Annotated in this window: 49 protein-coding genes and 1 other RNA gene; 27 read left to right on the top strand and 23 right to left on the bottom strand. The window is 61.3% G+C overall.

The window, feature by feature from the left end:
- A partial coding sequence (locus tag M2397_RS29990; protein WP_259245014.1) for a hypothetical protein occupies positions 1 to 436 on the top strand: 436 nt, incomplete at its 5' end.
- Here M2397_RS29990 and M2397_RS29985 read toward each other — a convergent pair.
- Positions 433 to 897, bottom strand: coding sequence for a TIGR02444 family protein (locus M2397_RS29985; RefSeq protein WP_145337435.1), 465 nt, complete (start codon positions 895 to 897; stop codon positions 433 to 435). The two genes, M2397_RS29990 and M2397_RS29985, sit on opposite strands and share 4 nt — an antisense overlap.
- 50 nt (positions 898 to 947) lie before the next feature.
- Here M2397_RS29985 and M2397_RS29980 point away from each other — a divergent pair, with 50 nt between their 5' ends.
- The 3 genes from M2397_RS29980 (at position 948) to M2397_RS29970 (ending at position 4,154) form a co-directional block, all read left to right on the top strand.
- Positions 948 to 2,858: an ATP-binding cassette domain-containing protein gene (locus M2397_RS29980; RefSeq protein WP_131697607.1), complete on the top strand. Its 1,911-nt coding sequence runs from the start codon at positions 948 to 950 to the stop codon at positions 2,856 to 2,858.
- Complete coding sequence (locus M2397_RS29975; protein WP_145337436.1) at positions 2,858 to 3,430, top strand: mechanosensitive ion channel family protein; 573 nt, start codon at positions 2,858 to 2,860, stop codon at positions 3,428 to 3,430. Before M2397_RS29980 ends, M2397_RS29975 begins: the two co-directional genes overlap by 1 nt.
- 91 nt (positions 3,431 to 3,521) lie before the next feature.
- Positions 3,522 to 4,154, top strand: coding sequence for a LysE family transporter (locus M2397_RS29970; RefSeq protein WP_131697605.1), 633 nt, complete (start codon positions 3,522 to 3,524; stop codon positions 4,152 to 4,154).
- Positions 4,155 to 4,305: 151 nt separating this feature from the next.
- On the opposite strand, the gene M2397_RS29965 is transcribed toward M2397_RS29970, so the two are convergent.
- The 4 genes from M2397_RS29965 to M2397_RS29950 are packed head-to-tail and all read right to left on the bottom strand — an operon-like array spanning position 4,306 to position 7,452.
- The gene (locus M2397_RS29965; RefSeq protein ID WP_259245013.1) at positions 4,306 to 5,046 is read right to left on the bottom strand and encodes a penicillin-binding protein activator LpoB; all 741 of its coding nucleotides are present in this window, start codon (positions 5,044 to 5,046) and stop codon (positions 4,306 to 4,308) included.
- 3 nt (positions 5,047 to 5,049) lie between these two features.
- Positions 5,050 to 5,637 carry a penicillin-binding protein activator LpoB gene (gene lpoB / locus M2397_RS29960; protein WP_131697603.1) on the bottom strand — a complete coding sequence of 196 codons (588 nt, stop codon included), beginning with the start codon at positions 5,635 to 5,637 and terminating at the stop codon, positions 5,050 to 5,052.
- 35 nt (positions 5,638 to 5,672) lie between these two features.
- Positions 5,673 to 6,044, bottom strand: a complete 372-nt coding sequence (locus M2397_RS29955; protein ID WP_184745183.1) for a YcfL family protein — start codon at positions 6,042 to 6,044, stop codon at positions 5,673 to 5,675.
- Between the two features lie 10 nt (positions 6,045 to 6,054).
- Positions 6,055 to 7,452 (bottom strand): COG3014 family protein, encoded by a 1,398-nt coding sequence (locus M2397_RS29950; protein WP_259245012.1) that lies wholly within the window; start codon positions 7,450 to 7,452, stop codon positions 6,055 to 6,057.
- Between the two features lie 267 nt (positions 7,453 to 7,719).
- On the opposite strand from M2397_RS29950, the gene M2397_RS29945 reads away from it, so the two are divergent.
- Positions 7,720 to 9,615 carry an FTR1 family protein gene (locus tag M2397_RS29945; RefSeq protein ID WP_145337440.1) on the top strand — a complete coding sequence of 632 codons (1,896 nt, stop codon included), beginning with the start codon at positions 7,720 to 7,722 and terminating at the stop codon, positions 9,613 to 9,615.
- Positions 9,616 to 9,617: 2 nt separating this feature from the next.
- Positions 9,618 to 10,073 (top strand): YaiI/YqxD family protein, encoded by a 456-nt coding sequence (locus tag M2397_RS29940; protein ID WP_131697599.1) that lies wholly within the window; start codon positions 9,618 to 9,620, stop codon positions 10,071 to 10,073.
- Between the two features lie 64 nt (positions 10,074 to 10,137).
- On the opposite strand, the gene elbB is transcribed toward M2397_RS29940, so the two are convergent.
- Positions 10,138 to 10,803 carry an isoprenoid biosynthesis glyoxalase ElbB gene (gene elbB / locus M2397_RS29935; RefSeq protein ID WP_184745179.1) on the bottom strand — a complete coding sequence of 222 codons (666 nt, stop codon included), beginning with the start codon at positions 10,801 to 10,803 and terminating at the stop codon, positions 10,138 to 10,140.
- A gap of 116 nt (positions 10,804 to 10,919) precedes the next feature.
- Between elbB and M2397_RS29930 the strand changes: the two genes are divergently transcribed.
- Positions 10,920 to 12,155 carry a sterol desaturase family protein gene (locus M2397_RS29930; protein WP_259245011.1) on the top strand — a complete coding sequence of 412 codons (1,236 nt, stop codon included), beginning with the start codon at positions 10,920 to 10,922 and terminating at the stop codon, positions 12,153 to 12,155.
- Here M2397_RS29930 and M2397_RS29925 read toward each other — a convergent pair.
- On the bottom strand, positions 12,136 to 12,774 hold the full coding sequence (locus M2397_RS29925) for a DedA family protein (RefSeq protein WP_131697596.1): 639 nt from the start codon (positions 12,772 to 12,774) through the stop codon (positions 12,136 to 12,138). The genes M2397_RS29930 and M2397_RS29925 overlap by 20 nt on opposite strands.
- Before the next feature lie 208 nt (positions 12,775 to 12,982).
- On the opposite strand from M2397_RS29925, the gene hemB reads away from it, so the two are divergent.
- Both hemB and ppk1 read left to right on the top strand, forming a co-directional pair.
- Entirely contained in the window at positions 12,983 to 13,996 is a 1,014-nt protein-coding gene (gene hemB, locus M2397_RS29920) for a porphobilinogen synthase (RefSeq protein WP_131697595.1), read from the top strand.
- Positions 13,997 to 14,014: 18 nt separating this feature from the next.
- Entirely contained in the window at positions 14,015 to 16,246 is a 2,232-nt protein-coding gene (gene ppk1, locus M2397_RS29915) for a polyphosphate kinase 1 (RefSeq protein WP_145337442.1), read from the top strand.
- A 139-nt stretch (positions 16,247 to 16,385) separates the two neighbouring features.
- On the opposite strand, the gene ppx is transcribed toward ppk1, so the two are convergent.
- Positions 16,386 to 17,888: an exopolyphosphatase gene (gene ppx, locus M2397_RS29910; RefSeq protein ID WP_167656799.1), complete on the bottom strand. Its 1,503-nt coding sequence runs from the start codon at positions 17,886 to 17,888 to the stop codon at positions 16,386 to 16,388.
- Between the two features lie 448 nt (positions 17,889 to 18,336).
- On the opposite strand from ppx, the gene M2397_RS29905 reads away from it, so the two are divergent.
- The 4 genes from M2397_RS29905 to M2397_RS29890 all read left to right on the top strand — a co-directional run bounded on the left by M2397_RS29905 (position 18,337) and on the right by M2397_RS29890 (position 22,848).
- Positions 18,337 to 18,993 carry a DUF1120 domain-containing protein gene (locus M2397_RS29905; RefSeq protein ID WP_131697592.1) on the top strand — a complete coding sequence of 219 codons (657 nt, stop codon included), beginning with the start codon at positions 18,337 to 18,339 and terminating at the stop codon, positions 18,991 to 18,993.
- A gap of 103 nt (positions 18,994 to 19,096) precedes the next feature.
- The gene (locus M2397_RS29900) at positions 19,097 to 19,813 is read left to right on the top strand and encodes a fimbria/pilus chaperone family protein (protein WP_167656801.1); all 717 of its coding nucleotides are present in this window, start codon (positions 19,097 to 19,099) and stop codon (positions 19,811 to 19,813) included.
- A 70-nt stretch (positions 19,814 to 19,883) separates the two neighbouring features.
- Complete coding sequence (locus M2397_RS29895; protein WP_259245010.1) at positions 19,884 to 22,322, top strand: fimbria/pilus outer membrane usher protein; 2,439 nt, start codon at positions 19,884 to 19,886, stop codon at positions 22,320 to 22,322.
- Positions 22,312 to 22,848 (top strand): hypothetical protein, encoded by a 537-nt coding sequence (locus tag M2397_RS29890; RefSeq protein WP_259245009.1) that lies wholly within the window; start codon positions 22,312 to 22,314, stop codon positions 22,846 to 22,848. Before M2397_RS29895 ends, M2397_RS29890 begins: the two co-directional genes overlap by 11 nt.
- On the opposite strand, the gene M2397_RS29885 is transcribed toward M2397_RS29890, so the two are convergent.
- From M2397_RS29885 to M2397_RS29870, 4 genes are read right to left on the bottom strand one after another with little or no spacing between them, the layout of a single operon-like run.
- The gene (locus M2397_RS29885) at positions 22,820 to 23,557 is read right to left on the bottom strand and encodes an amino acid ABC transporter ATP-binding protein (RefSeq protein ID WP_065938032.1); all 738 of its coding nucleotides are present in this window, start codon (positions 23,555 to 23,557) and stop codon (positions 22,820 to 22,822) included. The two genes, M2397_RS29890 and M2397_RS29885, sit on opposite strands and share 29 nt — an antisense overlap.
- A complete protein-coding gene (locus M2397_RS29880; protein ID WP_115485519.1) occupies positions 23,544 to 24,194 on the bottom strand; it encodes an amino acid ABC transporter permease in 651 nt (216 codons plus the stop codon). Before M2397_RS29880 ends, M2397_RS29885 begins: the two co-directional genes overlap by 14 nt.
- A complete protein-coding gene (locus M2397_RS29875; RefSeq protein ID WP_017736949.1) occupies positions 24,191 to 24,859 on the bottom strand; it encodes an amino acid ABC transporter permease in 669 nt (222 codons plus the stop codon). The genes M2397_RS29880 and M2397_RS29875 overlap by 4 nt, the downstream gene beginning before the upstream one ends.
- A 14-nt stretch (positions 24,860 to 24,873) precedes the next feature.
- Complete coding sequence (locus tag M2397_RS29870; protein ID WP_131697588.1) at positions 24,874 to 25,659, bottom strand: transporter substrate-binding domain-containing protein; 786 nt, start codon at positions 25,657 to 25,659, stop codon at positions 24,874 to 24,876.
- Positions 25,660 to 25,914: 255 nt separating this feature from the next.
- On the opposite strand from M2397_RS29870, the gene M2397_RS29865 reads away from it, so the two are divergent.
- From M2397_RS29865 to M2397_RS29845, 5 genes are all read left to right on the top strand, one after another.
- The gene (locus M2397_RS29865) at positions 25,915 to 26,610 is read left to right on the top strand and encodes a FadR/GntR family transcriptional regulator (RefSeq protein WP_259245008.1); all 696 of its coding nucleotides are present in this window, start codon (positions 25,915 to 25,917) and stop codon (positions 26,608 to 26,610) included.
- 121 nt (positions 26,611 to 26,731) lie between these two features.
- Complete coding sequence (gene trxA, locus M2397_RS29860) at positions 26,732 to 27,061, top strand: thioredoxin TrxA (RefSeq protein WP_015886460.1); 330 nt, start codon at positions 26,732 to 26,734, stop codon at positions 27,059 to 27,061.
- 235 nt (positions 27,062 to 27,296) lie between these two features.
- Positions 27,297 to 28,556, top strand: a complete 1,260-nt coding sequence (gene rho, locus M2397_RS29855; protein ID WP_003176825.1) for a transcription termination factor Rho — start codon at positions 27,297 to 27,299, stop codon at positions 28,554 to 28,556.
- Between the two features lie 157 nt (positions 28,557 to 28,713).
- Positions 28,714 to 30,180 (top strand): 4-hydroxy-3-polyprenylbenzoate decarboxylase, encoded by a 1,467-nt coding sequence (gene ubiD / locus M2397_RS29850; protein WP_027608362.1) that lies wholly within the window; start codon positions 28,714 to 28,716, stop codon positions 30,178 to 30,180.
- Positions 30,180 to 31,148, top strand: coding sequence for a CDP-6-deoxy-delta-3,4-glucoseen reductase (locus tag M2397_RS29845; protein ID WP_131697586.1), 969 nt, complete (start codon positions 30,180 to 30,182; stop codon positions 31,146 to 31,148). The genes ubiD and M2397_RS29845 overlap by 1 nt, the downstream gene beginning before the upstream one ends.
- 34 nt (positions 31,149 to 31,182) lie before the next feature.
- On the opposite strand, the gene M2397_RS29840 is transcribed toward M2397_RS29845, so the two are convergent.
- On the bottom strand, positions 31,183 to 31,665 hold the full coding sequence (locus tag M2397_RS29840) for a sn-glycerol-3-phosphate transporter (protein WP_259245007.1): 483 nt from the start codon (positions 31,663 to 31,665) through the stop codon (positions 31,183 to 31,185).
- 265 nt (positions 31,666 to 31,930) lie between these two features.
- On the opposite strand from M2397_RS29840, the gene M2397_RS29835 reads away from it, so the two are divergent.
- Positions 31,931 to 32,584 (top strand): gamma-glutamylcyclotransferase, encoded by a 654-nt coding sequence (locus tag M2397_RS29835; protein ID WP_259245006.1) that lies wholly within the window; start codon positions 31,931 to 31,933, stop codon positions 32,582 to 32,584.
- Here M2397_RS29835 and glpT read toward each other — a convergent pair.
- Both glpT and M2397_RS29825 read right to left on the bottom strand, forming a co-directional pair.
- The gene (gene glpT, locus M2397_RS29830; protein WP_092489833.1) at positions 32,581 to 33,918 is read right to left on the bottom strand and encodes a glycerol-3-phosphate transporter; all 1,338 of its coding nucleotides are present in this window, start codon (positions 33,916 to 33,918) and stop codon (positions 32,581 to 32,583) included. The two genes, M2397_RS29835 and glpT, sit on opposite strands and share 4 nt — an antisense overlap.
- A gap of 292 nt (positions 33,919 to 34,210) precedes the next feature.
- On the bottom strand, positions 34,211 to 35,188 hold the full coding sequence (locus tag M2397_RS29825; RefSeq protein ID WP_131697583.1) for an NADPH:quinone oxidoreductase family protein: 978 nt from the start codon (positions 35,186 to 35,188) through the stop codon (positions 34,211 to 34,213).
- Between the two features lie 150 nt (positions 35,189 to 35,338).
- Here M2397_RS29825 and M2397_RS29820 point away from each other — a divergent pair, with 150 nt between their 5' ends.
- Complete coding sequence (locus M2397_RS29820; RefSeq protein WP_131697582.1) at positions 35,339 to 35,746, top strand: flagellar basal body-associated protein FliL; 408 nt, start codon at positions 35,339 to 35,341, stop codon at positions 35,744 to 35,746.
- Between the two features lie 155 nt (positions 35,747 to 35,901).
- On the opposite strand, the gene M2397_RS29815 is transcribed toward M2397_RS29820, so the two are convergent.
- The 4 genes from M2397_RS29815 to M2397_RS29800 form a co-directional block, all read right to left on the bottom strand.
- A complete protein-coding gene (locus M2397_RS29815) occupies positions 35,902 to 37,020 on the bottom strand; it encodes an ABC transporter permease (protein WP_259245005.1) in 1,119 nt (372 codons plus the stop codon).
- Entirely contained in the window at positions 37,020 to 39,737 is a 2,718-nt protein-coding gene (rbbA, locus tag M2397_RS29810; protein WP_259245004.1) for a ribosome-associated ATPase/putative transporter RbbA, read from the bottom strand. Before rbbA ends, M2397_RS29815 begins: the two co-directional genes overlap by 1 nt.
- Positions 39,734 to 40,699 carry an HlyD family secretion protein gene (locus tag M2397_RS29805; protein ID WP_131697579.1) on the bottom strand — a complete coding sequence of 322 codons (966 nt, stop codon included), beginning with the start codon at positions 40,697 to 40,699 and terminating at the stop codon, positions 39,734 to 39,736. The genes rbbA and M2397_RS29805 overlap by 4 nt, the downstream gene beginning before the upstream one ends.
- Before the next feature lie 137 nt (positions 40,700 to 40,836).
- Positions 40,837 to 41,286, bottom strand: coding sequence for an EVE domain-containing protein (locus M2397_RS29800; protein WP_131697578.1), 450 nt, complete (start codon positions 41,284 to 41,286; stop codon positions 40,837 to 40,839).
- Positions 41,287 to 41,481: 195 nt separating this feature from the next.
- On the opposite strand from M2397_RS29800, the gene M2397_RS29795 reads away from it, so the two are divergent.
- Complete coding sequence (locus M2397_RS29795; RefSeq protein ID WP_164299887.1) at positions 41,482 to 41,631, top strand: hypothetical protein; 150 nt, start codon at positions 41,482 to 41,484, stop codon at positions 41,629 to 41,631.
- 7 nt (positions 41,632 to 41,638) lie between these two features.
- Here the strand turns inward: M2397_RS29795 and M2397_RS29790 are convergent, their stop codons facing one another.
- The 4 genes from M2397_RS29790 to M2397_RS29775 form a co-directional block, all read right to left on the bottom strand.
- Complete coding sequence (locus tag M2397_RS29790; RefSeq protein ID WP_131697577.1) at positions 41,639 to 42,268, bottom strand: 5-formyltetrahydrofolate cyclo-ligase; 630 nt, start codon at positions 42,266 to 42,268, stop codon at positions 41,639 to 41,641.
- A 56-nt stretch (positions 42,269 to 42,324) separates the two neighbouring features.
- Positions 42,325 to 42,503, bottom strand: a non-coding RNA gene (gene ssrS / locus M2397_RS29785) — 6S RNA.
- A 30-nt stretch (positions 42,504 to 42,533) separates the two neighbouring features.
- On the bottom strand, positions 42,534 to 42,851 hold the full coding sequence (locus tag M2397_RS29780) for a cell division protein ZapA (RefSeq protein ID WP_131697576.1): 318 nt from the start codon (positions 42,849 to 42,851) through the stop codon (positions 42,534 to 42,536).
- A complete protein-coding gene (locus M2397_RS29775) occupies positions 42,848 to 43,057 on the bottom strand; it encodes a TIGR02449 family protein (protein WP_007982902.1) in 210 nt (69 codons plus the stop codon). The genes M2397_RS29780 and M2397_RS29775 overlap by 4 nt, the downstream gene beginning before the upstream one ends.
- A gap of 138 nt (positions 43,058 to 43,195) precedes the next feature.
- Here M2397_RS29775 and M2397_RS29770 point away from each other — a divergent pair, with 138 nt between their 5' ends.
- From M2397_RS29770 to M2397_RS29745, 6 genes are all read left to right on the top strand, one after another.
- Entirely contained in the window at positions 43,196 to 43,753 is a 558-nt protein-coding gene (locus tag M2397_RS29770; protein ID WP_015886444.1) for a YecA family protein, read from the top strand.
- A 24-nt stretch (positions 43,754 to 43,777) separates the two neighbouring features.
- Entirely contained in the window at positions 43,778 to 45,100 is a 1,323-nt protein-coding gene (gene pepP / locus M2397_RS29765) for a Xaa-Pro aminopeptidase (protein WP_184745161.1), read from the top strand.
- Positions 45,097 to 46,284 carry a 2-octaprenyl-6-methoxyphenyl hydroxylase gene (ubiH, locus tag M2397_RS29760; RefSeq protein ID WP_131697574.1) on the top strand — a complete coding sequence of 396 codons (1,188 nt, stop codon included), beginning with the start codon at positions 45,097 to 45,099 and terminating at the stop codon, positions 46,282 to 46,284. Before pepP ends, ubiH begins: the two co-directional genes overlap by 4 nt.
- Positions 46,277 to 46,762: a DUF4442 domain-containing protein gene (locus tag M2397_RS29755; RefSeq protein WP_053127827.1), complete on the top strand. Its 486-nt coding sequence runs from the start codon at positions 46,277 to 46,279 to the stop codon at positions 46,760 to 46,762. Before ubiH ends, M2397_RS29755 begins: the two co-directional genes overlap by 8 nt.
- Positions 46,763 to 46,771: 9 nt before the next feature.
- Entirely contained in the window at positions 46,772 to 47,989 is a 1,218-nt protein-coding gene (locus M2397_RS29750) for a 2-octaprenyl-3-methyl-6-methoxy-1,4-benzoquinol hydroxylase (RefSeq protein WP_167656808.1), read from the top strand.
- Positions 47,990 to 48,084: 95 nt separating this feature from the next.
- On the top strand, positions 48,085 to 49,089 hold the full coding sequence (locus M2397_RS29745) for an extracellular solute-binding protein (protein WP_053127831.1): 1,005 nt from the start codon (positions 48,085 to 48,087) through the stop codon (positions 49,087 to 49,089).
- The last annotated feature ends 130 nt before the right edge of the window (positions 49,090 to 49,219 follow it).

The raw sequence follows: 49,219 nt of genomic DNA, 5'->3' as shown, positions 1-49,219 counted from the left end.
ACCAGCCGCGAAGCCAGTTGCTAAAACCGCTGCAGCAAAACCAGCCGCGAAGCCAGCTGCCAAAACTGCTGCTGCAAAACCAGCCGCGAAGCCAGTTGCTAAAACCGCTGCAGCAAAACCAGCCGCGAAGCCAGCTGCCAAAACTGCTGCTGCAAAACCGGCCGCGAAGCCAGTTGCCAAAACCGCCGCTGCAAAACCAGCCGCGAAGCCAGCTGCCAAAACCGCTGCTGCAAAACCAGCCGCCAAGCCGGCTGCCAAACCTGCTGCTGTCAAGCCAGCCGCCAAGCCAGTTGCAAAGCCTGCTGCTGCAAAACCAGCACCGGCCAAGCCAGCTGCACCTGCTGCAACCCCCGCAGCGTCCACCGCTCCAACCGCATCGGCCAGCAGCACTCCTGCACCGGTAGCGCCAGGCACCACCCCAACCAGCGCTTCCTAAGTGCCGGTGATCATGACGCGCAGCTGCTGCAGTGCGTCATGGTCAAGGTTGGCGGCATCCTCAGCCGCCAGTCCTTCCAACCACCTCTGTTGAGTCGTCTCCCCTTTCGGCCATGCCTGCGCCAACGCTTCCAGGCGCGTCAGCAATTGCCGTTCGGCATCCAGTTCCAGGGCTTTGACCCGCTCGCGTAACGCCGCCAGGGGCTCATCCTGTTGCGCCATGGCGCGCCATTGCACACGCAACTGCCGCAACGGTTCGATCACCTGTGCCTGCCACGGACGGGCCAGCTGTTGAAGCGTTCGCATACGTTCAGGCTCAAATGCCGCACCCCGCTGTTCCAGCCACGCGCCGCAAAGCAACAGGCACACGTCCGCCCCTTGCTCTTGCAAGCGCAGGCAGACGGTTTCGACGCCCGGCCGGGCGTAAGTCGAGAGGGCAAAGCTCCACAGGTCAGCGCACATATTCACACCCAAGCCAGCGGCCAACGAAGCTGGTAGACTCCGCCGCCATTATGATCCGACTTCAAAGCCTAACATTACAGCGTGGCCCGCAACGTCTTCTCGAAGACGCCGAGCTGACCCTGCACGCCGGTCACAAAGCCGGCCTGATCGGTGCCAACGGCGCCGGCAAATCCACGTTGTTCGCCCTGCTGCTGGGTGAGCTGACCCCGGATTCCGGGGACTGCTTGCTGCCGGCCGACTGGCGCATCGCCCATATGCGCCAGGAGATCGACACCCTGGACCGCATCGCGATCGACTACGTGCTCGATGGCGACCTGCGTCTGCGCCAGGTGCAACACGACCTGGCCGAAGCCGAGAAAGCCCAGGACGGCGCCGCCCAGGCCCGCCTGCATGCGGAACTCGACAGTGCCGACGGCTACACCGCCGACGCCCGCGCCCGCAAGATGCTCGCCGGCCTTGGCTTCACCAACGAACAGATGGACCGCCCGGTCGCCGACTTCTCCGGTGGCTGGCGCATGCGCCTTAATTTGGCCCAGGCGCTGATGTGCCCCTCGGACCTGTTGCTGCTCGACGAACCGACCAACCACTTGGACCTCGATGCGATCCTGTGGCTGGAAGACTTCCTCAAGAGCTATCAGGGCACCTTGCTGCTGATTTCCCACGACCGGGATTTCCTTGACGCCGTGGTCGACAACATCGCCCACGTCGAACAGAAGAAAATCACCCTCTACCGTGGCGGCTACACCGCGTTCGAACGTGCGCGTGCCGAGCGCCTGGCCCAGCAGCAGCAGGCGTTCGAGAAGCAGCAGGCGCAGCGTGCGCACATGGAAAGCTACATCGCCCGGTTCAAGGCCCAGGCCACCAAGGCCCGCCAGGCCCAGAGCCGGATCAAGGCCCTGGAGCGCATGGAAGAACTGTCGGCGGCCCACGTCGATTCGCCGTTCGACTTTGTGTTCCGCGAGTCGGTGAAGATCTCCAGCCCCTTGCTGGATCTTTCGGATGCCCGCCTGGGTTATGGCGAGAAAACCATCCTGGAGAAGGTCAAGCTGCAGCTCACCCCGGGTGCACGCATTGGTTTGCTCGGCCCTAACGGCGCGGGCAAGTCAACGCTGATCAAGAACCTCTCGGGCGAGCTGCAACCCCTGGCCGGTCGCCTGACCCGTGGCGAGAACCTTGTGGTGGGCTATTTCGCCCAGCATCAGTTGGACTCCCTCGACGCCAAGGCCAGCCCGTTGCTGCACCTGCAACGCCTGGCGCCGACCGAGCGCGAGCAAACCCTGCGCGACTTCCTCGGTGGCTTTGACTTTCGTGGCGCGCGCATCGATGAGCCGGTGCTGAACTTCTCCGGTGGCGAAAAAGCCCGCCTGGCCCTGGCGCTCATTGCCTGGGACCGCCCGAACCTGCTGCTGCTCGACGAACCGACCAACCACCTCGACCTGGAAATGCGCCTGGCGCTGACCATGGCCTTGCAGGAGTTCAGCGGTGCGGTACTGGTGGTGTCTCACGATCGCCACTTGCTCAAGAGCACCACCGACAACTTCCTGCTGGTAGCGGATGGCAAAGTCGAAGAGTTCGACGGTGACCTGGACGACTACGCGCGCTGGCTCACGGATTACCGCCTGCGCAATGCGCCGGTCAGCAACACCCCGGTCAACCCGGACAAGACCGACAAGAAAGCCCAGCGCCAGGCCGCTGCCGCACTGCGCCAGCAGTTGGCACCGCACAAGCGCGAAGCCGACAAGCTTGAGGCCGAGTTGGGCAAGGTGCACGAGCGCCTGGCCAGGATCGAAGCCAGCCTGGGTGACAGCGCCGTGTACGAGGCGGCACGCAAGGATGAGCTGCGCGACCTGCTGGCTGAACAGGCCAAGCTCAAGGTCCGCGAAGGGCAATTGGAGGAAACCTGGATGGAAGCCCTCGAACTGCTGGAAACCCTGCAAGCGGAGCTGGAGGCGCTGTCCTGATGGAAGCCTTGCAACTGCCGTTGCCTGCGCAATGGATCGAGCCTGTATGGATCGGCGTGCAAATCCTGCTGATCCTGCTGGCCGGCTACCTCGCCCAGCGGTTTGTCGCCAAGGGCCTGACGCGCCTGGGTGAGCGCTACCCGTTCCCGCCGCAATTGCTGATGCCGCTGCGTGGTGGATTGCGTTGGCTGATCATGGGCAGTGCGTTGATCTTTGTGCTGGGCCGGCTGGGTGTGTCCGCCACGGTATTGTGGACCGCACTGTCGGGGTTTGTCGCGGTGGCGGCAGTGGCGTTCTTCGCCATGTGGTCGGTGTTGTCCAACCTGCTGTGCGCGATCCTGATCTTTACCGTCGGGCCATTTCGCCTCGGTGACATCGTCGAGTTGGTGGATACCGTCGACAAGCCAGGAGTGAAGGGCAGGGTAGTGGCGATCAACTTGCTCTACACCACGCTGATCGAAGTGGAAGCAGCAGGCACCGACAGCGCCATCGTACAGGTGCCCAACAGCTTGTTCTTCCAGCGCTCGGTGCGGCGTTGGCCAGGTACCCATGTGTTCTCGGGCGACCGCTAGCGTTTACATCCTGTAAAAATCTATAGCCAGCCTCTGGTCGGCGGAGTTAGCTTAAGGCACAACAATCGCTGACTCTTTCCCGAGGTGTGCAATGGCACTCGACACGTGGCTGGCCTTTTTCCTGGCAAGTTGGATCATCTCCCTGTCCCCTGGCGCCGGCGCCATCGCTTCAATGTCCAGCGGCCTGCAATACGGTTTCCTGCGCGGTTACTGGAACGCCATTGGCCTGCAACTGGGCCTGGCAATGCAGATTGCCGTGGTGGCGGGCGGTTTGGGTGCCATTCTGGCGGCGTCGTCGACCGCGTTCTATGCGATCAAATGGTTTGGTGTGGCGTACCTTGTGTACCTGGCCGTCAAGCAATGGCGTGCCTTGCCCATGGACATGGCCGATGACGCGGCGATACGCCCGCTCGGCAAGCCGATGGCGATGATGTTCCGGGGTTTCCTGGTCAACGCCAGCAACCCCAAGGCCCTGGTGTTCATGCTCGCGGTGCTGCCGCAGTTCGTGAATCCGCAGGCGCCGCTGCTGGTCCAGTACCTGATCATCGGTGCGACGATGATCAGCGTCGATATGGTCGTAATGGCGGGGTATACGGGGTTGGCGTCCAAAGTCCTGCGCCTGTTGCGCACGCCCAAGCAGCAGAAGCGCGTGAACCGTACGTTTGCCGGGTTGTTCGTGGGGGCTGCGGGTTTCCTGGCCAGCTTGCATCGCGCAACGGCGTAAACCTCGGAACCTCTGAAGAAACCGAATTAAAAGTGTGGGAGGGGGCTTGCCCCCGATGGCGGTGTCTCAGCTACAGCTAAGCTGACTGACACCCTGCTATCGGGAGCAAGCCCCCTCCCACATTGGTTATGTGTTTCCAAAGGATTACCCTTCAGCGCAGGATCTTCGGCGCTTCATCCCTTGGCAGGTTATTACGCAACGCCGGCTGGCCAGGCTCTTGATAGCCGCCGCCCAACTGTTCCGCCAGTTGCCGTGCCACGTCCTCACCCAGCGCCTTCGACACCTCCTTCACCACGCGCGGCCGGTTCAGGCTCACGCGTATGTCGCGGCTGTTCACCAGCTTGGTGTCCTGGCCTTCGCCCATGGCGGTAAACGCCGAGGTGATTTCGTAGGTGCGGGTGTTGATCAGGCTGAAATCCGCCACCAGCGTCAGGCCCAGCACCGCCGAGTAGCTGTTGGTGTGGTCCAGGGCGTTGATGTCCTGGGTGAAGTCGATGTCTGACAGCGTGCCGAACAGCACGTAGTCCGCGCCCTTGAAGTTACCGGCCTTGATGCGCTTGATCACGTCATAGACGTCACCTTTGGCATCGGCGGTGTAGGGCGTGCCCTGCACCAGATGGAACTGGCGAGACTTGAGGATTTCGCCCTTGATATCACCGCTGAATTTACGCAGCTCGGTCTGTTCGATGTAGCTGCTACGGCTCTCGTACTCGCTGTAGTTCGATGCACCGCTGGCGTTGTAGCTGCTTGCCTGGAAGTTGTTGCTGGCCGAAACCTGGTGGATGTACTCCTCGACCCGCGCCTGGTAGGCCAGGTCAGTCACCGCGATTTTGGGCGCGGCCGAGGCGCCAAAGGCGCACAGCAGGCCGATCAAACCAATCCATGCACGCATCGCTTAGCGCTCCGTGGTCTTGCGGATTTCTTTTTCGTCCATCCATTCAGCCAGGCCGCTCTCGACGTCGATCAGCTGCAGGCTGAACTTGTAGAACACGTCCTTGTAGTCCGAACTGCGCTTGACGATGGAGCTGATGGAGCCTTCCAGGCGGTACTTGGCGGCGACCATGTTGCCGGTTTTGCTGACGGTGGACTTCTTGTACAAGCCGCTCTGGTTCTGCAGCTTGAGCTGGTCGACCTGGCTCTGCATGTCGGTGTTGTCACTGGCGAAGCGTGCGGTGCCGGTCTTCATCAGTTGGGTCTTGATCGACGTGGTGATCTCACGGGTGTCGATGTACTCGCTGGTCTTGTTCTTTACGTCGTACACCTGCACCACCGGGCGGCCTTGCAGGATGCCGGACTGGGCCAGGGAGCGGGTCATGCTTTCGGCAATCATCTGCAGGTCGGTGGAGCCGAACTCGTTGGTCACCAGTTCCACGGCCTTGGTGTCGCCGTAGCTGATATTTTTACCGCCCAGTACCGGGGAGGTGTTCGCGCAACCGCTGGCCAGAACGGCAACCACGGCGAGAATCGAGAAACGTACAAACATGGGGAAATCTCTCAGCAGCAAAAAGAATGAACGGCTCAAGGGGTTTTGACTTCAAGGCGGAAGTCCGCGGCCTGGGGCACATTGGCAATGGCGGGCAGGAAGGTCGCCTGGTTGGCGTACAGGTTCAGCACCTTCCAGGGCTCTTCATCGCCTACGGGGAAACCATCGGCGCCCAGCCAGGCGAAGCGGTAATACATCATCTGGTTACTGCTGGTGATGTTGCTCAGTTGCACCTTGGCGGTAAGGAAACCGTTCTCGCGGGCCACACGAATGGCGCCGACCGCGATGCCCTTGAACTTGCCCATCACCACGATTTTGCTCGCAGCACTGCCAGGTTCCGGCGGCGGCTGGGTCGCGCAGCCGGCAAGCAGGACCAGCGCCAGGGCGCCGAGGATGAAGTGACGCATAGCGTGCTCCTTAAGGTTGTTTGAGGGTGGCAATGGCCTGGGGCGGATTGTTCGGCACCACATGGGCGGCCAGGCCACCGGCGAACACCTGGTTGCCGACCACGCGCAGCGTGATCACCTGGTAGCGCTGATCAGCCTTGATCGTCACCCGCGTGCCACCCAGGGCGTTGGGCAGGCTGACCTGGTGCTCGCCGCGCTTGAGGCGCAGGCGGGACACTTGGGTCATGTCCGGCAAGGTGCGCCAGGTGCGGGTGTCGGCGCCCTCGGTTACGGCCGAGGCGATACCCAGTACCAGGCCTGCCATGGGGTTGGTCTTGTTCAGGTTGTTCTGCGCCACACCACGGGTTACCGCACGCACGGTGGTGCGCAGAATGATCCCTGGCATGTCATCCCGCAGGGCGCGGCGGGACATGGCAGTGGTGCTGTTGAGCGCCGTGAGGTTCTGTTGCTGGCCATCGACACCGATCTGGGCGAAGGTCGCCGTGGAGGTGTCGGCCTTGATCACCGGGAACGACAGCGGGGTGATCACCAGGTTGCCATTGATCGGGATGGGCAGCGGCAGGCGGATCGAGTCGCGGGCGGGTGCGAGACCGCTCTGCACCACGATCAGCACGTCGGTTTCATCGGCGCCGACCTTGGATTTATCCAAGTCGAGCAACGCTTTTTCCAGCAGTGGCGTGTTAGGACGCAGCTCGACGGCCTTGCGATAACCGGGGGCGGCCAAGTCTTTTTCGCCCAGGGCTTCGTAGACGAAGCCGGCCAGGTAATGGCTGAACGCACTTTGGTAGCTGTTCTTCAGGCCGACCACTTCCGGCGCGTCGAGGGCTTGCACCGGGTAGCCGTGCAGGTCCTTGAGCTGGGTGGTCATGCCCTGGCGCTCGGCGTCGTCTTCGCGCTTGAGGTATTCCTTGTCGCGCAGGTCGGCGATCACCGCTTCGCGTTCGTGGGTCTTCTTGATTTCGGTGCGTGCACCGTCGAAGTCGTTCAAGGCCAGCAGGTTCAGGGCCATCTGCGTGGTCAGCATGACTTTTTCGTAGTCATAGCCTTCGTAGCGACGCACCTTGTCGTTGGCCAGGAAGCTGCCGAACTGGGCTAGGTACTTTGCGCCGTCGAACTTGACCGACTCTTCCCACTTGTAGACTTGCAGGTCGGCGCTGCGCCAGGCGGTCTGGCTGCCGGTCAGGTCGCCCTTGGCCCGCAGCAACTCGCCCTTTTCGAAGAAATACAGCAGGTCTTTGTCTTCGCCGGTGTTGTTCTTTTCCAGCAGGGTCAGGGCAGCGTCGACATTGCCGGTGGCCAGTTGCTGGTTGGTAGCTTGCAGCTCTGAGTCGTAGCTGCGGAACATTGAACAGCCGGAGAGCAAGGTGACTGCCGCGAGCGTGAGCGGAGTTAAGGCGCGAAAAGCCATGTGACTTCTTCCCTGAAAGTAGCCGACCGATGTGGTAATTCCTCATAAAAACGAGGAAAGAAATTCCCTTTCGCACTAACAGGGCGCGGCATTATAAGCACCGTTAATGGCAAAACAATGGCTTTTTGCTTTGATTGGTCGACATAGATGCCATTACCGCGCGGCTGAAATTCCCCTCCCGCTCAAACGACAAATCACTAACGCCTTGAGTCAAACCCTTTAAGGCTTAACAATGTGTTACTTCGTATTTCCACTTGAGATTCATTCATGACTGGCCCCTTCCGTTTTCTCGCCTGGCTGCTGTTGCCGGCGTTGATGTCGTGCAGCTTCAACCTGTTGGCCGCGACCGCCGAGGGCGCCCCACAGGCCCTGCATTTGCTGGACTACATTGGCGCTGACTACCCGCCTACGGTGCAGGCGGGCAAGGTGGTGGATGATTCGGAATACCGTGAGCAGGTGGAGTTTCTTGGGGTATTGCAGGGGTTGGTGGCGGATTTGCCGCAAAGGCCCGAGCGTGCGGAGTTGGTGAAGGGCGTCAATGAACTGCTGGCCGCTGTCACCGCTCACGCAGATGGCGCGACCGTTGCTCGCCAAGCCCGCCAGTTGGGGGCCAAGCTGGCAGTCGCGTATGAAGTCAGCCAAGCCCCGGCCATCACGCCCGACCCGACGCGCGGCGCACCGCTCTACGCCCAGCACTGCTCGGTGTGCCACGGTACTGCCGGTGCTGGCGATGGCCCGGCCGGCGTGGGGATGACGCCGCCACCTGCCAACTTGACGGATGCAGCACGCCTGGACCGCCTGAGCCTCTACGCGATCTACAACACCCTGGGCCTGGGTGTCGAAGGCACCGACATGCCGTCTTTCGCCGACCAACTGGACGACCGCCAGCGCTGGGACCTGGCCACCTACATCGCCGGTTTCACCGCCGACCCGGCCGCCGCGAAAAGCGAACAACCCTTCAATCTCGCCGACCTGGCCCGTCAGACACCTGATGAAGTGCTGGCCGCAAGCGGCGCGGCGGCTGCCACGACCTTCCGCGCCCAGCGTGCGCAACCGCCGCAGGTCAAGCGTGGCCCGGCGCAGTTGCTCGATTACACCGCCACCACCCTGGACAAAAGCCTCGCGGCGTTCCGCAATGGTGACCACGACCAGGCCTATGACTTGTCGGTAGCGGCCTACCTCGAAGGCTTCGAGTTGGTGGAAAGCTCTCTGGATAACGTCGACGCCAATGTACGTAAGGACACCGAGAAGGCCCTGATGGCTTACCGGCAGTCGTTGCAGGACGGCCTGCCGATCGAACAGGTGCAGCAGCGCCTGGACGTGGCCAAGGGCAAGCTCGCCGAATCCGCAGGCTTGCTGGGCAGCGATGGCTTGAGCTGGTCGTTGAGCTACATCTCCGGTCTGCTGATCCTGCTGCGTGAAGGCCTGGAAGCGATCCTGGTGCTGGCGGCGATCCTCGCCTTCCTGCGCAACACCGGCCAGCAATCGGCGGTGCGCAGCGTCAACGTCGGCTGGGGCCTGGCACTATTGGCCGGCTTGGCCACCTGGGCGTTGGCGGCGTATGTGATAGACGTCAGCGGCGCCCAGCGCGAATTGCTCGAAGGCTGCACGGCGCTGTTCGCCAGTGTAATGGTGCTGTGGCTTGGCGTATGGATGCACGACCGCCGCCATGCTGCGGCATGGCAGGACTACATCAAGAGCAGCCTGGTGGGCGGCGGTGGGCGTTTCGGGTTTGCCATGCTGGCGTTTTTCTCGGTCTACCGCGAGCTGTTCGAAGTGATCCTGTTCTACGAAACGCTGTGGCTGCAAGCGGGCCCGGCCGGGCACAACGCGGTGCTGGCGGGTGGTGCCACGGCGTTGGTGCTGCTGGTGGGCCTGGCCTGGGTGATCCTGCGCGGTTCGGCGAAACTGCCGCTGGCGCTGTTTTTCGGCATCAACGCGGCGCTGCTGTGCGCGCTGTCGGTGGTGTTTGCCGGCCATGGCGTCAAAGCGTTGCAGGAAGCCGGCATCTTTGGCACACGGCCGGTGGCGTTCTTTGACTTCGACTGGCTGGGCATCCACGCCGATGCGTACTCGTTGAGTGCACAGGCCTTGGCGATCCTGGCGATTATGGTGTTGTATGGCCGCAGTCGCCTGGCTGAAAAACGCCGGGTGGTGGCCTGACCATGCGGGTATGGATCGACGCCGACGCCTGCCCTCGGGCCGCCAAGGACCAAGTGGTGAAGTTCGCCCTCAAGCGCCAGTTCGAAGTGGTATTGGTGGCCGGGCAGAGCCAGATCAAGCCGAGCTTCTCGTGTGTGAAGTTGATCGTGGTGCCCAGTGGACCGGACGCCGCAGACGATTATTTGGTCGAGCACGCAGTACCCGGTGAGCTGGTGATCTGCAGCGATGTACCGCTGGCTGATCGTCTGGTGAAGAAGGGCGTCACCGCCCTCGACCCACGGGGCAAGGAGTTCAGCCCGGCGAACATGAGCGAACGGTTGGCGGTGCGTAACTTGTTCACTGACCTGCGCGAGCAAGGTCAGATGGGCGGTGGTCCCCCACCCCATGGGGAAAAGGACAAGCAGGCGTTTGCCAACTCACTTGACCGCATCCTGACCAAATTGATGCGCCAGGCCTGACCTTGTGGCGAGGGTACTCGCCACACCAGGCCGGCTTACTACCGTTAAGTTCACGGCTCCCTCATCAATCGTTCTCGTGGGTCAGCTCCAGCACCCGATCCACCAGCTTGTTGATGCCTGACGCCACCTCGCTGATGTTCTTGCCCAGCATATAGGCCGGCGTGCTTACCAACTTGCGTGCTTTGTCCTCGACAATGTCTTCCACTGTGCATTCGTGGTGGGTGGCGCCCATTTTGTCGAGGGCGGCGGCGGTGTCGGCATCGTTGCCGATGGTGCAGGTCACTCCCGGGCCGTAGATCTTCGCGGCCAGAGCCGGCGAAATGCAGATCAGCCCCACCGGCTTGCCGGCTTCTGCAAAGGCTTCAGCCAGCGCCAGTACCTGCGGGTTGACGCTGCAAGCGGCGCCCTCCAGGGCAAAGTCCGACAGGTTCTTCGCCGCACCAAACCCGCCGGGTACGATCAACGCATCGAAGTCTGCGGCACTCGCCTCGGCAATGTCCTGCACGGCACCTCGGGCAATGCGCGCCGATTCCACCAGCACATTGCGCGACTCGGGCATTTCCTCGCCCGTCAGGTGGTTGATCACGTGCAACTGCGCAATATTCGGTGCAAAACATTGGACCTGAGCGCCGCGCTGATCCAGGCGCAGCAAGGTGATCACGCTTTCGTGGATCTCTGCGCCGTCGTACACGCCACAGCCGGAAAGGATCACTGCAATCTTTTTGCTCATGGGCATTTCTCCTGGGGTCTTGGCGTTAAATGTCTACTAATTTGTAACCTGTTGCCAATGGGATCTCGCACCGCTGCACCTAATCTTGATGTAACAAAAATAGACCGGACCAGACCATGGACTTCGTGCCTTACGCGGTACCGTTTTTCATTGCCTTGATCGTAGTGGAGCTGCTCGCCGACCGTTGGCGTGGCCAGCGCAACTATCGCGTGGCGGACGCCATCAACAGCCTCAGCACCGGCGTACTGTCCACCACCACCGGGCTGTTGACCAAGGGTGTGGGGCTGCTGACCTACGCGTTTGCCCTCAAGCACCTGGCGCTGATCGAGCTGTCTGCCCAGAGTGTCTGGACCTGGGTATTCGCCTTTGTGTTCTACGACTTCTGCTACTACTGGCTGCATCGAATGGGGCACGAGCGCAATATCCTCTGGGCCGCGCACTCGGTGCATCACCAGAGTGAGGACTACAACCTCAGCACCGCCCTGCGCCAGACCAGCACCGGCTTCCTGCTGAGCTGGATTTTCTACCTGCCCCTTGCCGTGCTTGGCGTGCCGCTGGTGGTGTTTATCAGTGTGGCGTCCCTTAACCTGCTGTATCAATTCTGGGTGCATACCCGACACGTGCCCAAGCTTGGCTGGTTCGAGTGGTTTTTCGTCACGCCATCCAATCATCGGGCCCACCATGCACAGAACGCTCTCTACATGGATCGCAACTACGGCGGGGTGTTCATTCTTTGGGACAGGCTGTTCGGCACCTTCCAGGAAGAAGACGACAACGAGCCGGTGATTTTCGGCGTGACCACGCCCTTGGCCAGCTGGAATCCGTTGTGGGCCAACCTGCAGTTTTATGCACAGCTTTGGCGTGATGCACGGCGTACCGAAAGTAAGTGGGACAAGCTGCGCATCTGGTTCATGCGCACTGGTTGGCGCCCGGCGGACGTGAAGGCCAAGTACACGTTGGCCAAGCCGGATTTGAGTCAGTTCCGCAAATTCGAAGTGCCGCTGGACGCGCGCCAACAGGTCTACATCGCCCTGCAGTTCGCGGCGTATGTGGGTTTTGGCAGCTATTTGATGAATGTCGGCGAGGGTCTGCCCACCGCAGCGCTGATTCTCGGCTGGAGTGCGATGGCGCTTGGATTGTTTACCCTGGGCGTGGCCCTGGAGAATCGCCCGTGGGCGTTAAAGGCCGAACTGATGCGCCTGGCGCTGAATGTGCCGCTGGTGTGGCTGGCGCCGCTGGTCGGGCTGTGGCCGGCGAGCAACCTGGGATGGTTGGGCCTGGTGAGCTACAGCCTGCTCAGCGTGATTGGCCTCTACTGTTGCAGAGGCCGGCTTACTCGACTGGTGTCTTAGGCGCTTCTACCGGAGCGGGCTCGGCGGCGGCGAGCCGCGCCTTGGCATCGGCACAGGCCTGGCGGGCGATACGGGCGTTCTTGAAACGGCGGCGCAGCCACAGGCCAAAGCCCAGCAGCAGCAAGGCGCCCAGTACCCACAGCTCGTATTTCTTGACGCTGCCCAGCATGCCTTCCAGCACGGCACCGAAGTGATAAGCCGCAGCACCCAAGGCCGCAGCCCAGATTGCAGCACCAATACCGTTGAGGATCAGGTAGCGTACTGGCGGGTAGCCTGACAGGCCGATCGCGACGGGCATTACCGTGCGTAATCCGTAGACAAAGCGGAAGCTCAGCACCCAGATATCCGGGTGCTTGCGGATATGTTCCAGGGCTTTGTCGCCCATCAATTGCCAGCGCGGCTTGCGCGCCAACAGTTTGCGGCCGTGCTTGCGGCCCATGTAATACCAAAGCTGGTCGCCGGCGTAGCTGCCGAAGAAGGCAACGACTACCACCAGGTTGATATCCATGTACCCACGGAACGCCAGGAAGCCTGCGAGAACCAGGATGGTTTCGCCTTCGAAGAACGTGCCTAGGAAGAGGGCAAAGTAGCCGAAGTCATGCAGAAATTGTTGAAGCATGGTCTGGGTGCTGGCGAAATGAACGCGCAGCCTACGCCTTCGTGAACATTCATGAAAGTATCGAGATGTGTCACGAAGTGAACAATTCCTACATTAAGCGACGAATGCGACTACAGGTCGCATCGTTAAGCACAACTGTCATACCTTCGTCATAATGCCCGCTTATAACTGCAACGCTCGCCCGTGAACCCGGGCTCAGGAGTCTGTCGTGAGTTTTACCCCTGCCAATCGCCTGTTCCCTGCTACCCGCCTGCGCCGTAATCGCCGTGATGATTTTTCTCGCCGCCTGGTTCGTGAAAACGTACTGACGACGAACGATCTGATCCTGCCGGTGTTTGTGCTCGACGGTGAAAATCGCCGGGAAGCGGTGGCATCGATGCCGGGAGTGGAGCGCTTGACCATCGATCTGCTGCTTGAAGAAGCAGCCGGTTGGGTCGAGTTGGGGATACCGGCGTTGGCGTTGTTTCCGGTCACGCCGTCTGAACTCAAGTCCCTGGACGCTGCCGAAGCCTGGAACCCGGACGGTATTGCCCAGCGCGCCACCCGCGCGCTGCGCGAGCGTTTCCCTGAGCTGGGGGTGATCACCGACGTGGCGTTGGACCCGTTCACCACCCACGGGCAGGATGGCATTCTGGACGAAGAAGGCTATGTTCAAAACGACATCACCGTCGATGCGCTGGTCAAGCAGGCGTTGTCCCACGCGGCAGCAGGCGCCCAGGTGGTTGCGCCGTCGGACATGATGGACGGCCGCATCCAGGCGATTCGCGAAGCCCTGGAACTGGCCGGCCACGTCAATGTACGGATCATGGCCTACTCGGCCAAGTACGCCAGCGCCTACTACGGCCCGTTTCGCGATGCGGTGGGCTCGGCCCTCAACCTGGGTAAGGCCAACAAGGCTTCGTACCAGATGGACCCGGCCAACAGCCATGAAGCCTTGCACGAAGTGGCGGCGGATTTGGCCGAAGGCGCCGACATGGTGATGGTCAAGCCGGGGATGCCGTACCTGGACATCCTTTACCGGGTCAAAGAGGAATTCAAGGTGCCGACCTTTGTGTATCAGGTCAGTGGCGAATACGCCATGCACATGGCTGCAATACAAAATGGCTGGTTGAGTGAAGGGGTAATCCTTGAATCCTTGACGGCCTTTAAACGTGCCGGGGCTGATGGCATCCTGACCTATTTCGCCGTCCGCGCCGCCCAATTGCTTAGAGAGCAACAATAGCCCTCACAGGAACATTCGATGAATACCGAAGGACTCTCCGAAGTTGCCGTAAAAGACGCTCACCCGGTGGTGGAACAAGTCACCGAGACCCCGCCGGAGCACGAGCCGGTCGCGCCTGTGGTGGTAGCCGAAGCGCCAGCCCCAGCCCCAGTCCCGGTGGCCGCCGTAGTGACCAACCTGGATGACAGCAGCCTGTACATCCACCGCGAGCTGTCACAACTGCAATTCAACATCCGCGTGCTCGAGCAGGCGCTGGATGAGTCCTACCCGTTGCTGGAACGCCTGAAGTTCCTGCTGATCTTCTCCAGCAACCTGGACGAGTTCTTCGAAATCCGTGTCGCCGGCCTCAAGAAACAGATCACCTTTGCCCGTGAACAAGCCGGCGCGGACGGCCTGCAGCCGCACCAGGCCCTGGCGCGCATCAGCGAGCTGGTGCATGGCCATGTGGACCGCCAATACGCGATTCTCAACGACATCCTGCTGCCGGAACTGGAAAAACATCAGGTCCGCTTCATTCGTCGTCGTCACTGGACCACCAAGATCAAAACCTGGGTGCGCCGTTACTTCCGTGACGAGATTTCACCGATCATCACCCCAATCGGCCTCGACCCGACGCACCCGTTCCCGTTGCTGGTGAACAAGAGCCTCAACTTTATCGTCGAGCTGGAAGGGATCGATGCCTTCGGTCGCGATTCGGGCCTGGCGATCATCCCGGCGCCGCGCTTGCTGCCACGGATCATTAAGGTACCGGAAGAGGTGGGGGGCGCTGGCGATAACTATGTATTCCTGTCGTCGATGATCCATGCCCACGCCGATGACCTGTTCCAAGGCATGAAGGTCAAGGGCTGCTACCAGTTCCGCCTGACCCGTAACGCCGACCTGGCGCTGGATTCCGAAGACGTCGAAGACTTGGCCCGTGCCCTGCGCGGCGAGCTGTTCTCGCGGCGCTACGGCGACGCGGTGCGCCTGGAAGTGGCGGATACCTGCCCCAAACATCTGTCGGACTACCTGCTCAAGCAGTTCAACCTCGCCGAGTCCGAGCTGTACCAGGTCAACGGTCCGGTGAACCTCACGCGGCTGTTCAGCATTACTGGCCTGGACAGTCATCCGGAACTGCAATACACCCCGTTCACCCCGCAGATCCCGAAACTGCTGCAAAACAGCGAGAACATCTTCAGCGTGGTGAGCAAGCAGGACATCCTGCTGCTGCACCCGTTCGAGTCCTTCACCCCGGTGGTCGACCTGCTGCGCCAGGCCGCCAAGGACCCACACGTGTTGGCTGTACGCCAGACGCTGTACCGCAGCGGCGCCAACTCGGAAATCGTCGACGCGTTGGTAGACGCCGCGCGCAACGGCAAGGAAGTCACCGCGGTGATCGAGTTGCGGGCACGCTTTGATGAAGAGTCCAACCTGCAACTGGCCAGCCGCCTGCAAGCGGCCGGTGCGGTCGTGATCTACGGCGTGGTGGGCTTCAAGACCCACGCCAAGATGATGCTGATCCTGCGCCGCGAAGCCGGTGAGATCGTGCGTTACGCCCACCTGGGTACCGGCAACTACCACGCCGGCAACGCCAAGCTCTATACCGACTACAGCCTGCTGACTTCCGACGACGCCTTGTGTGAGGACGTTGGCAAGTTGTTCAGCCAATTGATCGGCATGGGCAAGACATTGCGCATGAAGAAGCTGCTGCACGCGCCGTTCACCCTGAAGAAGGGCATGCTCGACATGATTGCCCGCGAGACCCAGTTCGCCCTCGAGGGCAAACCGGCGCACATCATCGCCAAGTTCAACTCGCTGACCGATCCGAAGATCATCCGCGCGCTGTACAAGGCCAGCCAGTCCGGCGTGCGTATCGACCTGGTGGTGCGTGGCATGTGCTGCCTGCGTCCGGGCATTGTCGGCGTGTCGCATAACATCCATGTGCGCTCGATCATCGGCCGCTTCCTGGAACACACGCGGGTGTTCTACTTCCTCAACGGCGGCGAAGAGCAGATGTTCCTCTCCAGTGCCGACTGGATGGAGCGCAACCTCGACAAGCGTGTGGAGACCTGCTTCCCGGTCGAGGGCAAGAAGCTGATCATGCGGGTCAAGAAAGAGCTGGAAAGCTACCTCACCGACAACACCCATAGCTGGAGCCTGCAGTCGGATGGCCGTTACGTGCGTAACACGCCGACCGGCAACCAGAACCCGCGCAGTGCCCAGGCGACGTTGCTGGAGAAGTTGGGTAGCCCGATTCTCACGGTGAACTAAACACCGACGCGGTCTGAAAATGTGGGAGGGGGCTTGCTCCCGATGAAGGAGTGTCAGTCAACAGATTCATTGACTGGTCCACCGCCATCGGGGGCAAGCCCCCTCCCACATGTGTTTTTGCAGTGTTCTTTAGATCTGCTCAGCGCAGGTTCAGGCTGAACCCCACCCGTGTCAGCCACTCCGCTTCCTGGGCGAAGTCAGCCTGGGTCAGTTGGTTCTCATCCAGCCAGCCTTTCGGGAACACCACATCCAGGCTGTCGCCATTGGCGCGCAGGCTCACCTGGGGCATTTCCTGGGTGCCGCGAATGTGGTGGAACAGGATCGCGAAGCGCAGCAGGACGCACAGGCGGATCAGCTTGATGCCTTCATCACCGAACTCGGCAAACTTGTCCTTGGGAATATTGCGACGATGGCCGCGCACCAGCAGCGCAAGCATCTGTTGGTCTTCGCGGGAGAAGCCCGCCAGGTCGGAGTGCTCGATCAGGTAGGCGCCGTGCTTGTGGTAATGGTAGTGGGCAATGTCCAGGCCCACTTCATGCACCTTGGCGGCCCAGCCCAGCAGTTCTCGCCACACGCCGTCTTCCAGGTCCCAGTCCTCGGCGACCTGATCGAAGGCATGCAGGGCCTTACGCTCCACGCGGGCTGCCTGCTCCAGATCGACGTGATAACGCTCCATCAACGAGCTGAGGGTGCGCTCACGTACGTCCTCGTGGTGATGACGGCCCAGCAGGTCGTAGAGCACGCCTTCGCGCAGGGCGCCGTCACAGTGGTCCATGCGTTGCAGTTCGAGGGCATCGAAGATCGCCTCGAGAATCGCCAGGCCGGCCGGGAAGATGGTGCGACGGTCGGGCTTGATGCCGTCGAAGTCGATTTTCTCTGCATCGCCCAGCTTGAACAGCTTGCGCTTTAGCCACGCGAGGCCTTCGGCGTTGACCTCGCCGGTGCCATGGCCGCCGGCCTTGAGGGCCAGGCCGATAGCACGGATGGTGCCGGACGAGCCAATGGCTTCATCCCAGGTCAGGCGGTGCAGGGCGTGTTCGATGCTCATGATCTCCAGCCGCGCCGCCGTGTAGGCCTGGGCGTAGCGTGCCGGGGTGATTTTGCCGTCCTTGAAGTAGCGCTGGGTATAGCTGACACAGCCCATCTGCAGGCTTTCACGCAGCAGCGGTTCGAAGCGCTGGCCGATGATGAACTCGGTACTGCCACCGCCGATGTCCGCCACCAGGCGCTTGCCGGGGGTGTCGGCGAGGGTATGCGACACGCCGAGGTAGATAAGGCGTGCTTCTTCACGGCCGGAAATGACTTCCACCGGGTGGCCGAGGATCTCCTCGGCGCGACGGATGAATTCGCCCCGGTTGCGGGCTTCGCGCAGGGCGTTGGTGCCGACGATTCGCACGGCGCCCAGGGGCATGCCGTTGATCAACTGGGCAAAACGCTTGAGGCAATCGAGCCCGCGCTGCATGGATTCTTCATTGAGCTGGCGTTCGTCGTCGATTCCGGCAGCCAGCTGCACTTTCTCTCCGAGCCGCTCAAGGATGCGGATTTCGCCGTTCTGGGCCTTGGCCACGACCATGTGAAAGCTGTTGGAGCCCAGGTCGATGGCGGCGATCAGGGACAGATTCTTGGCTTGGGATTGCGGCATGGTTAGGGGGTCTCGGTCGATAACCTTACCATCGTGCCACGATCGACCGCTGACGCCAACGCGTAGTGCTCCGTGAATTTCTCTGCGCTCGTCTGTAGGGGATTTTTGTGGAAAGTGTAGGGTGTCTTTTCATGCTTCTGTTGACGCATTCGCGTAGTTCTGTAGGGGCATTTAACTTCAGATTTTTATAAGGAGAAATATGATTTCGCCTACAACTTTGGAGGCGGTTCGCTATTGGTTTTTATGTTCAGGACTACTGTCTTGGTGGGTTGGGCCGACAGTTTGTTTTTATCGCTCCCACAATAAACACGGTATTGCCTTATTCTTTATTCGGGCCTTGAGGCGACAGACTGTCATTCGGCAATCGTGCCGTGGCGCTATTTATTTATGGCTTGTGTCTTCGAGGCAAAAATAAGTACGCCTGATAACTTTAAGTGACAGGTCGACTATGAAAAAAATTGTTGGATTGACTCTCGGTATTGCTTGGCTGGCCGCCGCCTTCAACGTCCATGCATCCACCAGTGCCGAGCTGATCGTCAGGGGGACGATCAAGCCAGCCGCCTGCAACCTCAGCATGACCGGTGGTGGCATCATCAACTACGGCGACATTCCCTCTGGCCAATTGCTGCCAACGGCATTCAACCCATTGGCGGAAAGAACCGCCCCGTTGACCGTCACTTGCGGCACCACGCCTGCTACGTTCGGACTGAAATTCGTCGACCTGCAGGCGGCCAGCAAGGTCCCGGGTATCCTCAATGTGCTCGGCTCAGGCTATACCGAGGTGCACAATTATGGCCTGGGTACTGCAAACGGCCGGCGAACCGGCGGCTTTGCGGTCACCCTCAGGGACCTCAGGTCGTCGAGTACAGTACTGTCGCCCATCATGCGTGTCGGTAACGGTGCCTGGCAGAACAGCGACGGCAAGGTCGCCCAATCGCCCACTCAGTATTCATGGCGCAGTGGCACAACCATCACCCCTGCCTCAATCGCTCAGTTGACCGGAACTATCGCGGTGCGGGCGGTGATCAACAGGGGGCAGGATCTGGACCTGAGTCGTGACATTACTCTGGATGGGCGCGCGACACTTGAGTTGAGTTACATCTAAGCGATCAAACTGCAGCCGATAAAGAAGCCGCGTGCTTCTTGTCGGCTGTTTTTATGTGGTCGTCTGGATAAACAAACAACTTCAAGTTCGTGGGGAGCACTGAGTGTTTAGTCTTTCATTAATAAATAATGCACGGTTGTTTTGTGCGGGCGCGTGTCTGTGTTTTACCGGTATTGCATTAGCCGACGGTATGTTGCCGGAAACTACGGTGGTTGTGCTTTATGAAGCCCAGGGCGAAGCCACGCTGAACATCAAGAATACCGACGCGGTGCCAGCGCTGCTTCACTCGGTCGTGGAAAATGTGCCCGAGGATATGGAGTCGCTGTTGATTGTGACGCCACCCATTACCCGCGTGGAGGCGGGGGAAACTCAATTGGTGCGTTTCATCAGCACCTTGAAGGAGCCACTGAAGACCCAGCGGTTGAAGCGCGTGTCTTTCGAAGGCATCCCCCAGGCGCGCGCCGCAGGCGGTGCGACTATCGGCATCACGCTGCGACAGAATTTGCCGTTGATCCTTCACCCGAAAGATCTGCCGGTTCATCACACGCCCTGGGAACTGCTGAAGTGGGCGCGCGCAGGGGCGGGGCTGACGGTTCACAACGACAGTGCCTATGTAGTGCGCCTGATTCCGCAGGTGCGGCTGCTGCCACAAGGAGCCTTGGCGACCTTGCCGCGCACTTACGTGTTGCCGGGGGAAACGCTGACGCTGAAGGTGGATGGCGCGTTGGAAGGGGTAACAGACGTCGAGATCCAGCCGGCCACGCTCTACGGCTTTTCGGCGGACAGCTTCCGGGCTCCGATCAATGCCGACAGGGGTTAATCGACCCATGGCCAACCTGTCGAATAACAAACGAGTGGCTTCTTTGCGGCCGTGTCGGCCCACTCTGCTGATGGGGGTTGCGACACTATGGGGCTTGCCTGGCCTGGCCCCCGCAGTGGAGTTGGGGGAGGGTTTCGACCTGGCTGCACTGACTACCCACGGCATTGATCCGAAGGTCTCCGACTACTTTCGCAGTGCGGCGCGCTTTCGCGAAGGTGTTCATGTGGTGGGGTTGCGGGTCAATGGCAACCCGCTCGGGTTGGTCGATGCCCGGTTCGACTCGCAAGGGCAGCTGTGTTTCACCCCGGGGCTGCTCGATAAAGCCGGATTGGTGAAGCCCGAAGGCATTATCCGCAAGGGCGCTACTGCAGACCTGGCCTGCCACGACTTCCTGGGTGCTTTCCCGGCCACGATGGTGCGGCTGCGCCCAGGAAATGACGAAGTGGCGCTGGTAGTGCCGACCGGATCACTGCGTGAACCGCAGTGGGAGGCTGGCCAGTTTGCCCGGGGCGGGGCGGCGGCGTTGTTCAACTATGACGTGCAGGGATTCGACAGTTATTCGAACAATGGAAGCAATCGTTTTGTTTCGGCCTATACCGAGGCGGGTTTCAACCTGGGCGATTGGATTGTCCGCAGCCGCCAATTTTATGTGTCCGACAATGGAGTGACACGCAACGAGCATCTTTATGCTTATGCGCAGCGGGATATTGCCGCGTTGCAATCGACCTTTCAGGTAGGTCAGCTCTCCAGCAACAACCCGCTGTTTGGCGGTGTTCAGCTGTCCGGTGTGCAGTTTTCCCCTGATGGTCAGTCGCGCACGCCGGCGGGCAGTAACAATGCTGTGGTGGAGGGGCTGGCGCAGAGCCAGTCGCGGATTGAAGTACGTCAATCGGGAGTGTTGATCCACAGCACACTGGTGCCCGAGGGACCGTTCCGGCTGACGGGCTTGCCATTGCTCAACGGCACCAGCGACCTGGAGGTCAGCGTCATCGATGTGCGAGGTGCCAAGCGCAGCTTCGTGGTACCTGCGGCCTCATTTGCCGGGAGCGCCCCGGCGGAGCCTGGCTACTATCTCTCCTTGGGCAAGGTGCGTAGAAATGCGCATGAGGAAGGCCCGACTCCCGTCGTTGCCATGGGCAGCGGCACCTGGGGCTTGGGGCGAGACTCCTCTGCGGGCTTCGGCTTGTTGGGCTCCGATGAGTATGGGGCGGCAGGAGGCATCCTGAGCAGCGTGTTTTTCCAGCGGGTTTCTGTTGGCGCACGTCACAACTTTTCCCGGGACAGCCGTAATACGGTGTTCGGATCACGCAGCAGCGTGTCCGCGAGCAGCCCGGTGAGCGCCAACATCGATCTTAATCTCAGTGTCACTACGCAAAGCCATGGCTATCGCGAGGTCCTTGAAGCGGGCCGATCGACGAGGACCGACGAGCTGGATGCACGCTTCAAGCGTCAGTACACGGCGGGTGTGAGCTGGGTCGACAACACGCTGGGTGCATTTTCCGTGGGGTATACCCGCAGTTCCCAGTTTGATGGGCAGTCAGCCGACCATGTGTTTGCGGCATGGAACAAGTCGTTCCGCTATGCGGACGTCGCATTGGTCGCTGACTCTCAGGTAGGCGGTACTTCGGCACGCCGCGATGCCCTGAGTGAGGGCCGTCGGCGCGTTACAGTCGAGGACAGTGATCTGTCCGTGCGGCTGCAGGTCAGCGTACCCCTGGGCAGCGACCGGCGGGTGAACAGCTATGTCAGCAAGCGTGGCAATCAGTCCCGAGCCGGTACGGCGCTCAGTGAGCGGGTCAATGAGTATGTGAATTACGAGGTCGGTGTCGAACGCGACCTCAGCGCCCGGGAGCAATCGATACGCGGCCAGGTGGACCTGATGCCACGCTACACCCGCGTTGGCCTGGGGGCCAGTCGCGCCCCATCGGGCACCAGTTACACGGGGCAGTTGCAAGGTGGCGTGGTGGCTCACGCGGGCGGCGTGACCTTCTCGCCGTATGCCATCCAGGACACCTTTGGCATCGCATCGGTAGGGGATATCGGCTCTGCCAAACTCGACACGCCCTACGGTCCGGTGTGGACCGACTTCAGCGGGCAAGCCGTGATCCCAGGCTTGCCCGCCTACACGAACAGCCGCATCGAAGTGCAGACCCAGTCCTTGCCCAAGCGCGTTGACCTGAAGAACGGCACCCGGGTGCTTGCCCCTGGGCGAGGGGCCGTCAATACCGTCGCATTCGATGTGGTGACAGTGCGTCGTGTGTTAGTCACGGCCACTGATCAACAAGGGCGAACACTGCCTCAGGGTGCTTCGGTGTTCGACAAAAACAATCGCTTCCTGACCAGTGTGGTGGGTGACGGCATGATCTTTCTGAACGACTTCAATGACTCGCAACACCTGCGCGTTGCTTTGTCGGACTCCTCCTCTTGCCTGCTCAACCTTGCTCCCGAGACCAAGGCCGACCATGACAAGTTCTATGAGACAACATCGGCGGTGTGCCATGGTCGTTAAGCTGAAAATCGCGGGTTTTTTCGCAGTGCTCTGCACGCTGTCGATGGCCGGTGGAGTTCACGCCGAAAACTGCCAGCTGTCCGTCAGCCAGCCGTATATCGACTATGGCGTCATTCGCAGGGAGGTGCTTGTCGAGAGCCGTTCAATCGCGCTGGGTACGCGCAGGGTGCACCTGAACGTACTGTGCGCAGAGCCGGCAGCTATCGCGTTGCGATTTACCGGCGTGGCCGACGGGCAAGGTTATCGGTTTGGGCGTCATGGGCGATTCAGCCTGACTCTCAAGCACGCCCAGGTGGATGGGCGTGCCGTCGAATGGGCGCAGGCCCACCTTCCGGGTAAGGCGTTCGACGGGCAGTTATTGCCGGGCCAGGTCCTGGTCGCTCGGGTGGTGGGAAAGCGATTGACTGCCCAGGTTGAAGTCGACACCGACCTGCCCGCCAACGCCCTGCAAGTCAGCAATCAAGTGGTGCTGGAGGGGCGCGGCAGTTTCGAACTGGTCAGTCCGGCTGTTCCACTGAGCCGATGAAGTTGGCGAACTCGGGGGTTTGCGGGTTGGCGAACAGTACCTTGGGATCGCCGACTTCGTGCACCTTGCCTTGGTGCATGAACACCAGCTTGTCGCCGACTTCCCGGGCGAATCGCATTTCGTGGGTGACCATGATCAGGGTCATGCCGTCCTTGGCCAGTTGGCGCACCACGCTGAGCACTTCATTGACCAGCTCCGGGTCCAGGGCCGAGGTGATTTCATCGCACAGCAGCACCTTGGGCGACATGGCCAGGGCGCGGGCGATGGCAACCCGCTGTTGCTGGCCGCCGGACAGGCGATCGGGGAAAGCGTCGAATTTCTCGCCCAGCCCCACGCGTTCCAGCATCTGCCTGGCCAGTTGGGCCGCCTTGGCCTTGGGCACTTTCTGCACGACCTGTGGTGCAAGCATGACGTTTTCACCCACCGTCAGGTGCGGGAACAGGTTGAACTGTTGGAACACCATGCCGACTTTCTGCCGCAGGCTGCGCAGGTCGGCCCGGGCCGCATCGAGGTATTCACCATCGACTTCGATCACGCCGTCATTGATCGACTCCAGGCCATTGAGGGTGCGCAGCAAGGTGGACTTGCCCGAGCCGCTGCGGCCGATGATTGCCACCACCTGGCCTTCTTCAACGGTCAGGTCGATGCCCTTGAGGACGTGGTGATCGCCGTAATACTTATGCAGAGCGGAAATTCTAAGCAGAGGCATGCAGTCTCCTTTCCAGGTAGCGCGCACTGAGGGACAAGGGGTAGCAGAGCAGGAAGTAACCGAGGGCCACCAGGCCGTAGACCATAAAGGGCTCGAAGGTGGCGTTGGCGAGCATGCCGCCGGTCTTGGTCAGTTCGGTAAAACCGATGATTGAAGTGACAGCGGTGCCTTTGACCACTTGCACCGAGAACCCAACGGTGGGCGCCACTGCAATGCGCAGGGCTTGGGGCAGGATCACGTAGCGCAGTTGTTCAAGCGGATTCAACGCCAGGCTGGCCGATGCTTCCCACTGGCCGTGGGCGATGGAGTCGACGCAGCCGCGCCAGATTTCGGCGAGGTAGGCGCTGGTAAACAGCGTCAAGGCGATCGCGGCCGCCAGCCAGGGCGAAATATCCACGCCGAGCAGGGCAATGCCGAAAAAAACCAGGAACAGCTGCATCAACAACGGTGTGCCCTGGAACAGTTCGATATAGGTGCGCGCAACATTGCGCGCGAATGCCTTGCGGCTGATGCGCAGGGTCATCACCAGCAAGCCGATCAGGCCGCCGCCGATAAACGCCACGAGCGACAGCAACAGCGTCCACTGCAGGCCCGTAAGCAGGTTGCGCACGATGTCCCAGAAGGAAAAATCACTCATCGGCTGTTCCTCATCACAAAGCGGCGGCCGATCCAGTTGAGCAACTGGCGAATCATCAACGCCATGCACAGGTACACCAGGGTGGTCAGGGCATAGGTTTCGAACGCGCGGAAATTGCGCGACTGGATAAAGTTGGCGGCAAAGCTCAGCTCCTCGGTGGCGATCTGCGAACACACCGCCGAACCGAGCATCACGATGATGATCTGGCTGCTCAGGGCCGGCCACACCTTGCCCAGCGCCGGCAGCAGCACCACATGGCGAAACGCTTCGAAGCGCGTCATCGCCAGCGCAGCGGCGGCTTCCAGTTGCCCACGTGGGATGGCCTGGATACCGGCGCGGATGATCTCCGTGGAGTAGGCTCCCAGGTTGATCACCATCGCCAATACGGCTGCTTGCCACTCGGTAATTTTCAATCCCAGGGAGGGCAGGCCGAAGAAGATGAAGAACAACTGCACCAGGAACGGTGTGTTGCGGATCAACTCGACATACACACCGAAGAACCAGGCAAATGGCTGGATCTTCCACGCCCGCACCACGGCGCCGACAGTGCCCAGGGCGACGCCCAGGATTGCGCCGATGGCAGTCAGCTCAAGGGTGAACAGCGCGCCGCGCAACAGCAGGTCGGTATTGGCCAGCACCGGCACAAAGTCGAATTGATAGGCCATCAATCAGCTCCGCTTCAGAGATCAGCAGGCAATGGTTCTTTAAGCCACTGCATCGCGTTCTTTTCCAGGCTGCCGTCAGCCTTGGCCGCGACCAGGATCTGGTTGACCTTCTCCAGAAGCGCCGGCTCGTTCTTGTTCACGCCCACGTACACCGGCGAGTCCTTGAGCTTCACTTTCAACGCTGGCACGCGTTTCGGGTTGCGTTCGCTGATTGCCACCATCACCACGTTGCCGCTGGCGATCAGGTCGACCTGGCCGGCCAGGTAGGCGGCGATGGTGGAGTTGTTGTCTTCGAAGCGCTTGATAGTGGCTTCCTTCGGCGCTACAGCGGTCAGCTCGATGTCTTCGATGGCGCCACGGGTCACGCTGATGGTCTTGCCCTTGAGGTCGTCGGTGCTGCTGATGGCGGCATCAGGCGGGCCGAACACGGCCAGATAGAACGGTGCGTAGGCCTTGGAGAAGTCGATGACCTTTTCACGCTCGGGGTTCTTGCCCAGGCTGGAGATCACCAGGTCGACCTTGCCGGTGGTGAGGAACGGGATGCGGTTGGTGCTGTTGACCGGGGTCAGCTCCAGCTTGACCTTAAGTTGGTCGGCCAGCAGCTTGGCGGTGTCGATGTCCAGACCACGGGGCTTCATGTCGGGGCCGACCGAGCCGAACGGCGGGAAGTCCTGGGGCACGGCGACCTTGAGGGTGCCACGGGCGACGATATCGTCCAGACCGTTGGCCTGGGCGGGTGCCTGGCTCAGCATCAGGCTGGCAAACAGGGCAGTGAGCAGGGCGCTGAAGCGCTTGGTCATGGCAACTCTCCGAGAAGGGCGAAGGAATTTTCTGGATTTGCTCAGTGCATAGCCCATGCCAGTACTGCTCGGATTGTCTGTGAGGCTCGAGTTTGTTGAGGTTCAGTGGTCTTACTGGTCTGAACAGTGCTGCGCGTTTTCGCACCCTTTTCGAGCGTCGGTAAAACTCCGCGAGCCCCTTTGGGGCGTGGCTTGCCGCGGCCCCCGAATAGCTTTACAACTAGCCGCTCTGTTGACGCAAATCTTGAGTTTTTTATGAATTCCATCGCCCAAGCCGTACCGGAGGCGGCCCTGCAGGCCATCCGCAAACTGATCAAGGAGCAAGGCTTCGGGCCGGGTGATGCACTGCCGTCCCAGCGCGACCTGGCGGTGCAGTTGGGCGTCAGCCGGGCGTCGCTGCGCGAAGCGCTGTCGTCCTTGAGCGCTTTGGGGGTGGTCAGTGTGCAGCCGGGCAAAGGTGTGTTCGTGCAGGCGGTGGAGGACGCACCGGGCTTTGCCTGGCCTTTTGCCGCCCAGGCCACGCCGCTCGAAATCTTTCAGTTGCGTTACGCACTGGAAGGGTTTGCGGCGGGTTTGGCGGCTGTGACGCTGACGATCGATGCGCTGGACAGCCTGGAAGACAACGTCGAAGCGATGCGCAAGGAGCTCAAGGCCGGTGACTTCGAAGCGGCTGCGCGGCTGGACTTCGAGTTCCACCAGCGCATCCTGTTGGCCAGTGGTAACCGGGCGATGGTGAGCATCCTGAGTGCCAGTGCCGAGGTGTTTCTGGAAAGTCAGAAACTACCGTTCATCCGACCGGAGCGGGCCATGGAAACCTGGCAGGAGCATCGCAAAATCCTGCGCGCCCTGGCCCGGCGGGCCAGCGCATCGGCGCAGAAAACCATGCAGGAGCATGTACGCAATGCGGCGTTGCGCACGGGTATTGCCTTCGTGACTCCCGTTGCGCCCTGAGTTGGGCTATACCCAAACTCATGCGCCATCATAGGAAGACTCAATCAGAGGCGGCTTCCTGAACGGGGGAAGGGCGGCTATGATGGGCAACGTTTTTTTTGCTTACAATCCGGAGACATCCATGAGCAACGATCTTATCAAGCACGTCACCGACGCGACCTTTGAGGCCGAAGTACTCAAGGCTGCTGGCCCGGTGCTGGTTGACTACTGGGCTGAATGGTGTGGCCCTTGCAAAATGATCGCTCCGGTCCTGGACGACATTGCAACCACCTATGAAGGCAAGCTGACCATTGCCAAGCTGAACATCGACGACAATCAGGAAACCCCGGCCAAGCATGGCGTGCGCGGTATTCCTACGCTAATGCTGTTCAAGAACGGCAACGTCGAAGCCACTAAGGTGGGCGCGCTGTCGAAGTCGCAGCTGCAAGCTTTCCTCGACGCCAACATCTGAGTGTCATCAAAAAAGCCCCGCAAATAGCGGGGCTTTTTCGTGAAACAGGGCTAGACGCTCCGAAACTCAGGTGGTACATTCGGCCCCGCACTGGTTTCTCCACTGCCCCCTGCAAGCCGTCGCCGACGCATTCCTTTTCGATTAGTACGCGATCCTGTCGCCTTCTCTGCGGCGCGGCCTCATTAAGCCAAAAGCTTAATTTCCCCCCCTCCATAAATGATTACGTCATTCCTATATGAATCTGACTGAACTCAAGCAAAAGCCGATTACCGACCTGCTCCAACTGGCCGAAGAAATGGGCATAGAAAATATGGCCCGTTCGCGCAAGCAGGACGTGATTTTCTCCCTGCTGAAAAAGCACGCGAAAAGCGGCGAGGAAATCTCCGGTGATGGCGTGCTGGAGATTCTCCAGGACGGCTTCGGCTTCCTCCGCTCTGCAGACGCCTCCTATCTCGCCGGCCCAGACGATATCTATGTCTCGCCGAGCCAGATCCGTCGCTTCAACTTGCGCACCGGTGACACCATCGTTGGCAAGATCCGCCCACCGAAGGAAGGCGAGCGTTACTTCGCCCTGCTCAAGGTCGACACGATCAACTTTGATCGTCCCGAGAACGCGAAAAACAAGATTCTCTTCGAGAACCTGACACCGCTGTTCCCGACCGTGCGCATGAAGATGGAAGCCGGTAACGGTTCCACCGAAGACTTGACCGGTCGCGTGATCGACCTGTGCGCCCCGATCGGCAAAGGCCAGCGTGGCCTGATCGTCGCTCCGCCGAAAGCCGGTAAGACCATCATGCTGCAGAACATTGCAGCGAACATCGCACGTAACAATCCTGAAGTTCACCTGATCGTCTTGCTGATCGATGAGCGTCCGGAAGAAGTAACCGAAATGCAGCGCACCGTGCGTGGCGAAGTGGTTGCCTCGACGTTCGATGAGCCGCCAACCCGCCACGTGCAGGTTGCCGAAATGGTGATCGAGAAGGCCAAGCGCCTGGTCGAACACAAGAAGGACGTGGTGATCCTGCTCGACTCCATCACCCGTCTGGCCCGTGCCTACAACACCGTGATCCCGAGCTCCGGCAAGGTATTGACCGGTGGTGTCGATGCCCACGCCCTGGAGAAACCGAAGCGTTTCTTCGGCGCTGCGCGGAATATCGAAGAAGGCGGCTCGCTGACCATTATCGCCACCGCACTGGTTGAAACCGGTTCGAAGATGGACGAAGTGATCTACGAAGAGTTCAAGGGTACCGGCAACATGGAACTGCCCCTGGACCGTCGCATCGCGGAAAAACGCGTGTTCCCTGCGATCAACATCAACCGCTCCGGCACCCGCCGCGAAGAGTTGCTGACCGCCGACGACGAACTGCAGCGCATGTGGATCCTGCGCAAGCTGCTGCACCCGATGGATGAAGTGGCGGCCATCGAGTTCCTGATCGACAAGTTGAAAACCACCAAGACCAACGACGAGTTCTTCCTGTCGATGAAACGTAAGTAATAACGACGTTTCAGGTCCAAAAGAATGGCGCCCTCGGGGGCGCCATTTTTTTTTGCGCGTTTTTTAAGCATGTTCCCGATCCAAATGCACCGCGATAAGCTGCCAGCAGCCCTCAGAGCAGGTAGGATGTACGCCTATTTTACGGGTGGCATGGTTAATGAAATTCAAGGATCTTCGGGATTTCGTGCAGCAACTTGAGCAGCGCGGAGAGTTGAAACGTATCCAGATGCCGATTTCCCCGGTGCTGGAAATGACTGAGATTTGCGACCGCACCTTGCGTAACAAGGGGCCGGCGCTGCTGTTCGAGAACCCCACCGGTTTTGATATTCCGGTGCTCGGCAACCTGTTCGGTACCCCCGAGCGTGTGGCCTTTGGCATGGGCGCCGAGGCGGTCAGCGAATTGCGCGAGATCGGCAAGCTGCTGGCGTTCCTCAAGGAACCCGAGCCGCCCAAGGGCCTTAAGGATGCCTGGTCGAAGCTGCCGATCTTCCGCAAGATCATTGCCATGGCACCCAAGGTGGTCAAGGACGCGGTATGCCAGGAAGTGGTCATCGAAGGGGATGACGTCGATCTGGCCATGCTCCCCGTGCAAACCTGCTGGCCCGGCGATGTCGGCCCGCTGATCACCTGGGGCCTGACCGTCACCAAGGGCCCGAACAAAGACCGCCAGAACCTCGGTATCTACCGCCAGCAAGTGATCGGCCGCAACAAGGTGATCATGCGTTGGCTGAGCCACCGTGGCGGTGCCTTGGACTTCCGTGAGTGGTGCGAGAAGCATCCCGGCAAGCCGTTCCCGGTCTCCGTGGCCCTGGGCGCCGACCCGGCGACCATCCTCGGCGCCGTGACCCCTGTACCCGACAGCCTGTCCGAGTATGCCTTCGCCGGCCTGTTACGTGGCAACCGCACCGAGCTGGTGAAGTGCCGTGGCAACGACCTGCAAGTACCGGCCACCGCTGAAATCATCCTCGAAGGCGTGATTCATCCAGGCGAGATGGCCGATGAAGGCCCGTACGGCGACCACACCGGCTATTACAACGAAGTCGACAGCTTTCCGGTGTTCACCGTCGAGCGCATCACCCATCGGATCAAGCCGATCTACCACAGCACCTACACCGGCCGTCCGCCAGATGAGCCGGCGATTCTGGGTGTGGCGCTGAACGAAGTGTTCGTGCCGATCCTGCAGAAGCAATTCCCGGAGATCACCGACTTCTACCTGCCGCCGGAAGGCTGCTCGTATCGCATGGCCATCGTGACGATGAAGAAGTCGTACCCGGGCCATGCCAAGCGGGTAATGCTGGGTGTGTGGTCGTTTTTGCGACAGTTCATGTACACCAAGTTCGTTATCGTCACCGACGACGACATCAACGCCCGGGACTGGAACGATGTGATCTGGGCCATCACCACGCGCATGGACCCCAAGCGCGACACGGTGATGATCGACAACACACCGATCGACTACCTCGACTTCGCGTCGCCGGTGTCGGGCCTGGGCTCGAAGATGGGCCTGGACGCTACCCACAAATGGCCGGGTGAAACGACCCGCGAGTGGGGCCGGGTGATCGTCAAGGATGAGGCCGTCACGGCACGTGTCGATGCGATCTGGAAAGAATTGGGAATAGATTGATGCGTGTAACCCTGCAACCTTCCGGCGCCGTGCTGGAGCTGGAACCCGGCGAGCGAATCCTCGAAGGCGCGCGCCGCCTGGGCTACGAGTGCCCCCAGGCGTGTCGCAATGGCGTGTGCCACGTGTGCGCCGCACTGCTGGTGGAAGGCCGGGTGCAGCAAGCCGGCGAAGTGCGCGACCATGGTGAGTTCTACACCTGCATCGCCGAGCCGCTGGAAGATTGCATTGTGTTGTGGGATGGCGTGCTGGCGCCGGGAGAGTTGCCGTTGCGCAAGTTGTCGTGCCAATTGAGTGAGTGCGTGGAAGTAGGTGGCGACGTGTGGCGCGTGCGTCTGCGGGCCCCGGCCGGCAAGGCGGTGCGTTACCACGCCGGGCAATACCTGATGATCGAGCGGGAGAATGGCGAGAAGTCGGCATTTTCCCTGGCGTCGGCGCCCCATGCCGGTCGCGAGCTGGAACTGCATGTACTGGCCCGCGAGGACAGCGCGCGCAACTTGCTGGAGCAATTGCAGCGCAACCAGATGGCGCGCATCGAGCTGCCTTTTGGCGACACCCACCTGGCCGAGCTGCCGGACGGGCCATTGGTGCTGATCGCCGCCGGTACCGGCATGGCGCAGATGCACAGCCTGATCGAGCATTGCCGCGCTTCCGGCTTCAAGCATCCGGTGCACCTGTACTGGGGTGTGCGTCGCCCGGAAGATTTCTACGAGATCGAGCACTGGGACCAATGGCTGCAACTGCCCAACCTGTTCCTGCACAAGGTGGTCAGCGACCTGTGTGGTTGGGAGGGGCGCTGCGGCCTGCTGCATGAAGCGGTGTGCGAAGACATTGCCGACCTCAAGGCGGTGCATGTCTACGCCAGCGGTTCACCGGCGATGATCTACGGCACGCTGGATGCGTTGGTCGACGCCGGCATGGATGCGCACCAGATGCGCGCCGACGTATTCGCCTACGCGCCGCGGCCCTGACGAAACCGAGCTGTGGGAGGGGGCTTGCGCCCGCTCAGAATCGTACCCCGGTCGTCACCATCGCCGCATTGAACCCCAGCAGCACCAACTCCGCTGCCACCGGCCCGTAATGGGTGCCTACCGACGGAATGATCACCGGCGCCACGCCGAAACGGTTGAGGGGGATCTTGTCGCGGTATTTGCCGCGATAGCCCTGGATCGCCCCGCCTGTGACCTTCAGGTACACCGCAGAGTCGGCCATGTCATAGCGCTTGCCTGCGTAGGCGTAGTACGAGCGCTGGCTGAACGAGTTGCGAAACGTCGCCCCGCCATACACCAATCCTGATGCCTCATTGCGCTCCAGGCCGATCAGGTCCTGGTTGTTGTTGTGGTCTTTGTCCGGCGCGAAGTGCCGGGTATAGACGCTGGTCTGCGCGTACCAGAAGCCTTTGTGGTCGTCGGCGGGCGGCGTTTCGCCAGCCAGTGCGGTGGTGGCTTGTGCCAGGAACAGCAGGCCCGGCAGTCGAATTTTCTTCATGGGTGCGACCTCAATAGTCGGTTTGATGGGCGGCTAGGTGGGTCGTGATGTGCGCGCCAGTTTGACGGCGTGACGTGTTCCCAGGCTGAACCTGGGCTGAAAGTAGTGGGATTGTTCCGTTCAATCCTGATGAACGGGACTGCGCCGCCAAAGCAGTGGCGGCAACCGCCATAGCACTTTTTCGCCGTACGGTTACAGCGGCGCGTTTTATTACGGTAAAGTTGCTTACAACTGGTAACACACAGGAGGCGCACCGCTTTTCGCCATGACCGCCATTGAATCCGATCTTTTGCAATTGGCTTACCCTCCGCGGCTCGATCTTGGGCCGCAACTCACTCACGAACAGTTAATGAGCTCGATGCAGGCCACCATGGGCCGGCACAAGGGTGGGCCGGTCTGGCTATTTGCGTATGGTTCGCTGATCTGGCGCCCGGAATGCTCGTCGACCGAACGGGTGCGGGCACGGGTGCACGGTTATCACCGCGGCTTGTACCTGTGGTCCCATGAGCATCGGGGTACGCCGGAATTGCCGGGGCTGGTCTTTGGCCTGGATCGCGGAGGTTCGTGCAGCGGGTTCGCCTATCGCTTGCCGGAAGATCAACTGGAGGCCTCGCTTTACGCCTTGTGGCAGCGCGAGATGCCTTACCCCTCGTACCGGCCGCACTGGCTCAGTTGCCGTCTTGAAGATGGCAGTCAGGTGCAGGCGTTGGGGTTTGTGTTGGAGCGGCACTTGCCCAGTTACGCCGGCAACCTGCCTGATATTGTGCTGAATCACGTGTTGCAAAGCGCTTGCGGGCGTTACGGCACTACTCGCGATTATGTCGAGCGGACCGTCAACGCCCTGCGTAGCCACGCCATGCCAGACAAGAATCTGGAGGCGCGGCTCAAGCGTTGTGCCAAGGATTGCTCAGGCGATTAACGCGCTGAGCTGACGCTGTTGGTGTGCCACAGTGTTGGGATCAGGAACGCGATGGCCAGCAGGCACGCACCGATCAGCAGCACAAAACCACCGTCCCAGCCAAAATGGTCCACGGTGTAGCCCATGGCCGCACTGGCTGCAACCGAACCGCCCAGGTAGCCGAACAGACCGGTGAAGCCCGCAGCCGTACCGGCGGCTTTCTTCGGTGCCAGTTCCAGCGCCTGCAGGCCGATCAACATCACCGGGCCGTAGATCAAAAAGCCGATCGAGAACAGCGCGATCATATCGACCATCGGGTTACCCGGCGGGTTGAGCCAGTACACCAGGGTCGCCACGGTCACCAGCGCCATGAACACGATGCCGGTCAGGCCACGGTTGCCACGGAAGATCTTGTCCGACATCCAGCCACACAGCAGCGTGCCCGGAATACCTGCCCATTCGTAGAAGAAGTACGCCCAGGACGATTTATCCACCGTGAAGTGCTTGGCTTCCTTGAGGTAGGTCGGCGCCCAGTCCAGTACGCCGTAGCGCAGCAGGTAGACGAACACGTTGGCGAAGGCGATGTACCAGAGCATTTTGTTGCGCAGCACGTACTTGACGAAGATTTCCTTGGCGCTGAATTCGTCTTCGTGGCTGGCGTCGTAGCCTTCCGGGTAGTCGTTCTTGTATTTCTCAATCGGTGGCAGGCCCACCGATTGCGGAGTGTCGCGCATGGTGATGAAGGCAAACGCCGCCACCGCCAAGGCCACCGTGGCCGGCACGTAGAAGGCGGCATGCCAGTCGTTGAACCAGGCCATCCCCAGCAGGAACAGCGGGCCGATCAGGCCACCGCCAACGTTGTGCGCCACGTTCCACACCGACACCACGCCGCCGCGTTCTTTCTGCGACCACCAGTGCACCATGGTCCGGCCACTGGGTGGCCAGCCCATGCCCTGGGCCCAGCCGTTGATGAACAGCAAAATGAACATCATGGTCACGCTGGACGTCGCCCAAGGTGCGAAACCGAAAATGAACATCACCCCCGCCGATACCAGCAGGCCGAAGGGCAGGAAGTAGCGCGGGTTGGAGCGGTCGGACACCAGGCCCATGAGGAACTTGGACAGGCCGTAGGCAATTGCGATGGCCGACATCGCGAGGCCCAGTTCACCTCGGGTGTAACCCTCGTCGATCAGGTAGGGCATGGCCAGGGAGAAGTTTTTGCGCAGCAGGTAGTACCCGGCATAACCGAAGAAAATACCGGCGAAGATCTGCCAGCGCAGTCGTCGATAGGTACTGTCGATTTTTTCTTCAGGCAGGGGCGCCTGGTGCGCGGCAGGACGAAAGAAAGCAAACATTCAAGAGCTCCAGATTTCTTGTTTTGACTGCGGATGCGAATGTTACAGTTTCGTTACCGAAAATAGCATTGCCTCTTATGCGCAAACAAAGGAAATGAGAGCAAGCGCGTGTTCTCTTACGAACATGTCGCTAATAGATAAATAGTGGTCGCTTAGCGTTTCTCAGACCAATGGAGAACAAATGTGGGAGGGGGCTTGCCCCCGATAGCGGTAGGTCAGCCAGCTTATCTGTAGCTGACCCACTGCCATCGGGGGCAAGCCCCCTCCCACATTTGATTGCATTTCAGGTCGGTCAGCGGGTTCGAACGACCACCTTGCCCACCGCCTTGCGCTGGCCGAGGTCATTGATTGCCTGGGCGGCCTGTTCCAGCGGATAGACCTGCGACACCAATGGCTTGAGCTTGCCCTCACCGTACCAAGTGAACAGTTGCTGGAAGTTCGCCGCGTTGTCCTGCGGCTGGCGCTGGGCAAATGAACCCCAGAACACCCCGACCACCGCCGCGCCCTTGAGCAGCGCCAGGTTCACCGGCAGCTCCGGGATGCGCCCGCTGGCAAAACCCACCACCAGCAGGCGGCCATTCCAGGCGATGGCGCGGATGGCCTGGTCAAACAGGTCGCCGCCTACCGGATCGTAGATCACATCGGCGCCGTTACCGTCAGTCAGGCGCTTGATCTCGTCCTTGAGGCTGGCTTCGCTGTAGTTGATCAGTTCATCGGCGCCGGCGGCCTTGGCCACGGCGAGTTTGTCGGCGCTGCTCGCGGCGGCGATCACCCGTGCGCCCATGGCCTTGCCGATTTCCACGGCGGCCAGGCCCACGCCGCCGGAAGCGCCGAGGACCAGCAGGGTTTCGCCGGGTTGCAGGTTGGCGCGTTGTTTCAGCGCGTGCATTGAGGTGCCGTAGGTCATGCTGAAGGCGGCGGCGGTGTTGAAGTCCATGCTCGGCGGGATCGGCAGCACGTTGTAGCCCGGCACCGCGACCTGCTCGGCAAAGCTGCCCCAGCCGGTGAGCGCCATGACCCGGTCGCCGACTTTCAAGTGGCTGACCTTTTCCCCGACTTCGCTGACCACGCCCGATGCCTCGCCACCCGGCGAGAATGGGAAGGGCGGCTTGAACTGGTATTTACCCTCGATGATCAGGGTGTCGGGGAAGTTGACCCCGGCGGCATGCACATCCAGCAGGATTTCGTTCTTCTTGATCGCCGGGCTGGCGATCTCTTCCAGCACCAGGGTTTCGGCGGGGCCGAAGGCTTTGCACAGCACAGCTTTCATCGGGCTATTCCTTTTGGTGTCGTGGCCGATAAGTGTAGGAGGGTAGCCGTGTGGGTCAACGAGCATGCTCGGCCCTGATAAGTCGCCATAAGCTTGTGCTCTGCCTTGCTAGCGTTATGCTACCCGGCAACCGAATGTGAGGAATGAACTGTGAAAGCGTGGATCCTGTTGATGCTGGCCCTGACCTTGCCGATGGCAGCCCAGGCCGAAGAAGCCAAAGAAGGGGCGCCGCCGAAGGTCAGCTATATCAGCCTGAGCCCGCCGTTCGTGGGTAACTACGGCCTGGATGGCACGGCCAAGCTCAAAGTGTTCAAGGCCGACATCGCCCTGCGCGTGACCGGCGAGGAAGCCGCCAAAGCGGTCAAGGCCAATGACGCATTGATCCGTAACCAGTTGGTCGCGCTATTCACCCAGCAGACCAACGAGACGATGAGCACTGTCGAGGGCAAGGAAAAACTGCGCCAGGAAGCGCTGAAGCAAACCCAGCAAGTGATGAACGACGAGACTGGCAAGCCCATGGTGGAAGACCTGTTGTTCAACAACCTGATCATCCAGTAACTGTGGCGAGCGGGCTTGCCCCGCGTTGGGCTGCGCAGCAGCCCCCTCCAAATTCACCAGTTTTCTGCAGGCACACCGAGGCGTAGGGTTTTGGGGCGGCTTCGCCACCCAACGCGGGGCAAGCCCGCTCGCCACAATCAGCGGGCTCATCACGCTCAAGACGCCAAACTCTTCCTGAACCGCGCCAACGCCACTGCAAAAAACGACAGCCCAATCCCCGCCAGCGCCAGCAAGTCCGGCCACACCACGCCGATGCCTGCGTCGCGAAACAAAATCGCTGCGCTCAGGCTCACAAAGTGCGTCGACGGCGAGCCCTGCATCACCCATTGCAACCACTCGGGCATGCTGTCCAGCGGCGTGCTGCCGCCTGACAAGAGCAGCATCGGGATAATCACCGGGATCGCCAGCAAGCCGAACTGCGGCGTGGAGCGGGCGAGGGTGGCGAGGAAGATCCCCAGTGCCGTACTGGCAAACAGATACAGGGCGGTCACAAACAGGAACAACCCCAGCGACCCGGCCAGCGGTACGCCGAGCAGCCCTTTGACCACCACCTCCAGCGATAGCCAAGTGCACAGCACCACCACCAGCATGTTGCTCCAGATTTTCGCCAGCATGATTTCCAGCGCCGTCAGCGGCAGCACCAGCAGGTGGTCGAGGGTGCCGTGCTCGCGCTCTCGCAGCAACGCGGTGCCCGTGAGCACGATGGCCAGGATGGTGATGTTGTTGACGATCTGGATTACGGCCAGGAACCAGCCGCCCTCCAGGTTGGTGTTGAACAGTGCTCGGGTCGTGAGCAGTGCGGGCGCCTGGGTTGCGGCATCGGTTTGCCCGCTGTAGTTGAGCAACTCGCGTTGGAAGATCCGCCCGATATAGCCCGCGCCCATGAACGCCTGACTCATCGCCGTGGCGTCGACGTTCACCTGCACGCCAGGCTGGCGACCGGCCAACAGGTCGGCCTGGAAGTTGGCTGGCACGTTGATTACGAAGGTGTACTGGCCGCTGTCCATCACCTTGTCCAACTGGTCATAGGCCAACGGCGCCGGTGGTTGGAACTCGGGCGGTTGCAGCGCCTCGGCCATTTGCCGTGAGAGCGCGCTGTGGTCTTCATCGACAAACGCCACGCTGGCGTTGTGCACGCCGATCACCGAGCCGGCGGCGGGCATGTAGATGGCGACGGTGAAGGCGTAGAACAGAAACAGCAGCAAGACGCTATCGTGCCGCAGGCTGGTGAGTTCCTTAATGCCCAGCCGGAAGATGTGTGCGAGCTTGTGCATCAGGCCTCCTGCTTCTTGAGCATGACCAGGCTCAACCCGGTGAAGCCGATAAAGAAGCCGAACAGCGCCAGGCATTGTGGCCACAACTGACGCAGATCCAGGGCCTTGGTGAAGGTGCCCACCGCGATATCCAAAAAGTGCCCGGCCGGAAACAGTGCGCCCATCAAGGCGGCGGCGCCTTCCAGGGACGAGCGTGGCACGATCAGCCCGGAGAACTGAATGGTTGGCAGGCTGGTGATGATCATGGTGCCGAGGATGGCCGCGATCTGGGTGCGGGTGAACGCGGAAATCAGCAGGCCCATGCTGGTCGTAGCCAGCACATACAGGAGCCCGCCAAACGCCAGCGTCAGGCCGCTGCCCTTGAACGGCACACCGAACAGCCAGCGATTCATTGCCACCAGAACCGCCAGGTTGACCAGGCTCACGGCCAGGTAAGGCGCCTGCTTACCGAGCAGGAATTCCAGGCGCGTCAGGGGTGTGGCGTAGAAGTTGGTGATCGAGCCCAGCTCTTTCTCGCGCACGATGCCCAGGGCGGTGAGCATTGCCGGGATAAACGCCAGGATCAGTGCCATCACGCCCGGGCCGATGGCATTCACGCTGACCACGTCCTGGTTATAGCGAAAACGAGTCTCGAGCTTGGCGGCGGCCTGGTTGCTGCGGGGTTGGCTGCTCAGTTCAGCCAGTTGCTGCAGGTTGCCTTGGTGCACCGCCTCTACATAGTTGCGGCTGGTTTCCGCACGAAACGGCATGCCGCCATCGAGCCACGCGGCCACGGTGGGTTGGCGCCCGGCATAGAGATCGCGACCAAAGCCGGGCGGGATCTCCAGGGCCAGTTTGATTTCCGAGCGTTGCAGGCGTCGGTGCAATTCATGGGCGTCCTGGATCGGCGCCTGCTCGGCGAAGTAGCGCGAGCTGCGGAAGGCCTCCAGATAGGCGCGGCTTTGTGGCGTCTGGTCCTGGTCGTAGACGGCAAAGGCGAGGTTTTCCACGTCCAGGGAAATGCCGTAGCCGAAGATCACCATCATGAACATCGCGCCGAGCAGGGCGAAGGCCATGCGCACTTTGTCGCGCAGCAACTCCTTGCCTTCGCGGCTGGCCACGGCCAGCAGGCGAGACAGGCTGAAACCACGCTTGCTGATGGGTGGCGCATGGGTTTCGCTGACGGTTTTGGCCGACGTGGCGGGTTCGGCATCGCCTTGGGCTTGTTCAAGGCAGGTGACGAACGCGGCTTCCAGGGTGTCGCCGTTGAATTGCCGTTGCAGTGCGTTCGGCGTGTCGCAGGCCAGTACCTTGCCGGCATGCATCAAAGAGATGCGGTCACAGCGCTGGGCTTCATTCATGAAGTGGGTGGACAGGAAGATCGTCACCCCTTGTTCGCGGGACAACTCGATCAGCAGCCGCCAGAAATCATCCCGCGCCGCCGGGTCGACGCCCGAGGTGGGCTCATCGAGGATCAACACTTCCGGGCGATGCAGCACCGCCACGGCCAATGACAAGCGTTGGCGCAGGCCGAGGGGCAGCTCCCCGGATGGCTGCTCGGCCACTTCACCGAGGTCGAAGCGTTGGATCAGCTCATCGATGCGCGGGCCGCTGTCGGCCTTGGGCAAATCGAACAGTTGCGCGTGCAACACCAGGTTCTGGCGCACGCTGAGTTCGCCATACAGCGAGAAGCTTTGCGACATGAACCCTACGCGCTTGCGGGTGGCCAGGTCCTTGGCGTTCACCGGGTTGCCCAGCAGCGTGGCGCTGCCTTCAGTGGCCGGCATCAGCCCGGTGAGGACTTTCATGGTGGTGGTCTTGCCGCAACCGTTGGAGCCGAGGAAGCCGAAGATCTCGCCACGGCCGATGGCAAAGCTGACCTTGTTCACTGCCGTGAAGTCCCCGAAGCGCAGGGTCAGGTCGTGGGCTTCGATGGCGATATCGGTGTTGGCGTTTTCCCTTGGCGGGATCACCAGTGGCTGGTTGTCATGGGCGCTGTCGCCCTGGAAGTGGGTGAAGGCCTCATCCAGTTTGCCGCTGGGGGTCGCTGCCGCCAGTTCGCTGCTGAGCCCGTCGGCGATCAGCTTGCCACGGTCGAGCATCAGGCAATGTTCGAATTGCTCGGCTTCCTCCATATAGGCCGTGGCTACCAGCAGCGTCAGTTGCGGGCGCTCATTGCGTACGGTCTCGACCAGTTCCCAGAAGTGCCGCCGCGACAGCGGGTCGACGCCGGTGGTGGGCTCGTCGAGGATCAACAGGTCCGGGTCGTGGATCAGCGCACAGCAGAGGCCGAGCTTCTGCTTCATGCCACCGGAGAGCTTGCCGGCCGGGCGCTCGGCGAAGCGCGCGAGGTCGGTGGCCAGCAGCAGGTTATGCATGCGCTGGTCGCAGTCGGCTTTGGACAGGCCGAACAGCGTGGCAAAGAAGCGGATGTTTTCGCTGATGGACAGTTCGGGATACAGGTTGCCGCCCAGGCCCTGGGGCATGAAGGCGATGCGTGGGTACAGGCTGTTGCGATGGCGACGGTCCTGGATGGAGCCGCCGAGCACCTCCAGTTGGCCGTCCTGGAGCTTTTTAACCCCGGCGATCAACCCCAACAGGCTCGACTTGCCCGCCCCATCCGGGCCGATCAGCCCGCAGCGCGTGCCGGTGGGCAGGCTGAAGGCGATGTCGATCAAGGCCTGCTGCTTGCCGTAACGGTGGTTGATGGCGGTGGCGTGCAGCGCCAGGCCGGTCATTGCAGGTTGGCCGGCCAGTCTATGTCAGCCATGCGCACGTAGCCGGCGCCGGGCATGCCCGGTTTGGCCTGGGGCACGGCGCTGGGTTGGGTCAGGCGCAGCTTGACGCGAAACACCAGTTTCTGGCGTTCGTCGCGGGTTTCCACTTCCTTTGGGGTGAACTGCGACTTGGCGGCAACAAAGCTGATCTTGGCCGGCAGCGGTTGCTGGGGCAGGGCATCGAGCAGGATGCGTGCGTCACTGCCAACCGTCAGGCGACCGGTGACGGAGGCGGGCAGGTAGAGGTTCATGTACTGATCCTCGGGGTCGATCAGCAACAGCACACGTCCGCCGGCACCGAGGACCTCGCCGGGCTCGGCCAGGCGCAGTTGGATAATGCCGTCGATGGGCGCGCGCAGGCTGCTGTCGTCGATTTCGCTGGTCAGCTGGGCGACCTGGGCCTGGGCGGCACCGATGGCGGCCTTTACCGAATTGACCTGGGCTTGCGCGGCGATCACGGCGGCGTTGCCGGTGTTCTGGCGCGCCTGCTGCTGGTCGATCAACTGGCTGCTGGCAAAGCCGCGCTTGTACAGCTCCTGGGTGCGCTTGAGTTCCTGGTTGGCCAGCAGTTGCTCGCTTTGGCGCAGCTGCACGTTGGCCTCGGCGGCAGCGAAGTTTTCCTTGGCGCGCAGCACTTCGGCTTCGGCCTGGGCGCGCTGGGCTTCCAGGGTGCGGGTGTCCATGCGTGCCAGCAGTTGGCCCTTGAGCACCTTGTCGCCTTCATCCACCCGCACCTCGGCCAGCCGTCCGGGGATTTTGGCGGCGATCTGTACTTCGGTGGATTCCAGGCGGCCGTTGCCCATGCCCAAGCCTTCGGGCAGGCGGTCCTGGGTGGACTTCCAGTAACCGAAGCCGCCGGCGGCGAGCAGCAAGGCAATCAACAAAACGGCAAACAGGTGGGAGGAGCGTGGCGTGATCGACATGGGGGCATCCTGCAGCGTTAGCTTCCTAGTTTGACCGAGGCAGCCCGAGGGGGCGTTGATGCCGGTCAAATGAAGCGCAAGCCTAACCCTGTTCAGGCGCAGATGCATGCGCCGGGAACGTGACTGCAGGGTTCTCGTCAGTGCAGTGCCAGCACCGCCGCCCATTGTTCTGCGGTGACCGGCATCACGGACAAGCGACTGCCTTTTTGTACCAGGGGCCATTCGGCGAGGGCGGTTTGCTGTTTCAGGTAGCCCAGGCCCAGCACCTTGGGAAAGGTCTGGATGTGCGCGACGTTGATCGCGCTCCACGGGTTTTTCTCCGGGGTGGCCTTGGCGTCGAAGTAGTGGCTGTCCGGCTCCAGCGCGGTAGGGTCCGGGTAGGCGGCCTCGATGATTTTGCCGATGCCGGCAATCCCTGGCTCGGGGCAACTGGAGTGGTAGAAGAAAAATTGGTCACCCACCGCCATCGCTCGCAGGAAGTTGCGCGCCTGGTAGTTGCGCACCCCGTCCCAGCGCGCTTCGCCAAGCTTTTCCAGGCCTTTGATGGAGAGTTCATCGGGTTCGGATTTCATCAGCCAGTAGGCCATTTTTGGACTCCTGAAAAAGGCGTTGGGCAAGTTGTCAGGCAATTTGATGACAAACCGACAGTCGGTTGGCGCCAAGGTTTGCGTGTTGGTTCACGTTACCGCAGAATGCGCGGGTTTTAAGCTTGACACAGCTGCAACGGACTACTGTGGAACGTTGTTAACATCGTGTACGAGGTGCCTGAAGGGGGGCAATCGATGCAACGTAAACCGGATTTACTATGGATATTGGTGATTTTGTTTGGTCTGGGCGTCGTGACCACCGGGTATGCGCAAAGCTTGTGGTCGAACAAGACCGATGCGCCCGTTGAGCTTGCTCAACAGCAGCAGCAACCGTTCAAGCGTTAACCCTTCTTCAAGACGCCGCTGATCCCAGTGGCGTCTGTGCGATATACCATCCCTTGTCAGTCACTGTGCCAGCCAACGGCACATCCCAGCTCGCCTGCACCAGTCGTTCGACTTTCTGACATTCATGGGCCAGGCCCAGTAGCGTCGGCTTGCGCCAACGCTGGCGGCGGGACAGGTAAGCGAGGCTGCGATCATAGAAGCCGCCGCCCATGCCCAGGCGTCCACCTGTTTCGTCGAACCCCACCAATGGCAAGAACACCAGGTCCAGCGCCCACACCTCGCGTTGCCGGCTGATATTTACCTGCGGCTCAAGAATGCGAAACCGGTTGGGCCGCAGCTTTTCCCCCGGTCGCACGCGTTGGAACACCATCTTGGTCCGGGGCCAGGCGCTGAGCACCGGCAGATAGGTGGCCTTGCCCCGGCGCTGAGCCGCACGCAGCAGCAGGCGCGGATCGATTTCACCGTCCGTCGGTAGATATAAGGAAATATGTTTGGCCCGGCGAAACAGCGGGTGCTGCGCCAGTTGCCGATACAGGCCGTGGGCAGCCTGGCGCTGCTGGCTCGGCGTGAGGGCACGGCGGGCGTTGCGCAACATGCGTCGAAGTTGCGGACGGGAAGGCGGCGCAGGTTCGGTCATGATTTCAGCTCATAAAACAATGCCAGTCATGGAGACTGGCATTGAGTTTGGTATTCAGGCTCCCCGACAGCGCCGCTGTCGACTCAGCCCTTGAACCCGAAAGTTCAAGGTGGAAGAAGCAGTAGGCTTTAAGGCTTTCCGTCTAGCGGACATGCACACCAGCCCAACGTGCAACTTCCAGGGTAGTGCGAATCGGCTCCGGGACATCGCCGACTGGCAAGCACGCCAGGGAGTGGGGCGAGTATACCTTAAACAGTCGCAGCAATCAGCCTTTGGGAGCTTCCGAATCGCTGGAAAGTACCAGATCCACACGTTCGAGCAGGTCACGCACCTGTTCGCGCGTCGAGCCGCTGGCCTGCACGTCAGGGCGCTCCTGCTTATGCAGCAGGTCGTGGGTAATGTTCAACGCGGCCATCACGGCAATGCGGTCGGCACCGATGACTTTGCCGCTGCTGCGGATTTCACGCATCTTGCCATCCAGGTAGCGGGCGGCGCTCACCAGGTTGTTGCGCTCTTCCTGGGGGCAGATGATCGAATATTCTTTGTCGAGGATCTGCACGGTGACGCTATTGCTTGAACTCATGAGTCTTGCTCCAGGGCCTTCAGGCGCGAAATCATCGATTCGACCTTACGCCGGGCGATTTCGTTTTTTTCAATGAGGTGAGCGCGTTCCTCGCGCCAGGTCTTTTCCTGAGCTAATAGGAGTCCGTTTTGACTCTTAAGTTGCTCGACCCGAGTAATTAGCAGTTCGAGTCTGGCCATCAGCGCTTGCAGGTCGGTGTCTTCCATTGGGTTCCACTGGATTTGTCTGATGAATGGCAACTGCAGGATAAACGATCTGACGCCCTCGATAGTCTTGGTACGTCTGCCGGTGCTAGGATACAGCGCTCCATTCTAGACATTGCGCCGTCTGGCGCCTAGCTCACCATGCCCATTCAGAACTCCCCGTACGATGCTTTTTCCAAACTGCTGAGCACCAGCGGTCATCCTTGCTCGCCTGCCGAACTGCACGGCGTGTTGCTCGGCCGCAGTTGCACCGGCGTTGGCTTTGATGCCGACAATTGGCTGGCCGATGTGGCCGAACTGCTGGAAACCGAACCGACCGACAACGTGCGTAACGCGCTGATCGGCCTGCAAGAGATGGTCAAGGGCGAACTGACCGGTGATGACGTCACCGTGGTCCTGCTGCTGCCGACCGACGACGCGCCGCTCACCGAACGCGCCGCCGCGCTGGGCCAGTGGTGCCAGGGTTTCCTCCACGGTTTTGGCGTGAACGCCGGCGGCCTCGAGTTGAGTACCGACGCCAAGGAAGTGCTGCAGGACCTGGCGGCCATCTCCCAGGTGCAAGATGCCCTGGAAGAGTCCGAAGACGGTGAAGGCGACTACATGGAAGTCATGGAATACCTGCGCGTCGCGCCGCTGTTGCTGTTCACCGAGACCAAAAAGTCCGCTGAGCCTGCTGCCCCCAAGCCTTCGCTGCATTAAAAGAGAAAGGAAGCCCATCTGCCCATGATCCATATCCCCAAAGCGGAATACACCCGGCGCCGCAAGGCGCTCATGGCGCAGATGGAACCCAACAGCATCGCGATCCTGCCGGCCGCCGCCGTGGCCATCCGCAATCGCGATGTGGAGCACGTCTATCGTCAGGACAGCGACTTCCAGTACCTGAGCGGTTTCCCCGAACCGGAAGCGGTGATCGTGCTGATGCCCGGTCGCCAGCATGGCGAGTACGTGTTGTTCTGCCGCGAGCGCAACGCCGAACGCGAATTGTGGGACGGCCTGCGCGCCGGTACCGAAGGCGCGATTCGCGAATACGGCGCCGACGATGCCTTCCCCATCACTGATATCGACGACATTCTGCCCGGCCTGATCGAAGGCCGCGATCGGGTGTATTCAGCCATGGGCAGTAACGCCGAATTCGATCGGCACTTGATGGAGTGGATCAACGTCATCCGCTCTAAAGCGCACCTTGGCGCCCAGCCACCGAACGAATTTGTTGCCCTGGATCATCTGCTCCACGACATGCGCCTGTATAAATCGGCGGCGGAAGTGAAGGTGATGCGCGAGGCTGCGCGAATTTCCTGCGCGGCCCATGTGAAGGCGATGCAGGCCAGCCGCGCCGGCTTGCATGAGTTCAGCCTGGAAGCCGAGCTGGACTACGAATTCCGCAAGGGCGGCGCGAAGATGCCGGCCTATGGCTCTATCGTCGCCACCGGGCGCAACAGCTGCATCCTGCATTACCAGCAGAATGACGCCGTGCTCAAGGACGGCGACCTGGTGCTGATCGATGCCGGTTGCGAAATCGACTGCTACGCCAGCGACATCACGCGCACCTGGCCGGTCAACGGCAAGTTTTCAGCGGAGCAGAAGGCGATCTATGAAATCGTGCTGGCTTCCCAGGAGGCGGCCTTTGCCGAGATCGCGCCGAACAAACATTGGAATCAGGCCCATGAGGCGACAGTGCGGGTCATCACCGCCGGGCTGGTGAAGCTGGGGTTGCTGAAGGGTGACGTCGATGAACTGATCGCCAGTGAAGCCTACAAACCCTTCTATATGCACCGCGCCGGCCATTGGCTGGGAATGGATGTGCATGACGTGGGCGAGTACAAGGTGGGCGGCGAATGGCGTGTGCTGGAAGTTGGCATGGCATTGACCGTGGAACCGGGCATTTATATCTCGCCGGATAACCAGGCCGTCGCGAAAAAATGGCGTGGTATTGGCGTACGCATCGAGGACGACGTAGTGGTGACCAAGCAAGGCTGTGAAATTCTGACCGGCGGCGCCCCCAAGGGCGTCGCCGAAATCGAAGCCCTGATGGCGGCCGCTCGATGAGTCGGGTCAACCTGGCAATTATCGGCGGCGGCCTGGTGGGCGCGAGCCTGGCGCTGGCGTTGCAGGCCGGGGCCAAGGCGCGTGGCTGGAAAATCGTGCTGATCGAACCCTTCGCGCCCGGCGACAGCTACCAGCCGAGCTACGATGCGCGGTCTTCGGCGCTGTCCTACGGCGCCCGGCAGATTTATCAGCGCCTGGGCCTGTGGCAACAAATCTCGCGCCGCGCCGAACCGATCAAGCAGATCCATGTGTCGGACCGTGGGCGCTTCTCCACCGCGCGGTTGTCCGCCATGGAGGAGGGCGTGCCGGCCCTCGGTTACGTGGTGGAAAACGCCTGGCTTGGCCAATGCCTGTGGCAAGGCCTGGACAAGGACGTGGTGAGCTGGCGTTGCCCGGCGGAAGTCACGCGCATGGAGCCGCTGCCCGATGGCTACCGCCTGACCCTCAACGATGAAACCGTGCTGGAATGCGACCTCGCTGTGCTGGCCGACGGCGGCCGTTCCGGCCTGCGCGAGCAACTGGGCATTGGCGTGAAAACCCGCCCGTACAACCAGAGCGCGCTGATCGCCAACATCACCCCGAGCGAGGCCCACAACGGCGAAGCGTTCGAGCGTTTCACCGATGAAGGCCCGATGGCCCTGCTGCCGCTGCCGGACAACCGCTGCGCGTTGGTGTGGACCCGTATCGGCATGGACGCACAGCGCCTGGCCAATCTTGATGAACGTAGCTTCTTGAGTGAATTGCAGGGCGTGTTCGGCTACCGCCTGGGCACCCTCAAGCAAGTGGGCGCCCGTCATTTGTATCCGTTGACCCTGGTGGAAGCCGAAGAGCAAGTGCGCTCGCACCTGGCGATCCTCGGCAATGCCGCCCACAGCCTGCACCCGATTGCCGGGCAGGGGTTCAACCTGTCCCTGCGTGATGCACATGCCTTGGCCGAGGCCTTGCTGGCCGGGCCGGCGGTGCCGGGTGACCTGGCGACGTTGCAGGCTTATCGCGAGCGCCAGCGCATGGATCAGAAGTTGACCGTGGGTTTCTCCGACCAGGTCACGCGACTGTTTGGCAGCGCGCAACCGCTGGTCGCCCTGGGCCGCAATATGGGCCTGCTGGGCCTGGATTTGTTGCCGCCGGCCAAGCGTTGGTTCGCCCGTCAGGCCATGGGCCTGGGTACCCGTCCCGATGCGTAAGTGGCTGGTTGAACGGTTGGGCAAGGCGCGGTTGTTGCGCTGGGTCATGACCCTGTACCCGCCGTACTTGGGTGCCGGGGTGAGCGTACAGCATATGAGCGCCGATTTTCGTCACGTCAAAGTGCGCATGGGCCTGGGTTGGTACAACCGCAATTACGTCGGCACGCAATTTGGCGGCAGCCTGTATTCGATGGTCGATCCGTTCTACATGCTGATGTTGATGGAGAACCTGGGCCGCGATTACATCGTGTGGGACAAGGCCGCGAGCATCGACTTCATCTCGCCGGGCAAGGGCCCGGTGTATGCCGAATTTTCCATCGACGAGGCCTTGCTGGATGAGGTGCGTCGACAGACCGAAGGTGGCGAGAAGTACTTGCCCCACCTCAAGGTGCAGATTCATGACGGCTCCGGCACCCTGGTGGCGCGGGTCGACAAAACCCTTTACGTGCGGCGCAAGCCGCCAGCGAGACAGGCTTAAAGCATGGACATGCGCGCAGATGTGCTGATTGTCGGGGCCGGAATGGTCGGAAGCGCCCTGGCGCTGGCGTTGCAGGGCAGTGGCCTGCAGGTGCTGCTGCTGGACGGTAGCCCGCTGAGCGTCAAACCCTTCGACCGCGAGGCGGCCTTCGAACCGCGTGTAAGCGCTTTGTCGGCTGCCAGCCAGCGCATCCTCGAGCGCCTCGGTGTGTGGGATGGCATCGTTGAACGACGCGCCAGCCCTTACGGCGAGATGCAGGTGTGGGACGGCAGCGGCACCGGGCAGATCCACTTTTCGGCGGCCAGTGTGCATGCCGAAGTGCTCGGGCATATCGTCGAGAACCGTGTGGTCCAGGATGCCTTGCTCGACCGTCTGCACGACTGCGACCTGGGCCTGCTGGCGAATGCGCGCCTGGAGCAGATGCGTCGCTCCGGCGATGACTGGCTGCTGACCCTGGCCGATGGCCGCACATTGCGCGCGCCGCTGGTGGTGGCCGCCGATGGTGCCAACTCCGCCGTGCGCCGCCTGACCGGCACCGCGACCCGTGAATGGGACTACCTGCATAACGCCATCGTTACCAGCGTGCGCAGCAGCCAGCCGCACCAGCGCACGGCCTGGCAACGCTTTACCGACACCGGCCCGCTGGCGTTTTTGCCGCTGGTGCGGGACGGGCAGGAGGATTGGTGCTCGATCGTCTGGTCGACTACGCCGGCTGAATCCGAACGCCTGATGGCATTGGATGATGAAGGCTTCTGCCGTGAGCTGGAGCGCGCCTTTGAAGGGCGCCTTGGCAGCGTGATCAGCGCCGATCCGCGCGTTTGCGTGCCTTTGCGCCAGCGCCACGCCAAACGCTATGTGGCCGAGGGCCTGGCGTTGATCGGCGACGCGGCCCACGTCATCCACCCATTGGCCGGGCAGGGCGTCAACCTGGGGTTCCTCGATGCGGCGGTGCTGGCCGAAGTGTTGTTGTCGGCCACCGAACGCGGTGAACGCCTGGCCGATGTGAAAGTGCTCAGCCGTTACGAGCGCCGACGCATGCCGCATAACCTGGCCCTGATGGCGGCGATGGAAGGCTTTGAGCGCTTGTTCCAGGCCGATCAACTGCCGCTGCGCTGGTTGCGTAATGCCGGGTTGAAGATGGTCGACCAGATGCCCGAAGCCAAGGCCGTGTTTGTGCGCCAGGCCCTCGGGTTGACCGGGGATCTGCCGGAGCTGGCCAAGCCCTGACAGGTCCGCGCAACATTTGGTAACGCCTCAGTCGAGCGTTACCAAATGTGAGTCCCTATCATTTGCGCCTACTTTGCAAATGAGAGACCGCACCCATGTTGGCACCCAAACGCCTCCTGACTGCCCTGGCACTCACCCTGATCGGCAGCACCACCGTGCAGGCCGCCGACGAAGTGGTGGTCTACTCCTCGCGCATCGACGAACTGATCAAGCCGGTGTTCGACGCCTACACCCAAAAGACCGGTGTACAGGTGAAGTTCATCACCGACAAGGAAGCCCCGCTGATGCAGCGCATCAAGGCCGAGGGCGAAAACGCCACCGCCGACCTGCTGCTCACCGTGGATGCCGGCAACCTCTGGCAGGCCGAGCAAATGGGCATCCTGCAACCCTTCACCTCCCCGGTGATCGACAAGAACATTCCCCTGCAGTACCGCTCTTCGGCTCACGCCTGGACCGGCTTGAGCCTGCGTGCGCGGACCATCGCGTATTCCACCGATCGGGTCAAACCGGGTGACCTGACCACCTACGAAGCCCTGGCCGACAAACAGTGGGAAGGCCGCCTGTGCCTGCGCACGGCGAAAAAGGTCTACAACCAATCGCTGACCGCCACCCTGATCGAAACCCACGGTGCGGCCAAGACCGAAGAAATCGTCAAGGGCTGGGTGAATAACCTGTCCACCGACGTGTTCTCCGATGACATCGCGGTGCTGGAGGCGATCAACGCCGGGCAGTGCGACGTGGGTATCGTCAACACCTACTACTACGGCCGCCTGCACAAACAGAAGCCGGACCTGGCGGTGAAGCTGTTCTGGCCGAACCAGGGCGACCGTGGCGTGCATGTGAACCTGTCGGGCATCGGCTTGACCAAGCACGCGCCACACCCGGAAGCCGCCAAGGCGCTGGTGGAGTGGATGACCACGCCTGAGGCGCAGAAGATCTTTGCCGATGTGAACCAGGAGTTCCCGGCCAACCCGGCGGTACCGCCGTCGGCTGAAGTGGCGACCTGGGGCAAGTTCGTGGCGGATACATTGCCGGTGGAAGTGGCGGGCAAGCGCCAGGCTGAAGCCATTCGCCTGATGGATCGGGCGGGCTGGAACTAAGTACAATTTGTAGGACGCCGCAGGTCCAAATGTGGGAGGGGGGGGGGGGGGGGGGGGGGGGGGGGGGGGGGGGGGGGGGGGGGGGGGGGGGGGGGGGAGGTGTTTTTTGTGTTTTTTTTTTTTTTTTTAA

Source organism: Pseudomonas sp. BIGb0381, assembly GCF_024809815.1.
GTDB lineage: Bacteria > Pseudomonadota > Gammaproteobacteria > Pseudomonadales > Pseudomonadaceae > Aquipseudomonas.
This window is presented reverse-complemented; position numbering and strand designations above follow the sequence as displayed.

What these genes read in the sequence shown, in the direction of transcription:
- M2397_RS29985 (WP_145337435.1), bottom strand. Translation starts at nt 897, where the DNA reads ATGTGCGCTGACCTGTGGAGCTTTGCCCTCTCGACTTACGCCCGGCCG.
- M2397_RS29980 (WP_131697607.1), top strand. Translation starts at nt 948, where the DNA reads ATGATCCGACTTCAAAGCCTAACATTACAGCGTGGCCCGCAACGTCTT.
- M2397_RS29975 (WP_145337436.1), top strand. Translation starts at nt 2,858, where the DNA reads ATGGAAGCCTTGCAACTGCCGTTGCCTGCGCAATGGATCGAGCCTGTA.
- M2397_RS29970 (WP_131697605.1), top strand. Translation starts at nt 3,522, where the DNA reads ATGGCACTCGACACGTGGCTGGCCTTTTTCCTGGCAAGTTGGATCATC.
- M2397_RS29965 (WP_259245013.1), bottom strand. Translation starts at nt 5,046, where the DNA reads ATGCGTGCATGGATTGGTTTGATCGGCCTGCTGTGCGCCTTTGGCGCC.
- lpoB (WP_131697603.1), bottom strand. Translation starts at nt 5,637, where the DNA reads ATGTTTGTACGTTTCTCGATTCTCGCCGTGGTTGCCGTTCTGGCCAGC.
- M2397_RS29955 (WP_184745183.1), bottom strand. Translation starts at nt 6,044, where the DNA reads ATGCGTCACTTCATCCTCGGCGCCCTGGCGCTGGTCCTGCTTGCCGGC.
- M2397_RS29950 (WP_259245012.1), bottom strand. Translation starts at nt 7,452, where the DNA reads ATGGCTTTTCGCGCCTTAACTCCGCTCACGCTCGCGGCAGTCACCTTG.
- M2397_RS29945 (WP_145337440.1), top strand. Translation starts at nt 7,720, where the DNA reads ATGACTGGCCCCTTCCGTTTTCTCGCCTGGCTGCTGTTGCCGGCGTTG.
- M2397_RS29940 (WP_131697599.1), top strand. Translation starts at nt 9,618, where the DNA reads ATGCGGGTATGGATCGACGCCGACGCCTGCCCTCGGGCCGCCAAGGAC.
- elbB (WP_184745179.1), bottom strand. Translation starts at nt 10,803, where the DNA reads ATGAGCAAAAAGATTGCAGTGATCCTTTCCGGCTGTGGCGTGTACGAC.
- M2397_RS29930 (WP_259245011.1), top strand. Translation starts at nt 10,920, where the DNA reads ATGGACTTCGTGCCTTACGCGGTACCGTTTTTCATTGCCTTGATCGTA.
- M2397_RS29925 (WP_131697596.1), bottom strand. Translation starts at nt 12,774, where the DNA reads ATGCTTCAACAATTTCTGCATGACTTCGGCTACTTTGCCCTCTTCCTA.
- ppk1 (WP_145337442.1), top strand. Translation starts at nt 14,015, where the DNA reads ATGAATACCGAAGGACTCTCCGAAGTTGCCGTAAAAGACGCTCACCCG.
- ppx (WP_167656799.1), bottom strand. Translation starts at nt 17,888, where the DNA reads ATGCCGCAATCCCAAGCCAAGAATCTGTCCCTGATCGCCGCCATCGAC.
- M2397_RS29905 (WP_131697592.1), top strand. Translation starts at nt 18,337, where the DNA reads ATGAAAAAAATTGTTGGATTGACTCTCGGTATTGCTTGGCTGGCCGCC.
- M2397_RS29895 (WP_259245010.1), top strand. Translation starts at nt 19,884, where the DNA reads ATGGGGGTTGCGACACTATGGGGCTTGCCTGGCCTGGCCCCCGCAGTG.
- M2397_RS29890 (WP_259245009.1), top strand. Translation starts at nt 22,312, where the DNA reads ATGGTCGTTAAGCTGAAAATCGCGGGTTTTTTCGCAGTGCTCTGCACG.
- M2397_RS29885 (WP_065938032.1), bottom strand. Translation starts at nt 23,557, where the DNA reads ATGCCTCTGCTTAGAATTTCCGCTCTGCATAAGTATTACGGCGATCAC.
- M2397_RS29880 (WP_115485519.1), bottom strand. Translation starts at nt 24,194, where the DNA reads ATGAGTGATTTTTCCTTCTGGGACATCGTGCGCAACCTGCTTACGGGC.
- M2397_RS29875 (WP_017736949.1), bottom strand. Translation starts at nt 24,859, where the DNA reads ATGGCCTATCAATTCGACTTTGTGCCGGTGCTGGCCAATACCGACCTG.
- M2397_RS29870 (WP_131697588.1), bottom strand. Translation starts at nt 25,659, where the DNA reads ATGACCAAGCGCTTCAGCGCCCTGCTCACTGCCCTGTTTGCCAGCCTG.
- M2397_RS29865 (WP_259245008.1), top strand. Translation starts at nt 25,915, where the DNA reads ATGAATTCCATCGCCCAAGCCGTACCGGAGGCGGCCCTGCAGGCCATC.
- trxA (WP_015886460.1), top strand. Translation starts at nt 26,732, where the DNA reads ATGAGCAACGATCTTATCAAGCACGTCACCGACGCGACCTTTGAGGCC.
- rho (WP_003176825.1), top strand. Translation starts at nt 27,297, where the DNA reads ATGAATCTGACTGAACTCAAGCAAAAGCCGATTACCGACCTGCTCCAA.
- ubiD (WP_027608362.1), top strand. Translation starts at nt 28,714, where the DNA reads ATGAAATTCAAGGATCTTCGGGATTTCGTGCAGCAACTTGAGCAGCGC.
- M2397_RS29845 (WP_131697586.1), top strand. Translation starts at nt 30,180, where the DNA reads ATGCGTGTAACCCTGCAACCTTCCGGCGCCGTGCTGGAGCTGGAACCC.
- M2397_RS29840 (WP_259245007.1), bottom strand. Translation starts at nt 31,665, where the DNA reads ATGAAGAAAATTCGACTGCCGGGCCTGCTGTTCCTGGCACAAGCCACC.
- M2397_RS29835 (WP_259245006.1), top strand. Translation starts at nt 31,931, where the DNA reads ATGACCGCCATTGAATCCGATCTTTTGCAATTGGCTTACCCTCCGCGG.
- glpT (WP_092489833.1), bottom strand. Translation starts at nt 33,918, where the DNA reads ATGTTTGCTTTCTTTCGTCCTGCCGCGCACCAGGCGCCCCTGCCTGAA.
- M2397_RS29825 (WP_131697583.1), bottom strand. Translation starts at nt 35,188, where the DNA reads ATGAAAGCTGTGCTGTGCAAAGCCTTCGGCCCCGCCGAAACCCTGGTG.
- M2397_RS29815 (WP_259245005.1), bottom strand. Translation starts at nt 37,020, where the DNA reads ATGCACAAGCTCGCACACATCTTCCGGCTGGGCATTAAGGAACTCACC.
- rbbA (WP_259245004.1), bottom strand. Translation starts at nt 39,737, where the DNA reads ATGACCGGCCTGGCGCTGCACGCCACCGCCATCAACCACCGTTACGGC.
- M2397_RS29805 (WP_131697579.1), bottom strand. Translation starts at nt 40,699, where the DNA reads ATGTCGATCACGCCACGCTCCTCCCACCTGTTTGCCGTTTTGTTGATT.
- M2397_RS29800 (WP_131697578.1), bottom strand. Translation starts at nt 41,286, where the DNA reads ATGGCCTACTGGCTGATGAAATCCGAACCCGATGAACTCTCCATCAAA.
- M2397_RS29795 (WP_164299887.1), top strand. Translation starts at nt 41,482, where the DNA reads ATGCAACGTAAACCGGATTTACTATGGATATTGGTGATTTTGTTTGGT.
- M2397_RS29790 (WP_131697577.1), bottom strand. Translation starts at nt 42,268, where the DNA reads ATGACCGAACCTGCGCCGCCTTCCCGTCCGCAACTTCGACGCATGTTG.
- M2397_RS29780 (WP_131697576.1), bottom strand. Translation starts at nt 42,851, where the DNA reads ATGAGTTCAAGCAATAGCGTCACCGTGCAGATCCTCGACAAAGAATAT.
- M2397_RS29775 (WP_007982902.1), bottom strand. Translation starts at nt 43,057, where the DNA reads ATGGAAGACACCGACCTGCAAGCGCTGATGGCCAGACTCGAACTGCTA.
- M2397_RS29770 (WP_015886444.1), top strand. Translation starts at nt 43,196, where the DNA reads ATGCCCATTCAGAACTCCCCGTACGATGCTTTTTCCAAACTGCTGAGC.
- pepP (WP_184745161.1), top strand. Translation starts at nt 43,778, where the DNA reads ATGATCCATATCCCCAAAGCGGAATACACCCGGCGCCGCAAGGCGCTC.
- ubiH (WP_131697574.1), top strand. Translation starts at nt 45,097, where the DNA reads ATGAGTCGGGTCAACCTGGCAATTATCGGCGGCGGCCTGGTGGGCGCG.
- M2397_RS29755 (WP_053127827.1), top strand. Translation starts at nt 46,277, where the DNA reads ATGCGTAAGTGGCTGGTTGAACGGTTGGGCAAGGCGCGGTTGTTGCGC.
- M2397_RS29750 (WP_167656808.1), top strand. Translation starts at nt 46,772, where the DNA reads ATGCGCGCAGATGTGCTGATTGTCGGGGCCGGAATGGTCGGAAGCGCC.
- M2397_RS29745 (WP_053127831.1), top strand. Translation starts at nt 48,085, where the DNA reads ATGTTGGCACCCAAACGCCTCCTGACTGCCCTGGCACTCACCCTGATC.